Source organism: Alteromonas sp. MMG017, assembly GCF_018100795.1.
GTDB lineage: Bacteria > Pseudomonadota > Gammaproteobacteria > Enterobacterales > Alteromonadaceae > Alteromonas.
The window spans coordinates 1-57671 of record NZ_JAGJDY010000016.1; the positions used below are offsets into that span (position 1 = coordinate 1).

Below are 57671 nucleotides of genomic sequence, written 5' to 3' on the forward strand. Positions count from 1 at the left end.
AGAAGGGCTATCCTAACGGATAGCCCTTTTTTTATGTGTAAAGGAAAGTGAAATTAGCAGGTACGCTTTAGTAAAACGCTGAGTGTACTGCAGGTCCTTGCGCGCTCATTCCAAAAAAGAAGCATGATAAAAAGCATCATGATTCTGCACCCCATGCATATAAGCCACCGAACTCAGAAGTGATAAATGTGTAGGGAACACATTTAAACGCGCTTTAACGCGACCCGAAGGGCGTAGGGCAGAAGCCCGGAGTAACGTATTAGCGTTGCCGAGAATCGGTGACCGGCGTAGCCCAGTGTGTGTCCAACCCATGTGAGAGTAGCACGGGGTGGCCCTCCACACTGTCAGGTCCCATTCGAAGAAATTGCTTCACAACGATTGCTTCACAACGATTGCTTCACAACGACAACTACCCTAACGGATAGCCCTTTTTTTATGCGTGATAGAAAGTTCGACTCTATATTAAAACTCTTCTATTTTGTTTAGCTGCGCTCTATAAGCGACTTACAGTAAAAAGCCCCGCAGATGCGCGGGGCTTGAGCTATAACACTATGGAAATTAGTGTTACTGACCCATTGTCTTAATTTCTTCAAAATATCTACGGTATTCCATACGCGTAATAAGTTCGTTGCCATCTTTATCCATGGTCATGAAATCACCTTTAATACCAGCGTTTTCAATTTCACGTTTAGATAGTTCACCATCTTTATTGGCATCGGCTTCATCGAATCGCATATTTGCAGCATCCGTAACTTCTGTACGTAATGTCTTGTTCTTTTCACTGATCACAGCACCCGTTTCTTCCATGGCATCACCATGTTTCATCGACTGTTGTGTGTCGCTAGTTTTCATTTCAGAACGCATTTCTTTATTTTGTTCACTAATTACATCGCCGTCTGCGCCCATAGAATTCTTTTTAGCCATAGCGGATGTTTTGTTCATTGATTCAAGGCTTGCACTGGTTTTCATTTGTGTACGCAATTCTTTATTTTTTTCGCTAATTACGTCGCCATCTGTGCCCATAGCCTCTTTCTCGTCCATGGGGTGATGTATTACATCAGCTTTGTCGTCGTGGTTTGCTTTCTCTTTAACAACAAGTTCGTCAGCAAATTTTTCAGGCTTCGCTTTTATGTAGGCAGTAAACTCAGAGTGGTTAATCATAGCATCGCCATCTGAATCTATATTAGACATAGTTTCTTCAGTAATACTTCCCTTAACCTCTTCCTTTGAAAGCATGCCGTCGCCATTTGCATCTAGTGCCTCAAAGTCTGAAGTTATCCTAGATTCGTGATGGGCAGCGAAAGCAGAAGTAGACATTACTGCGCCAATAACCATTGCTAACGTTAGCTTTTTCATAATAAATTCCTTCTTTTGCATTTGTAATGCATTGGGTTGAACATGAGAAGTGAATGCCAAAACCGTTCTCGGTTTAAATGACTATTACAAGGCACTAAGGTATTTTCATGCCTTTACTCCTACATATCTCTATTCCTATCTTGAAAATCACATTATTTCGTTCCCGATTTATGATTCATACTTTGTGCCAAGCATTAACGTTATGATTTAAATGGTCTTTTCTTTTTTTGTATTCCAGGTTTAAGTAAATAAAGTGTTAAAAGGACACATGCTGTGAAAAATATGCACTGTGCTATATGCCACAGATATTCCTGCTCGAACGTTGCACATCCTACTTAATTGATTCGAGAGTTAACCTTCCCGTAATAGAATTTGTTATTTAAATCAGTGTTTTAAGTCGTAAGGTAACCAGAAGGTTTAATTAGGGAAATTTCCTTAATCTTTGTTCCATCAATACAGCCCAGAGCTAGGGGATAAGGAATGTTTTCAACAATGCTTAGTAAAAATATCAATAAAAAACCCACAGAAAAGCTTTTTAACTTTTACCAGGACTCTTCACTTTCGCGCATGATTAATTTTCTCAATGAAGCAGTTGTCGTTATAGATGCTAACGGCACTATTGAAATGCTTAACTCTACTTCCGCCTCATTACTGGGAATAGAAAAAGATAGACTTCTTGGACATAACTTACTTGAGTTAGTGATAGATGATACAGGCAAGTCTCAGACCTATGTAATTGAGAGTTTAGATGCAGGCCAGCAGGGTTTAATTTCCTCCCCCCCTATGGAAGTTAACCTTCAAGCTGACCGCGACAACAAAACACAAGTGTGTGTGGAAATGTCGATATCAACGTTACCAGAAGCATTCTCGTCGGCTAATACATTGTATCTTTGTATACTCCGCGACCTTACGCTTCACAAGGCCGAGTATGGTTCGTTATTGCACAAAGCTAATACCGACTATTTAACAGGGCTAGCTAACCGCCATAGGTTTGCCGAATATCTAGATAAACAGTGGGATATTTGCGAGCAAGACGACGTACCGCTAAGTATTATATTTATTGATATCGATCATTTTAAAGACTTCAATGACCAATATGGCCATATAGCTGGGGACCGATGCTTAAAGAGAATAGGGGAAACTATTTCATTAAGCCTTCCTAATCGCGATACCTTAGCCGCACGCTATGGCGGTGAGGAGTTTGCATTAGTGTTACCCCGTTGTTCAGCACAGACCGCTCAATTGCTCGCTATACGTATTAAGCGACATATATCGCAACTAAGTACTAGGCAGTTTGCGCTAACGCAAGAATCAGAGTTAACGGTAAGCATGGGGGTGGCAACCCAAATGGAGAATCGCTACAGTTCAAAAGAAGGTTTGCTGAATGCGGCTGATACGTTGCTCTATCAGGCGAAGTCTCAGGGAAGGGATCAGATTTGCTTTTTGTAGAATAGAGGGCTTTTATAAAAAGCCCTAAATTATTTAACCTGGTTTTTTATTTATAATTTGTGGATCTTGGCTGGTGTACACATTCTTTTTAGGCGCAGTAACCAATTTCATGCAGATGTTTTCAGTAGTGGCATCGGAATCTACAAAGATAATGGTTTGACCATCAGCAGTAATACTATACGTAAGGTCATTATCGATATCGCCCGTTACTAAAGGCCCAACGAATTGTAGGTCATTGGAATCATCGTCAAGGGTATACATTATCATGGTATTTAACTCAGTTACGTTTACGTTTCCTGATGTGGGCGTACCTGAAAGATCGCATATTGTATACCTTGCTGGAGTAGACTTAGTATCGACAGAAACAGTAAATTGATACACTGGTGTTGGGTTGGACATAGTTCTAGTTTCCTTTTAAATAATTAAAGTAATAAGGAAAGGCTAATAGTTCGCCTTTTTCTAAGTGGTGTTTGTTGCTATCTAACTTTTTGTTTATACACTTTATAGAAAACAAATAAGGTAGCAGAAACCCTGGGTGTGATGTTTTCTTCATTATTGGCGCTGAGAATTTTTGGAGATTCTCACATAATGTTTGATTGATGTTATTTTTATTACGGCTTTGTTGTACAAATCTAGCCAGTGCATTTCGTAGCTTGTTTGCATCATCGACAAAGTTATCTGATGGCTTCAAACCTTTCGAGTTCTCGAAGTCATGATTAGGTAGATTGGCGAGGATTTTGTCTGCTTTACTCCATTCATTATTCAATTGATAATACTCAACCAGATACAATAGATTCCACGCGTCGTCCGAATTTAAAGCAAATTGTTCCGCGCTATCGATATCGATATTTTTTCCTAACTCAGATGAGCTTAGCAGCAACAATATTTCGATATTATGTAAATCTGCCTTCCATTCGCTATTATTGGGGTCTTGAGAGATTGCGGTGTTAATTTTTTGGTAAGCTTTTTCCAATGTTGAAGTGTGTACTGCGCTATGTTTCATATATATCGTTAGTCGCACTTTTTGTACGAGTAGTGCCACATAAGGCTCGATAATAGCTGCATTAGAACTATTTTTTTTATACATCTTTTCAAAAGCTTCGTCAGCCTCCTCGTACAACCCATAAGCTTTTTCATATTCCCCAGTATGAACAGTGGCCGACGCAATCCACGACAGGGTATCGGCAGCATAAAGCTGAGCATCAAGGTCACCAGGGTTTTGTTCAGCGATATATTGTTTGAGCTTTAGTGATGCACTGAAGTATTTAATCGACTTACTAAACTCGAAGTTTTCATATTCAAGAGAGCCCAAAGAGTTTTGTGCGTAAGCCACCTCCATCATGGCGTCAGTATTATCTGGAGCTAGTGCTAGCATACGTTCGCTATACCCCAAGTAACGTTCGAATGCCGTTCTGGCTATGTCCATCAAGCCATCATCATAAGCAATGTGGCCCAACCAAAATGCGCTTGCCCCCGCAGCTTTTAGCAGCTCGAAGTGATTAGGCGCGTCACTCAACAGCGCCTTTATTTGCACATCCGCTTCTTCGTAAGCGTCTTTCGCAGTGGCTACATCGTCACGGTAAAATCGTACTTCTGCCATAGCTTGCAGTGAAAGCGCATGTTGAAAACGCAGTTCGAAACTGGCTTTTGGCGGGCTAATGGTAAAAAATCCATACTCACTGGATTGCTGGGCTTGTTCAACGTAATGAAGTGCCTGTTCGCTAATACCTTCCAATAAATCCATACGTTTTACGCTACGCAGTTTATCGGCAAAGTCACCTATCATATAACCCATTAAATTTTCAGCTTCTAACCGCTTTCTTTCGGCCAGTTGTTGCGATTGCTGACTTTGTAGCATGGCGCCAAACGAAATGACCGTTAAACCGGTAAGGGCTGCAAAGGTCACCCCGCGAATAACGCGTTTGCGTTGGGCGGTTTTTTGCGATGCCTTAATGAGGGCGAGTTCGTCTTGGGAAAGGCTTAAACTAGTGTCGCCTTTTAACGCCAAAGCATCCGTTAAGGGCTTTCCTTCTGTAAGCAAAAACGCCTTACTTTTATTATCTTGTAGCCATTGTTTGGTTTGTTGTTCTAGTCGGCCTTTGCTCACCAGCGCGCTTTGGTGCTGCTGGATCCAATCTTGTACCCGGTGCCAGCGCTTAAGCACAGCTTCATGCGCCACTTTAAAGCAGGCTTTGTCTTGATAAAGGTGCGATACAAATAAACGATGCTCTACCATTAGCTCGACAAATTTTTTCTCGTTATCGTTATTAAGTTCACTCCAAAATGCGGTGCGGCTAGTTAAGTTACTGCCATCTTGGGTAAGCGTTACAATAAGAGGAAGCACGCGGTCGAGTGCGGTTTTAACTAATGCCGACATTTGTAGATAAAGCTGTTCAGCTTTATGCCCAATTGCGCCTTCCATACCGCCTAACTGTTTGTAGGTACTAACTTGCAGTAAGTTGTCTGTTCGCTGCAAATACAGTTCTTGTAAGGTGTATTGTAATAATGGAAGGCAGTTGGGTTCAGCCGCGGCATCGGTAAGTATAATGTCGTCTAACGTAACGTCGGTATGGCTATCTTCTTCCCACTCTAGCCCTGCGGCAATAGCAGGAAGACGTATCATCTGGCTTAATTCACTGGCAGAGGGGGGTGTAAGGTCGAAATGTGCTCCGCGCTCTTTATTTTTCATTAGGGTGGGATATGCAGCTAAGTGATGGTAGAAATCATTCCTACATACTAACAACATCAAAATGAAGCCACTTTCAGCCAATGTTTCAAGCAGCGTGAATACCGCTTGCTTATGGGCGCTATCAACATGGTTGGTGGCCAAATAGGCTTCAAGGCGATCGAGTACAATTACATAGCACGGGAAAGCGACGTTGTTGTACTGGCTTGTAGTAGTAAGTTTAGCTTTCGCTATATTGATAACCGACTTGGGGTCACCCTTTAGTTTTGCCGCTAACGAATCTGCACTTTCCCCTTCAAATAAGGGGGCATCGTTAATATCCCAATCCAGCATAAAGGCGGCAAGTTCTTCTACAATCTGTGCTGCCTGAATATCTGCAATATCAATACTGGCGTAATCGATGGCATGAACACCATTCGCGCCCTTATTGTTTAATAACCTAGGTAATAAACCGGCGTGCACTAACGAACTTTTACCTGAACCGCTAGGGCCGATAATAAGGGTAAAAGGGCGTTTTTTTGTGAATTGGTCCCCAAGCCTAGCGAGCAGATTTTTTACTGCTGCATTTCTACCGTAATAAACTTGGCTTTCTTGTTGTGTAAACGCGGTTAAACCAGGGAACGGAGATTGACCTTGCCAATCGGTTTCTGCAGCACGTGTTTGTTCATCTTCTAAAAACTGAACATCGGCAATAACCCGATATCCCCGCTTTCGAATGGTTTCTATAAAAGAAGGCGAGCTGGCTTTATCACCCAATGCTTTGCGTAATTGAGTAATCGTTTTATGAATAGGGTTATCGCCAACAGGTGAGTCGGGCCAACATTGAGCAACAATGTCATCGGCGCTAACTACTTCCCCCGCTTGTTGACACAATAGCAATAAAACGTCCATTGCTTTGGGCTCAATGGCGCGCTTGGTTTTACCTAATATAAGGGTATTGGAGGCTGGCTCAACTTGCCAGTCACCCAAATAAAACTGCTTTAACATGTATTAAATTTGCTCAAAAGAAATCAATCAGAACAAACCTAACCTACTTTAGTTGTAAGGTAAACGAGTTACGCTGAGTTAGGTACTACATCGATTCTAAACTGGGACTATAAAATTTAGCTAAAAATACCTTTAAATTTTAATAATATAAAAAATATTAATAAAAAGTGAAATTTGATCACTGTCTCCTAGGTCTATACTACTACACGTGCTTACCGCACGTTAAAACCAGACTTATACTTTTGAGGGTAGATAAAATGAAACAAATTAAAAAATCTTCTGTTGCTACGGCACTTGGTGCGGTTGTTATTGGCTCGTTGGCATCTACGGTTGCTATGGCTGAAGTTAACCCATTTTCAATGCAGTCATTAGAGTCTGGCTATAGCCAATTCGCTGCTGAAGGCAAATGTGGTGAAGGTAAGTGCGGTGGTGATAAAGCCGCCAAATCTGCAGAGGGCAAAGCAACTGAAGGCAAGTGCGGCGAAGGTAAGTGTGGTGGCGACAAAGCGGCTAAAGCAACCGAAGGTAAATGCGGCGAAGGTAAGTGTGGTGGCGACAAAGCAGCCAAAGCTACCGAAGGTAAATGTGGCGAAGGTAAGTGCGGTGGCGATAAAGCAGCTAGCATGGCTGAAGGTAAAATGGAAAAAGCCAAAGAAGGAAAATGTGGCGAAGGTAAATGCGGTGGCGATAAAGCAGCTAGCATGGCCGAAGGTAAAATGGAAAAAGCCAAAGAAGGAAAATGTGGTGAAGGTAAATGCGGTAGCATGTAAAGCTACGGCAATTGCAGTATAAAAAAGGCCGTCATTCGATGGCCTTTTTAGTGTGAAATTGGGGTGAAATAATGAAGCATATTCAAGGTGCAGGTTTAGGTTTTCGTCGCGAGATGTTAGATGAGTTGTTACCAACATTGCCTAGCGAAGTCGACTTTTGGGAAGTTGCGCCCGAAAACTGGATCCCTTTAGGGGGCACATACGAAAGTCAGTTTGCCCAAAGTATTCAACAAGCGCCTTTTACCACACACGGTTTGTCCCTTTCTATCGGGAGTAGCGACAAGCTCGATATCGAATTCGTTAAAACGGTAAAGCGCTTTTTAGACACTCACAATATCGATTTATATAGCGAACACCTAAGCTATTGTTCTGGTAACGGCCATATGTATGACCTTATGCCTATTCCTTTCACCGAAGACGCTGTTAACCATGTTGTAAGCCGCATAAAGCAGGTTCAAGACATTATCGAGCGGCCATTGGTACTAGAAAATGTGTCTTATTATTTGGCGCCAGGGCAAGAGATGTCTGAACTAGATTTTACTAATGCGGTATTAGCAGAGTCAGGTTGTTCGTTACTGCTTGATGTGAACAACGTCTATGTAAATAGTATCAATCACAACTATGACGCTTATGACTTCATAAACCGCTTACCTAGCGACAAAATTGTCTATGGCCATATTGCTGGTCACTTCGATGAAGCCCCAGATTTAAAAGTAGATACTCATGGCGCTGATGTTATTGAGCCTGTATGGGATTTACTGAAGCATGCCTATAACACCCACGGTGTGTTCCCTACATTGTTAGAGCGTGATTTTAATATTCCCGCTATAGAAGTGTTATTAAAAGAAGTACAGCGTATTAAAGTGATACAAGCTCAGTGTATTGCAAGTCACCAAACCGTATTCGAAGGGCAGTCTGCATGAGCGAGAATTTTAAATCCGTTCAGCAAGAGTTTGTTAATGCGATTAAAGATCCAGATTCGTTTGAAACAAACGACGCCGACATTAAACGCCGCATGGATATTTACCAATCCCTGTTTTTTAATAATATTTCAGGTTTTATAAGCACAGGTTTTCCGGTGTTAAAATCATTGGTAAGCGAAGAAAACTGGAATGTATTGGTGCGCGCCTTTTTTATTCATCATGAAAGCCGTTCTCCGTATTTTTCAGATATTAGCAAAGAATTTGTAGAGTATTTATCAGCAAGCCCAGAACTCTCATTTCAATTACCAGCATTCGCCGCTGAGCTTGCTCATTATGAATGGCTAGAATTAGATATTAGCATTCGAAAAACTTTCCGTGATGTGGTGTATTTCAATGTGGGTGAACAGGTAACAACGGTGAGCGTTTCCCCGTTGGCTACTCTTGCTTCCTATACCTACCCCGTGCATTTAATTGGCGTGGATCATATTCCCGAAGCCCCCGCACCCGAGCAACAGTTCTATGTGGTGTATCGTAATGAAGAGCAGCGCGTAGAATTTGTGCATTTGAATCCGCTTACCGCCGTGTTATTGCATACCATTGAACAGCACGAACAAGGCATAGACATAGACGCCTTAGGTGAGCAGCTTCGTAAACAATTAGACCACCTACCAGAACAAACTGTGCTTCAAGGTATGCAGCAAATAGTAAGCGACATGCTGCAAAAAGGTATTTTACTACCTAGCTGAACAATCTGCTGAACACTAAATCATCAGTTTTTATCTGGCACTTAAGTGAAGAAAGGCTAAAGTTGTACGCGAGTGTGTAACTTTGGCTGTTAAATGTTGGGAAAGTAGGCAATTGACCACAATAGCGCTGTCAATCCGGTCTGCTTTCGATTAACATTTACGACCATTTTTTTGTTAGTTAAATTGTTTAGGTAGTGCATATGGCAGACAATTCAGATTTCAAAGAAGTCTACAATAAGTGGTACTTTCTAGCTTCTATCGTAACTTTACTCGCGTTTCCGCTGATGCATATCATCTGCGGCTGGTTTACCTTCTGGTTATAACGCAGACATTCAAGGCATAATTGTGACTGCACAGTATATAAAATCAGTTGTTAAAACCGTTCCTGACTATCCAAAGCCAGGTATTTTATTTAGAGATGTTACTAGCGTACTAGAAGACCATAAGGCTTTCAGTAGTTGTATCGCATTGTTGCTTGAAGAATTCCAAGACATGGGATTCAACAAAGTAGCAGGAACCGAAGCGCGCGGATTTTTATTCGGCGCACCACTGGCCATCGAGATGGGCATTGGTTTTGTTCCAGTAAGAAAACCCAACAAATTACCCCGTGAAGTGGTGAGTGAAACCTACGATCTTGAATACGGTACTGATACGTTGGAAATTCACAAGGATGCTATCCAGCCAGGCGATAAAGTGTTACTTATCGACGATCTGCTAGCAACGGGCGGTACCATCGAAGCATCAGCAAAGCTAATCCGTACATTAGGCGGCACCATTGAACATGCTGGCTTTGTTATCGGATTACCTGAACTAGGTGGCCGTGAAAAGCTAACCGCGATGGGTATTAAAAGCTTCACGCTTTGTGAGTTCGACGGCGAATAAGGATAAAAATACAGGCAATGAGTTATCAGGTATTAGCACGTAAATGGCGCCCGGGTAAGTTTAGTGAACTCGTAGGGCAGGAACATGTTGTTTCAGCTATTTCGAATGCGTTAGATAACGACCGCTTGCACCACGCGTACCTATTCACAGGTACGCGAGGGGTAGGTAAAACCACCATTGCTCGTATATTTTCTAAAAGTTTAAACTGCGAAGAGGGGCAGGGGTCTAACCCTTGTGGTCAATGTAATACCTGTAAAGAAATTGAGCAGGGTAATTATGTTGATTTGCTTGAAATTGATGCGGCATCACGCACGAAGGTAGAAGATACCCGAGAGTTGCTTGATAACGTTCAATACAAGCCTACCCGCGGCCGTTATAAAGTGTACCTTATTGATGAAGTACACATGCTTTCTAAGCACAGCTTTAACGCGTTACTAAAAACGCTAGAAGAGCCACCGCCTCACGTTAAGTTTTTACTGGCTACTACCGATCCACAAAAGCTCCCTATTACTATTTTATCCCGATGCTTACAGTTTAATCTAAAAGCATTGTCGCGAGAGCAAATAGTAGGGCAGCTTAATCATATTCTAGAGCAAGAAGCTTTACCCTTTGAGCCGCAAGCGCTAGCGCTGTTAGCCCGCGCTGCACAGGGGAGTATGCGTGATGCCTTAAGCTTAACCGACCAAGCCATTGCACAAGGTGGTAATGCGGTTAACGCATCAGTGGTCACCGACATGCTTGGTTTAATGGATAAAAACCAGCTTGTGAAGTTATTGCATGCGGTGGTAAGTAAAACGCCAGCCGATGTCATGCAATTGGTACAGGATATGTCGGAACAAGCACCTGATTACGATCATGTGCTTGCCGAATTAGGTAGTACGCTACATCAAATAGCGCTAACCCAATGGGTACCTGAAGCCTGTAAATTGGAAACGACGTCAGCCAAAGCTATTTACCAACTTGCTAAATCAATTTCTGCTGAACAAGTGCAATTGTTATATCAAATTGCACTGCAAGGAAGAAAGGACTTACCTTTCTCATCAGACGGCAGGAGCGCATTAGAAATGACCTTAATGCGTATGATGACATTTGCACCTAGTACGCCGTTAGCCGATGCGCCTTCAGAAATAGCTGGTGGTACGGTTGATAGCTCGTTGCCTATTGCATCGGCGGAAAAAAAAACACTAATTTCTGAGCCAGAAGCGCAAAGTACGACTTCTGCCGCTAGCTCTTTTAATGCTGAAAGTGCTGAAGGCGCGAAAAGCCAATCACATGAAGAAAGTACAGAAGCTGGGTCAGCGTCAGCCGGTGAAGAGGTTTCCAACAACAAACAAGATGCTGAAAGTGCTAATGTTCTAGATGCAGCAACTGCTATTGATGAAACCGCCCACGCGCAAACTGATGTGAATTTCTCTTCTACTGATGTAGCAGATTCAACCGCTTCGCAGATTACTCCCTCTGAACAAGAAACTTCAGTTTATGAAAAAGAGGTGCATAACGAAGTCGCTTCTCAATCGGGAGCGTCTTTTGAACAGGCAGAGCAGTCCCAGCAGGTAGCGCATTCTAAAGATGGCCAGCCTTCAGGTGCCTCTCAGCCTACAGCAAATAATCAACCTTCAGTAGATGATCGGCCTTCAAGTGATGAGCCACCTTCAAAAGAAGATGGTCAGCAAACCCAAAGCTTGTCACCAGTGCATACATCTTCAGACTCGGCACCGTTTAATGATATGCCGCCTGCTGATGCTTACATGGACGATATGCCACCGCCTTACGATGACGATGGTGAGTCGTCATTTATGCCGCCTGATTTTGCCGATGCTCAGCTTTCAAATGCACCGCTATCAGATGAAAGTGCTGATTCTCAAACTACGCCCAAGTCAACGCCCACGCCAGAGGCACAGCTGACATCGACGGCTGATATGCTCGCGCTACGACAGCGATTAAAGCAAAAGCGTGATGAAAGCGCAGAACAAGCTGCGAAAAAGCCTGAAGCGACGAACGAAACTACTAGTTTTGTAGATAGAATGAGTAAGGCTTCAAGCCAAGGCTCACTTGCCCCTTCTAGTGAAGGCCAAGGTGATGAGCAATTTAAAGGCGAGCCTGACGAAGCTGCTGCTTCCGTCGAGACGTCATATAACAACGCTGCACCGGCTATTGCATCGGCAACTGAGCCTTCGAGTTCTGCTACTTCAAATTCAAACGTAGATTCAGACACAAATTTAAGCGCTGGCGCTAACACTACCTCTAACGTTAGCACTCAAAATCATAGCGATATGCCCCCGTGGGATACCGGTGTGCAACATAATGATGAGCCGTTTGCAGCCAACGCTAATGAGCACGCTACTCGTATTGATTCACCAATGCCTGACGCGCCGCAGTATGGCGGCAATAGTGAGCCTGCTTATAACGAAACACAGCAAACCGAATCAGCAGGTAACGAAGCATCGCAAACCGAATCTGTAGGTCATGAACCAGGGCCAAACGAAGCCCATAATGAATTTAGTGCTGAGCCAGTAAATCAATTTACTAGTGAGTATCAAGGTAAGCTCGCCGCTTATCTGGATGATGGTAGTAAGCTTGTTCATGCGAGCCAAATTGATAAGTGGAGCAATGATGTAGAGCAAATGCCTATTGCAGGTTTACTTAAACAATTGGTGCTTCATGCTTCTTTTTTGCGAAATGATCAGGGTATAACGCTTGAAATTGATAACAGTCAGGCGCATCTACTAAAAGACAGTGCAAAACAACAGTTGCTTGATGTATTGCATCATAGTTTTGGCGAAGGGGAGAACATTACCATCACCCTTGGTTCGCCAAATCAAACGCCTTATGCGTTGCAACAAGACATTATTGCTATGCGTCAAGCGCATGCACAATCGGTGGTACATACCGATGAAACAATACAAGCGTTGTTATCAGCGTTCGACGCATCAATAGTGACCGACTCGGTTAAAGCGCGATAGCAACATTAACTAACACTAAGACACAGTGAGAAAAGAATATGTTTAAAGGTGGAATGGGCAACATGATGAAGCAGGCTCAGCAAATGCAGGATCGTATGCAGAAAGTGCAAGACGATTTGGCTAAGCTGGAAGTCACAGGTGAAGCCGGTGCAGGCATGGTTAAGGTAACCATGACATGTAACCACAATGTTCGCCGCGTAGACATTGACGACTCGTTAATGGAAGACGATAAAGACATGATTGAAGACTTGGTCGCTGCCGCGTTTAACGATGCCGTTCGCCGCGTTCAAGAAACCAGTAAAGAAAAAATGGGCGATGTGACTGGTGGAATGTCACTTCCTCCAGGTTTCAAAATGCCGTTTTAGGCAACTATCATCCTATAAACTAGAACCGCATAAAGAGCTCCATGTTCCTAAAGCGCTAGCTTGACTGAATATGAATCGAAAAAAAAGCTCAAGAAATTAACTCTTGAGCTTTTTTGTATCAGTCTGTTTTATATTTTGCAGCAATTTATATTCACACCTGCATTGTGCACTACTTGGTGGGCACCAATAGCAAATTAACAAGTGTTTGCTGATCGGGGAAGCCCGTTACTGCAATACCTTTTGCTTGTTGATATTGGGTAATAGCCTTCACATAAGATGTGTTAAATTCGCTTTCAGCCATATCAACATTATAACCGCTCGCTTTTAAAGCCTCGGTGGTCATATCAAGCACGCTTTGATAAATGTAAATTGTGCTGTCGTTAATTGTCATTTCAATAATATCTGAACGCGTTACCAAGCGAGTTGGCAAAAACGCTTGCAGCATAATATTAGTGGCATCTAGAAATTTTTGGTCAGGGTTATCGGTGCAATGCTTATTTAGCATTAACAACATAAGCTCAGTTGTTTGCCATGGCGTAATATCGAACGTTTTTTGCTGCAGTGCATTAAACGCCGTTATATAACCTTCAAGCCAACCGCCATACAAATACGTTTCAGCACCTTGTTCAGCATAAGTACTTGTAAAGTCTTCACAACTGCGCTTTGCCGCGCCCTTTGTATTAAATGCGCCTTCACTGTCTGCCGCTAGGGCGGAAAAAGACATAAACATAACGCTAAGGCTTAGTACAAACTTCATCATGTCATTTACTTTCGGGGTGCAATAGGCACCCCTCTCCATTACTTTGCGATTAGTGGTAATTAGTGGCGTTTAAGTTTTGCGTTAGCGAAAATTTTCGCTAACGCGTACTTACGTCTGTTATCGCTTATGCTTGCGTGCTAGCGAAATACCAACAAGAGAAAGCAAGAATATAGCAATTGATGACGGCGCTGGCACGCTAGTGGTAGAGGTTGTAATAGCAGCTTGCGACACTGTATATGAACCCGTCTCTTCAAACGACACACCGGTAACAAACGCGGTTGGATCAGTAGGATCTAACATTAAATCTTCATTGATACCTGTTAACGTGAATGTTGTAACAGGGAAGGGAAAATCGAAGGTTTGACCTGCCATAAGTGCTTCTGTTGATTCCACTCCTAACGAGTCAGTAATGGTAATTAAATATCCGTCGGCATCGTTTACACTAAGTAAAGTCGGTGCTGTAACACTGGCAAATTGTCCACCGTTACCAGCAGTGTACGTATAACCTGTCGATACATCTGGATCGAACCAAATTGTTTCGCCAGCTTCAACTTCAGGTAGTGTAAATACGAATTCGCTCTCTTCACCTACTTCAATGTCTTCATCAGGCATTAACGGTGTAAATTCCGACTCACCATTTTCTACATCGAAATTACCGAAGCTGCTCAAGAATACAGTTGTGTCTAACGCATCGTCCGATGCATCAGCGAGTAACATAGTGAACGTATTTCCAATACTACCTGGTTCTACCGGAATATCGAATTGCAAAAGCGGAATGCCATTAGGTGCTAATAAACCGTTCAATTCTGTGCCTTCAATTGCTTCGAAATCAGGATGGTCTATTGAGATAGGGGCAAACACACCGTCTACGGCAAGCTCTGCTACAGGTGCAAAGGCTACATTCGCACCGTTAAGCAATAGCGCAAAACCGTCGGTATAATCACTATCAACATAGCCTGGAAATTCCTCAGAACCAAACGCAGCAATAAATGACACAGTATCCACATCATCAGATACATCAAAAGTAATATCTAATTGAACCGCATCGAAATGTTCAGTTTGCCCCGTAATTGGAGATAAAATGGTATTTTGTGCCGCTGATGCTGGGTTTTGAGGCACATACTCGTTGGCTACACCATCTACTGGCCCAGACTGCTCATTTCCAACTTCATTCGCTTCATCTTGCTCAAAATAATCAACAGGATTGTTAGAGAACTGCGCCTCTAGCTCATTACCGTTGTCAGTAGGTGGAAGGGGACTTTCTACTGATCCAAAGCCATTATCGATAAATTCATTCGGTCCATCGACATAATCGATAACTTGGCCTGTGCTAAACACTATACCGCCAGCACTAGGCAGCCCGTAGGTTCCTGAGTTATTAATGTAAACGCCAGCTTGACCAAATTGACCCGATAGCGATTGGTCGGTAATGGTTAAACCTGAATTGTTAATAAACAATGCGTCGGTTAAAAATTCGGCAGAGTCACTGCTTTCTATAACAATAGCACTGGCATATTGAGCAGAAAATAAAACGCTGAGTGTGAAGGTGCTAATTTTTATAATTTTTTTTGAGATAGGCATTTACTACATCCCTGATGTTCTACAAATTTTATTTTTGATTTTGATCTATTTACAAGATTCGAAAGTGCCTGAGCAAGAAATTAGCCAGTTTTTAATTTATTGAATTTACTAGTTATTATTAATTTTAAGACGCTGGGTGTAAAAATTTCTGACGATATTGGAATGGGTAGGGTGGGTGTTTATTTCTATCACTTAAATTTATATAAACCTATAAACGTACAAAAATGTGTTTTAAGTAAATTAAATGCCATAATTTTAGTGGCTTATGTTTTTCTAAATATATTTTTATACAATGCAGGTATTGTTTTTACGTAACTTAACATCAGCTTTTTATTAAACGCAGCTTATACCTATTATTTTGGAATAGTCTGCTTTAACGGATTGGTCAGTAGGTTCAGCATAAAACGCTTTAGTTATGGTAGACCATCAGTAATAATACATCCCATCTTAACGTTCAGAAATATCATCATTTTCATGCTGAAAAAAAGTATTATCCTGTCGGTGACGGTAGTCGCTGTCGTAGCCATTACCCTCTTTGGCATTTCTACTCACAGGCTATATAGCAAAAAACAGTTATCCGTAGATCCTAAGTTAAACGAAATCTCTGGCATCGAGTATGACAAAAAAGGCTTTCTTTGGGCTATTAACGATAGCGGTGATGATCCTAAGTTATATCGTTTAGACGACAACGGTGACATTACCAAAGAAGTCATGGTAGCCAATGCTAAAAACATTGATTGGGAAGACATTACTCAAAATGACTTCGGGCACTTTTTCTTAGGCGATTTTGGTAATAATGATAACGACAGAAAATGGCTGACTATTTACAAAATAGAAAATCCAATCGATATTAAAACCGAGTCGACGAACGCCGAAATCATAAAGTTTACGTATCCTGAAATGGACGGGAAAACACCGGTTAAGCCTAATGATCGTAACTTCGATTTGGAAGCCTTTGTTGCGCTAGGGCGCCACCTTTATTTATTCACAAAAAATAGAACTGAGCCCTTTGATGGTATTACTAACGTATATAAAGTGGGCGATCATGCGGCTAACTTTGATGCCGAGCTAATCGACTCTTTCAAAACTTGTACTACGATGGAAAAACTGTGCTGGATAACCTCGGCGGCGTTGAGTCCTGACAGAACTAAGCTAGCGCTATTGGATTCCACCAGTATTTGGTTATTCGAAAACTTCAAAGGGGATAGGTTCTTCTCTGGCGATGTTTACCGCATCGATTTGGGCTTAATTACGCAAAAAGAGGCGGTTACTTTTAAAGACGACAATACCATTATATTTACTGACGAGAAGTTTAAAGGTATTTTCGGCGGCAACGCGTATGTAATTAAACTCGATGAAGTACATAAAAAGTTGATTCGAAAGGCGAAAAAGCCAAAAGAAAAAATAATTGAGTCAAACTAACCTGTGGCAAACCTTTATTAAGGTGTGCAACAAGAACCTTTACTGAGTAGCATGCGTAGTTGTTTTGTAATCCGATTTAAAATGATAAGTAGTTTGTATGAAGTTTAGCCCGTTACTGAATGAATTAATTCAAGCGTTAACTTGCCTACCAGGGGTAGGGAATAAGAGCGCCCAGCGTATGGCGTTTCACCTTCTGGAGCGCAACCGTAAGGGCGCGATAGATTTAAGTAATGTGTTGCACAACGCCATGGAGCATATCCATCACTGCAAGCGCTGTAGAACATTTACGGAAGATGAGCTATGCGAAATTTGTCGTCACCCCGAGCGTGAGGCCAGTGGCTTATTATGTATTGTTGAAAGCCCGCAAGATGTGCTGGCGATTGAGCAAACCCTTAGTTATAAAGGGCAGTACTTTGTATTGATGGGGCATTTGTCACCTATCGATGGGGTAGGGCCTGAAGAAATTGGCCTAAATGAATTGGAAACCCGGTTTAGTGCAGGTGGCATTGACGAAGTGATCCTTGCCACCAACCCCACCGTGGAAGGTGAAGCCACTGCGCATTATATAGCCCAGCTTTGTGCGGCCCATAACGTTGAAGCGTCTCGTATTGCCCATGGTGTGCCTGTGGGCGGCGAGCTTGAATATATAGACGGTAACACCCTTACTCACGCCTTTTCTGGTCGCCGCAAACTCTAAATTGCGGCGCTTCCCCAATAATATTTTTTCTCTTTGCTGTTGAAAACTGCTAGTTCGGCCTTACCTGTTTGAAAGTAACGTGATCCATTCAACGAGGAGATATTGGATTATGGCTGAAGCAGCCCATAAAGAAACCCACGGTTTTCAGACGGAAGTAAAACAACTTCTACATCTGATGATTCATTCTTTGTATTCAAATAAAGAAATCTTCCTACGTGAGCTTGTGTCTAACGCTGCCGATGCAGCAGACAAGCTACGTTTCCGCGCACTAGAAAACGACAGCCTTTATGAAAATGATGGCGACCTAAACGTAAAAATTAGTGTTGATAAAGAAGCGGGCACGGTAACTATTGCTGATAACGGCATTGGTATGAACCGCGACGAAGTGATAGCCAACTTAGGTACTATCGCAAAGTCGGGTACAAAAGATTTCTTCAGTAAACTTTCTGGCGACAACGCAAAAGACTCACAACTGATTGGTCAGTTCGGTGTTGGCTTTTACTCAGCATTTATCGTTGCTGACAAAGTAACGGTACGCACCCGTGCCGCTGGTGCAGATGCATCACAAGGCGTTGAGTGGATTTCTGAAGGCGAGGGTGAATTTACCTTAGCAGAAATCAACAAACCAACTCGCGGTACTGAAATTGTATTGCACCTTCGTGAAGACGAAAAAGAATTCGCTGATGATTGGCGTTTACGTTCAATTGTAAGCAAATACTCAGACCACATTAGTATTCCGGTTAAAATGTGGAAAGAAGAAGTGCCTGAAAGCGAAGGCCCTGATGGCGAGAAGACGCCAGCACAGCCAGGCGAGTGGGAGCTAGTCAACAAAGCTACTGCTTTATGGACCCGCGAGAAATCAGATATTTCTGATGAAGAATATAAAGAATTCTATAAGCACATATCCCACGACTTTGCCGACCCATTTGCATGGGCACATAACAAAGTTGAAGGTAAGACTGAATATACAAGCTTGTTGTACATTCCTTCTAAAGCTCCGTTTGATATGTGGAACCGCGACCAAGCGCACGGTTTAAAACTATATGTTCAGCGCGTTTTCATCATGGATGACGCCGAGCAGTTTATGCCTAATTACTTGCGTTTCGTTAAAGGTCTTCTAGACAGCAACGACTTGCCACTTAATGTGTCTCGTGAAATTCTACAAGACAACAAGGTAACCCAGGCATTGCGTCAAGGTTGTACCAAGCGCGTACTTCAAATGCTTGAGAAAATGGCCAAGAACGATGCTGAGAAGTACCAGTCATTCTGGAACGAATTTGGCAACGTGCTGAAAGAAGGCCCTTCTGAAGACCATAGTAACCGCGAAAAAATCGCTGGTTTACTTCGCTTCTCATCAACCAATAGTAACTCTGACGCTCAAACCGTGTCGTTGGCAGATTACATTGAACGCATGAAAGAAGGCCAAGATAAGATTTACTACGTAACGGCAGACAGCCTACAAGCGGCTAAATCGAGCCCGCACTTAGAAATCTTCCGTAAGAAAGGCATTGAAGTATTGCTAATGGGTGAGCGCATTGACGAGTGGTTAATGTCGCACTTAAGCGATTTCAACGAAAAGCCGTTTGAATCTATAGCGAAAGCAAACTTAGATTTAGGCGACCTTGAAGATGAAGATACTAAGAAAGCCCAAGAAGAAGCAGAGAAAGAAGTAGAAGGTATTGTTGAGCGTGCTAAAGCCGCCCTTGGCGATAAAGTCGTAGACGTTAAGTTTACACACCGTCTAACTGATTCTCCTGCGTGCATTGTTGCTGATGACAACGGCATGACCACACAGATGATGAAGTTGATGCAAGCTGCAGGTCAGCCTGTGCCTGATGTTAAGTATCTATTCGAACTTAACCCAGAGCATGCTTTGGTTAAAACCCTAGCAGAAACGCAAGACGAAGATTTGTTTAAGCAATGGGTTGGTGTATTGTTTGACCAAGCTGCATTGTCTGAACAGGGTAGCTTAAAAGACCCTTCAGCGTTTGTGCAAAACTTAAACACTTTACTAATGAAGTTAGCAAAATAAGCTTTAATATTAAAAGTTAATTAATATAAAACGGGCGTAATGCCCGTTTTTTGTTTCTAGGGTCTTTAAATCTATTTTGCACGTTAATCTATGTTATATTTTACCCGTTTAGCTAACTTCATTCGGTACGTTTGAACGTAAGCAGTGAGTTAAGACCAAAGTCGGATTTTATAACGGGCCATAAGTAGTATATATATTCATCATAAGTGTTTAGTTTCCCTCTACAGTGGGGCTTATACTTGTCACTGTGGTGCTGAATGTGTAAAGTGCCCCAAGTAAAAAAGTTCAAAATCATAAGCGGAGAACGCACTCATGCGAATTATTCTTCTCGGCGCTCCTGGCGCGGGTAAGGGCACACAAGCTCAGTTTTTAATGGGCAAATATGGGATCCCCCAAATTTCTACCGGTGACATGCTTCGTGCTGCTATAAAAGCAGGTACGGAAATGGGCCTTGCGGCCAAGCGTGTAATGGATGAAGGTAAGCTGGTATCTGATGAAATCATTATTGGGCTAGTTAAAGAGCGTATTGCACAAGACGATTGTAAAGATGGTTTCTTGTTAGATGGCTTCCCTCGTACAATTCCTCAAGCTGATGCAATGAAAGAAGCGGGTGTTTCTGTCGATCATTGTATTGAGTTTGACGTACCAGATGATGTGATTGTTGAGCGTATGGGCGGCCGTCGCGTACACCCTGCTTCAGGTCGCGTATACCATGTTGTATACAACCCACCTAAAGAGGAAGGGAAAGACAACGATACTGGTGAAGACCTTATTATCCGTGATGATGATAAAGAAGAGACCGTACGTAAACGCCTTGCAATTTACCATGAGCAAACTAAGCCATTAGTTAATTACTATAGCGCTGAAGCTGATGCGGGCAACTGCGAATACCACAAATTAGACGGCACACGCCCAGTTGACGAAGTAAGCGCAGAGCTTGCAGAACTTCTAGGTTAATAAAGCTTGTTGATTTGTAAAGGCCGCAGTAGCGGCCTTTTTTGTTACTTGTATGTTATAAGCGAATAGCGTTTAATAATTGCAGAATAACTAATATAAACGTGGAGCTAACTCATGGTATTACCTATAACGGCGTTTTATGCCAGTCTGTTGGGGATTTGCTACTTATACTTATCATTTCTAGTGGTAGGCGTTCGTAGAAAAAATCAAATTAGCTTGGGTGATGGTGGCAACGAAGATCTAAAAAGGCTCAGTCGCGCTCATGGCAACTTTAGTGAATATGTCCCTATTACCTTAATTATGATTGCGTGTTTTGAAGCGAATACGGGGCAAGGTTGGGCGGTACATCTACTAGCATCTTCACTGTTATTCGGGCGTATTTTCCATGCTTACGGATTAAGACATCATAGTGGGGCAAGTTGGCAACGTATCGCAGGTATGTTACTGACCTTTTTAGCCATGTTAGTAGCAGCTATTGCTAACTTAATGCTAATTCACTTTGGATTGTGATTGCCTGACATTCAGGCAATCACAGTTAGCGCTAGCGTTTAGAACCTAAACGTTGCTTTGGTATATACGAAGCGGCCGCGTGGATTGTGGATACTACCCACGTACCCGTAAAGGTCGCTATCGCCATTCCCTATAGCAAAGGGTGGTTCTTCATCTAATACGTTGTTTACGCCAAGTACAAGTCGAATAGTGTCGGTCACGTTATAGCCACCTTGAATATCCACTAGCATTTGTGAGTCGACCATACGAGATGTGTTTTCTTCAAAATCTAACACGCCGTCGAAGTCGATATCGGGTGTATCTTCAAACTCACCCACAAAACTAATATTCAAATTAGCGTCGAACGCCCCTTTGCTCCACGTAGTGCCAAACAACCAGCGATGCTCAGGATAACCATATTCGCCCGTGTAATCTAAGCCGTCTTTTTCAAATTCGGTAAGGTAAGACCAATCAAGATTGAATTTAACGTCGCCATAGTCGTTAAGCGAAATCATGTAGTTTGCACTTAAATCGATACCCGCAGCTTCTTGTGAAGACACGTTTTGATAAGTATTAAATATCTTTTGGATAACCCCTAAGCTAGCGCCGCCTTGTGGATTTAAACGTACACAAATTTCGCTGTCTTGATTATTACACTCAGTGTCGTATACCAATCCAAATTGCTGCTCATCAATCTTGTTGTCTTGGGTGATACTCCAAATATCAACACTTAAGCCAAGCGCTTGCGTTGGGGCCCAAATTGCGCCCACATTCCACGATTCAGACTCTTCCGCTTCCAAATCTGGGTTACCTGCAAATTCAATATTGTAATCTAGCGATTCACAATCTAAACCTGTTGCTTCACAGCGGTATCTATCCACAAAGAATACACTCTTTTGTGAAGGACCCAAACCTACTTGTGCCAATGACGGCGCTCTAAATCCTTGTGCCCACGAGGCACGAAGGGTGACTTCATCGCTAGGCGCCCAACGCAAAGCAACTTTCGGGTTAGTGGTGTTACCAAAGTCACTGTAGTCGTCGTAACGACCCGCCAGTTGAAGCTCTAGTTGATCAGAGATAGGAATTGATAATTCCAGATAGGCGGCATATTGATCGCGCTCTGCGTTAGCAGAAACAGATTCAGTACCAAAAATTAGTCCTTGCTGGAATTGGATATCTGGAATATCTGATACTTGCTCTTCGCGATATTCTATCCCTGCAGCCATCATGACCATTTCATCACCTAACGCAAATGCTTCGCCAGTAATGTGAGCATCAAAGCTTGTCATGCGAGATTCACCTCGGCGAACCAAGCTTGTGGTGATGGCATCAATTACCTCAGGTGAATTAGTTACACCACCAAAAGGATTGTAGTTACCTAGGTCAATCTGTTCCTGTAGCCAATCTACGCGAACCCAACCTTGCGATTGGTCACCGCTTTGCTCCGATCGACTTCTGCCTTTTTGTACAGACGCTTCCCAGTCGTAGTCAGAAATTTGGCCTCGTAAGCCTGCCACAAACCGAAGGGTATCTGTTTCTATATCCCAACGTCTTGCGCCAGCATCAACGGGGCGGTATCGGCCAATATCAATATCTTGCCCGAAAGGGTTATCAGGATGGGAGCCAGGTACGGTTAAGCCAGCATCTTCATCAAGTGGCGTGGCTGCACCGCCAGCTTCAGAGGTATTGTGCTGTACGGCAACTTCCATAAACGCGGTAACGTCTGATGAAATTTTGTAATCGAATTGGCCAATAAAACCTACGCGCTCCGATTCAGGAATAGTGAGTCCGTATGGACCATAGTCAAACAAACAACTTCCTGATGCTGTTGCGCTATCAGCTGGGCAGTCGGGATCGATGGTTTTAACACCATCAACATAGAAGTAACCGGGATACCCGCGAGAAGAACGAAAATCCATTCCGCCATAAGGCGATTGATTCGCCGTGCCAAACCGCCCCATTTCATCCGCGCCCAACCGGCTGTTGTTAAAGTAATCGAGAATGACTGTAGCGCTGCTTTTTTCACTTTGGCTGCCCCACAGCATATTCGCTGTAGTTTCACCGTAGCTTGGCCCTGTGGTACCGCCATAGCCTACGTTTACTTCTAAACCATCATAGTCTTTCTTTAAAATAACATTCACTACACCGGCTACGGCATCTGAACCGTAAATAGCTGACGCGCCATCTTTTAAGATATCTATACGCTCAATGGCCGATACCGGAATAGCGTTAATATCGACAAATGAGTTAGTAATACTTTCTGCAAATGCACTGATGGCAACACGTCGGCCATTAATGAGAACTAAGGTGGCATCTGGGCCCATACCTCTAAGGGACACAGAGGCCGCACCATTTGCGGTGGAGTCTTGGCTATTGTTGCGCGTTGAGAAAGTTCCTGCGCCGGTAGCCGGCATACGTTCTAGCAATTGTTGGAGGTTTTCATAGCCCATGCCTTTTATCATGGTGGCATCTATCGATTGAATAGGTGAGGGGCCTTCAATGTCGGTTCGTTTGATACGAGAGCCTGTTACCGCAATTCGTTCTACTCCCTCAGCTTTTTCTTCTACTTCTTGAGCTTGTGAGGTGGAGATAGACGAGAGTCCAGCCAGTGCGAGTGTGAGCGCACTAAGTTTAACGCCATGTTTCATTGTGATTTCCTTATGGTTCCATTTTACTTGTTGTTTATTATTTCAGTAACGCGGATGGTTACTAATCAATCAATAGCATTAACGTGGGTAAAGTAGCAAGTTGCCAAGCTATTGTTTTTGATAAGAGTTAGTTACAAATTGTGTACAAATGGAAAATGGGGATAGACTGGAAGTGCTGAGACTTGTCGCTAACGTATAACTAATGCCGTGTAGGGGAAAGAGGCAAGGCATATCCTATTAAGAATATGCCTTTCATATTGATATTACTGAAGGGCAAGTAAAGAACGCTCTCCCCTTGGTAAATAGTAATTTTCTTTATCTAACGAAAAAGCCACGCGGGTTGCCTGACCTTGAATTTCTTCTACGGGAATAAAACCGTAGTATCGTGAATCCACACTGTTATTTCGGTTATCGCCCATTACCAATACATGCTTTTCAGGTACAACAACGTCATTAAATGACGAGCGCGCTCCTTTAACCGGTAATAGCTGAATAGTGCGCTGACTATCACCCATATTTTCTTGGAATACATAGTTTTCGCGCCTGTGTATTACAGCGTGCTCGCCATTCACGGTTAGGTTGTTGTGACTTAAGCTAACCGTGTCACCCGCAATGGCGACAACACGTTTAACTAACCGCGTATCGGCGGCACTGCTTTGAATAACCACAATATCACCACGGGCGATGTCGCCCGTTTGGGCAAGCACCACATTAGTAAACGGCAGTTCAAAGGTGTAAGCACTTTTATCTACCACAATGCGATCACCGACTTGAATGGTGGGTTCCATGGAACCGGTCGGTACATGATAGTAATCCGCCACGCTACTTCTAAATGAAAACATCAGTACAACAAATAGAATGAACGGTAAGTTTCTTTTAATAAACGAGCCAGCTTGTTGCTTCATTTTTATTCCTAACAATAGGTGGTTAGTATGGTGCAGTTATAACCGCTTCTAAAAGTTCTATAAGTGTAGAAAACGTGAACTGAAAACAGTTCATAGTGAAAGTGTTTCAAGATGTGTGGAGTTTGTAAGGTCGCCTATTAGACAACATGTGGCGTAGGCAATTCACGTACATAACGTGAGTATGCAAACAAACCATGTTAATAGGATCTGGTTATTGGGCATACCTAATCATCCTAGTTCTCATATAACCAGATCTTTATATTGTTCTAGTGCCAGACGCAAATTTTAAAGAGGCATTTTATGTTGCCTCTTTCGCACTATTTAAATGATGACAGCTTCTTTTTAACGTTATTTCGTAACTCATTATCGATATATTCATTAAACGCTTTATTGCCCGTTACGATTGGGTTTGATTGATTAAACTCACGATTTTTCAATGCATTCATTTTTTCTATTAAGTTATTTGAAAATGGGTGGTTTGAAATACTTGCATCAACTCCCTTCTTATTCGCTATTTTTTGGAAGTAGTTTAAAGAATGCAAATAATTTTGATTTTCTTCTTTCGTATCGGGTAATCCTGTACCGCCCCACAGTGCGACCAAGTGAGGTTCGCCGTTATCTGTAACCGGTATTAATAAAGATAATCCCCCTGGGGTGTGCCCTGGTGTGGCAAGTACCGTTATATTTGCGTTACCTAACCCGATGGTCTCACCATCGGTTACTTGGCTGTATGTGTCTGGTAATGGTATTTCTGTAGAAAAATTACCGAAAGGGTCTGTCAGAACAGGGGCATTTGGATCGTGGATATAGCTCCATTCATCTTTACCCATTAAAATTGTAGCGCCATATTTTGCTTCAAAATAATGAGCACCACCATAGTGGTCGCTGTGACCATGAGTCACTATCACGGATTTGATATCTTCAGGGTCTAAGCCTAATTTTTTAAGACCTGGAACAATGACATGTTCGGCGTCGTGAGGAGTCCACATAGTATCAATTAAGATAATACCTTCTGGCGTGGTGACAACAAAGCTACCTACACTGACGTAACCTACAAAATAAAGATTATCAAACAGCTGAGTTGGTTCGAGAATGCTTGTATCAAACAAATCGCCAGAGGTAAGTGATGTCGGTAGTTTATCTAATCGCGTTTCAATTTCCTTGTCACTCAACCCCTTAACATTGCCTTCGTTTGATGCTGTGCAACCGGCCAATAAATAAATTAATACTGTGATAGAGGAAAAGCCTCTCAGCATTTTCTTCATATATTTCTCCTCAATAAATTAGTCCTATCGAAACTTTATACGACAAATTTCACTGTTGGCTTACATTCAATAATTAAAAGCGGCCTGTGAACTTATAATTGTTAATGATGGATTTTCCAGCACAACATAAGCTTGGGGAACTATTTCTTTAAACAATAGTGAATTGCATTTTTGAACGTACGCCATAACGACAGTCATCGTCATGCATGAAAAATAATGTGTGGAACGTCATTTACGTTATTTAATTTCAAGCTCCATCACAACACCATCCTCGTCGTCTTCCTCGGTTACGACAAAGCCGAACTGTGAATAGAACTTTCGCATCGCATGGTGTCCTGGCATATAGAGAATTGTTATTTTTTTACATTCAGGAATGGCGCTCATTTCCTTTATAACTTGTTCGGTCGCGACTCTTCCAATGCCTTGCCCCTGATGTTTGACGTCAACCATGAATTGCGCAATATAAAACTCGTCAGGTAGGTTTTCTTCTAACTCCTGATAATATTGGATAAAACCTACGGCCTCATCACCTCGATAAATGGCTCTATTCACGTAATGGGGATAGAAACTTGATTCGGCGATAGATTCCGAATTTAACGCTACATAGTTTTCTTGTTCTTCAGTAATTTCTAAATGAATGATATCCAGCCAATTGTCTTTAGTGACTTCCCGTAAACTAATGTCCATATAAATCTCAGTGCTTCCGAAAAGAGATAACAACGTTTAGGCGTAATAATAAAAAGCAACACGGCGAGGGGAGAAAAATAGATGATGAGAAGTAAGCTGTTCATTTTTCTATGCAAGGGTATTGCTGTTTTAGGTAATGGCAACCATGGCTTTATTTCTCGTGTATTTACTCAAGTTTCACACCGAACGTTGATTGTCTTATACTTCGAGCTTGATTATAAAAAAGCTTAAGGTTTTCTTAATATTGCTAATGTACCCTTAAATTTATTAGCTAATTATAGGAATGATATGCGCATACTGTTAGTAGAAGACGATAGGCCATTGTCCAGTGCGCTTAAGGTTTCATTGAGTAAAGCAAACTACGTCGTAGACTGTGTCTTCGATGGTGCTAGCGCATTGAACACATTTAAGATGTCGCAAAACGACATTGTCATTCTCGACCTAGGTCTACCAGATCAAGATGGATTGAACGTGCTTAAGCGTATTCGCAAAACCAACCCAGTACTGCCAGTCTTAATTCTTACAGCAAGAGACAAAACTACCGACAAAATCTCTGGGCTAGATGCGGGTGCAGATGATTACCTCCCAAAACCCTTTGAAATTGATGAGTTACTAGCACGCCTGCGGGTGTTGGAGCGTAGGCTAGGTACTGCATCCCAAAGTGTGATCACTGTAAAGAACGTCAGTCTTGATACCGCGCACCATACACTGACTATTGAGGGAGATAAGGTGCATCTTCCTCGAAGAGAGCTTATGCTTTTGAAGGCGCTAATTGAAAACGCTGGGCGTATACTGAGTAAGCATCAGCTTGAGAGTAAGCTCTATGAGTGGGGGGAGGAAGTAGCAAGTAACACGATAGAAGTCCACATCAGTCATTTGAGAAAAAAGATGCCAGAAAACTTTATTCGAACAATTAGAGGCGTGGGGTATTGCATATCCAACTCTGGAGAATAACGTGACGTCGATTCGTCGCTTTCTTATTTTAACCCTTACCAGTGCCCTAGTACTTATTGTCTTCAGTGCGGCGCTGCACGGGTATCGTGCCACAATCGATATATCAACTACGTTACTTGATAATGAGCTAACAGCGTTGAGTCGCGCTATTGCTTCTTTTAATGGAGAGGCATCAAATAAAGACCACACTTTGTTATTTCAAATTTGGCAAGACGATAAGCTGATAAAAAGCTCAAGCGAAGTGTTAAAAGCGCCACTTTCTGACTTTAAAGAGGGGTTCTCAGAAAAAAATGTTTTAGGAACACGATGGCGTGTGAATACCTCTTATGTAAAAGGTGAAAGCTCTTGGTACATGGTGGCTCAACCATTGAGTCATCGCTTTACCTTAACAGATGCATTAACCGTTGCTTCCATAACACCTTTTATTATTAGTGTTCCCCTCCTTGCTGTAATTTTGTTCTTGGGAATAACGTGGGGACTTGCTCCTCTAAAACAGCTTTCCCAAAAGCTGGCTAAGCGAACAGGTAATGATCTTTCTACCATTTCACTTGATAGAGAACCCAGTGAGCTTGAACCTGTTGTTTCTACGCTCAACTCCATGTTTTCTCGTCTTAGTGCCGCGTTTGATAGAGAGCAGCAGTTTGCATCTAACGCAGCACATGAGCTGCGTACACCGCTAAGTGTGATGAAAATCAATATCCATAATATCGCTGAGGAGTTAGGTGATAGCGGTAAATTACTTGAAATACTTCAACGGGATACCGATAGGATGATTCACGCGGTGAATCAATTTTTATTACTAACACGCACCAGCCCAGAGACTTTTGTAGAGCAAAAGGAGGCAGTAAATCTGCACTATGTAGCCCAAGAAGTTATTAGTGACCTGTACGGGAAAATTGAAGCTAAACAGCAAGAAATATCCTTGGAAGGTGATGAGGTTTGGCTAAACAGTGTCCATTTTATGTTGTACACCTTGTTGCAGAACCTGATCACCAACGCGAGTAATTATTCTCAAGAGGGAGCACAAATTGTTGTTCGAATTGAAAAGCTAGCATCGAAAGTGATTTTAAGTGTTGCGGACTCAGGCCCTGGAATCCCAGCAAATGAAAGACCCAGTGTGCTAAAGCGATTTAACCGTGCAACACAAGCTAAGACCACGACGGGTAGTGGCCTTGGTTTGGCCATAGTGTCTCAAATTGCTGCTCTGCATGATGCTTATGTTGTGCTTGATGATGCTACGTTGGGGGGCCTTGTTGTAAAGGTAGAGTTTAAAAATGAACTTCTACGTTAAAATTTCTCTGGCCCTTTTCTCATTTGCCTCTTTTCAAGTGTATGCGCTACCTGAAGTAGTGGTAGAAATTAAAGATCATCTTTTTTACCCTCAAAATGTAGTGGTTCCAGCAGGAAAAAAGGTACGTCTTACTTTTATCAATTTTGATGATACCCCTGAGGAAATAGACAGCTTTTCGCTTAACAGAGAAAAAGTGATTTTTGCCAACAGCAAAGGCATTATTTATATAGGGCCGCTGGCTCCAGGGGAGTACCCTTTTTTTGGAGAGTTCCACCCTAACAGTGCGGTAGGCAAAGTAGTTGTGCAATCGCAAAAGGAGGAGCCAGATGCTCATTAATACCGTGGTACTTTTCCTGAGAGATACATTGCCCATTTTTTTATTACTTAGTTTACTTATTGCGATACCTAGCGTGTCTTGCTTGTCACTAATGTGGCGAATAGTCTTATTGCTTGTAATCGCCGTAATTTCTTATTCATATTTAGGCGTTATCTCTGAATTGGCCGAAGGCGCTGGTTTTGAGTTACTAAAATCCTCGCTATTAGTAAGTGCGTGGATAGGCATCTGTGTACTTGTTATCTGTCCTTTTTCAAAACGTAGCGTAAACAGTATGGGTATTACGTTGCTTATGTTTGGGATAGGGCTACCTAACAGTCTGCACTTTATGGTGTACTTTGTATCAGAGTTCTCGCATAGCAGCGATAGTACGTTGCTTTTTCTTGGCACTACCATTGGGCTGGGTATCAGCATTAGCATCGCTATTTTGCTCAATATCGTACTAACTCATTTTGTAAGCCAAAAAGCGACGTTTCGTTTAACCACCGTTTTTGTTGCCGCGCAAGTTGCAAACGTAGCGTTACTTCTGGAGCAAATAGATATATTTCCTACTCCCCAACAAGTTTGGGATAGTAGTCACATCATTAGCGACAAGAGCGAGTATGGGCATTTATTGAACGCATTAATTGGCTATGAAGCCACTCCTTCGATGAGTTACATATTGTTATTTCTATTTACCCTAGCTGTGCCCAACGCCATCGCTGCAATAAGGAAGCGCATACCTGCACTGTGGCAACAGGTGGAGGTTATACAATGACGCGTATAGTTATATTGCTATTTGTCCTTCTTACCACTTTTTCCGTAAGTGCTGACAACTTTACCGTAGACCGTGTCTACCAACCCTATGTATTGCCTTTTGAGCGGGAAGTTGAGTGGCGTCTAACCTCACGCCAAAATGATAACGGTAATGTCCTAATGCAACGCTTCTCGTTTGGGTACGCCCTTTCTGAGTTTGTGATCTTAGAAACTTACCTAGTGGGAGCTCGCGATGAAAATCAGGATTTTGGACTAGATTCTTATGAGCTTGAGCTTCGCTGGATGGTCACTGAACGTGGAAAGTATTGGGCTGATTGGGGAACCCTGTTTGAGTTAGAGAAACAACACAATACCGATGACTGGGCAGCAAAGGCGGGCATACTCACTGAGAAAGAGTTTGGCCAGTTTAGCCTGACCACCAACGTAAGTTTGGTATACGAATGGGGAGAAACTGTTACCAACGAATGGGAAGGGGAATTCAAAGCAAAGTATCGCTACCGGTGGATCCCTGAAGTTCAGCCGGGTATTGAACTATATGTAGCCGAGGACTATGTCGGCGTTGGACCAGCTTTTATGGGTATTAAACGTTTTGAAAGGCAAAAGCAATTAAAATGGGAGCTTGGCTTTATCGCGGGGCTTAATGGAGACAGTAAGGATCATACTTTGAGAATGTCACTAGAATTCGAGTTTTAATTAACAAAAATGAATTACCTTAAGATTTTCTTAAGGTTTCTTTTTTACCGTATTGTGCATAGTTATTTTTAGACATCAACCTTATGCACCAGATTGAAGTTAGTGTGGTAATACCCGCAAAAAACGAAGCGAAAAACCTTCCTTTCTTATTAAAAGAAATTGCAAATTCATTAACGCCTGAACTCACCGAAATCATCGTAGTCGATGACGGTAGTGATGATGACACGTCGGCATTACTTGTTTCCTTGATGGACTCACTTTCCCCTGCTTGCAAGATAATCACACACCCTAGTAGCTGTGGACAAAGTACATCTGTTTATCACGGTGTACTCTCGGCTCGTGGAAAGTGGGTGGTTACATTAGATGCTGATGGTCAAAACGATCCTGCGGATATCCCTAAATTAATAGCAACAGCTAAACAAGAAAGTGGCGTGCATTTTTGCATCATCGGTCATCGTCAAAAAAGGAAAGATACGAAATGGAAACGTATTCAATCCAAAGTGGCAAATCGAATACGACAGTGGATTTTAAAAGATGACACATCTGATTCTGGGTGCGGGTTAAAGCTGCTTCCACGAAGCACATTTTTACTGCTCCCTTATTTTGATCATATGCACCGGTATATACCTGCGCTTACTAAGCGTCTAGGTGGCAATATAGTTTGTGTGCCAGTGAATCACCGAGCGCGGCTTGAAGGTCAGTCAAATTACAATGCCTGGAATAGAGGTTTAGCCGGTGTTATAGATATGCTCGGCGTGAGATGGCTGATGTATCGCAATAGACTCGATACCACTAACAAGACAATGACGTATGAAAAGTAATGGCTTTCCTTTTAGAAGTACTCTCAGCTTCTTGGTGGGTACATTGATGATGGGGGTTGCTTGTTATCTATCACTTCAAGTAACCAGTGAAGTTTTCATACACAGCACCGATCCAAACTGGCTAACATCATATATAACGGAGCGTGAAACAGAAGGAGTACTCTTGGTATTGTGTGCTTTTGTTGTATTGATGACATTAGGTGTCCCCCGGCAAGCAGTTAGCTTTATCTGTGGTGTTGGCTTCGGCGCTTTTGAGGGGGGCTTAATAGCGCTATTCCTTACCTGCGTCTCTGCAAGTACAGCCTATCTATTAGTTCGCCGTTTTCTGAGAAAGCGCATAGCCAAACTTATTAAATCAGATGCTTACGCGAGCCGTTTTTCACAACTGCGTGAGAAACTCGTTCGAAACAGCTTTCGAACAGTACTCATGGTTCGATTGTTTCCAATAGGTTCCAATGTTGCAACCAATGCTATAGCAGGCGCGTTTCGAGTACCTTTTACCTCCTTTATTACGGCCAGCGCATTAGGTTTTATCCCGCAAACCTTACTTTTTTCAATGCTCGGAAGTGGCTCACGGTATATTAATGCTTTCGAGCAACCTGTCCATATAGCAGGTCTAGTGGTTAGCGTTATGCTAATACTTTCTATGATGCGCTTTACTCGTAAGGATAATGCGTAGTGACAAACATATTTCGTCACGAGCGTACCGCTTTCGTACTTTTCGTTGTTGCGGCTATCATTATTTTCAGTGGTATGGGCCTTCGCGATGCTTGGCCGCCCGACGAACCTCGTTTTGCTTTAGTTGCCAAGGAGATGGTAACAAGCGGTCAATGGCTTATTCCAATGCGTGGGGGCGAAATTTATCCTGATAAGCCTCCTTTTTTTATGTGGAGTATCGCACTTTTCTACCTTTTGACTGGTAGTTTAAGCGTTGCCATGCTTCTACCGAATGCCATCGCAAGTCTTGTAACGCTGACAGTCACTTATCGATTATCACGAGCTCTTGCTGATGAGAATGCAGCGATACTGAGCATGGTACTACTATTAATAAGCCCACAATTTCTAATTCAAGCTAAGTTTGCTCAAATAGATGCGTTGGTTGCTTGTTTTGTTTGGGTTGGCGTTTATGGCTTTGTTCGCCATTTTTGTGTAGCAGAAAGTTGGCGTTGCTATTTTATCGCTTGGGTTGCAATGGGTTTGGGAGTTATTACTAAAGGTGTGGGTTTCTTACCGCTTTTTCTCCTAGTCCCTCTTTCTTTTTTTGCCATTAAAAAGCAACTCCCCACCACAAGATGGAGAAAACGCGCATTACTCGGGCCGTTGATAATGCTGAGTGTAGTTTTGGCTTGGTTAGGACCTGTACTTTATCTAGGCGCATATAAGCAAGATCCAATAATTCAACAGTACTTATCTAATATTCTGTTGAAGCAAACTGCTCAGCGATACGCAAATGCTTGGCACCATATTGAGCCATGGTATTACTACGCCATCGAGGTTATTCCACTGTTTTGGTTTCCCCCTCTTATGGTGATGGTAGTCAAGAGAAAGCAAATTAAACGGGTTTTGATGAAGAGCCCAGCCTACTTTTCGCTAGCGATATGGGTGGTGTTAGTGGTAGCGTTTTTCAGTTTTAGCCCAGGGAAACGAGGTGTTTATATACTTCCTGCACTGCCTGCTGTTGCTATGATTGCAGGGCTTCTACTGTCTCGTGACGGTGTTTCAAAAACTATTAGTATTTTGGCGCGTTCAGTGACGCTTCTGATTTCGCTAGGGGCAATCGCAGCTGCCGCTGTACTTATATTTAACGAGCAAACAGTAAACGCATTAATGTTACGCTTTCACTGCACATTAAGCATGATAACCACATTAGGTGCTATTTTCTTCTTAGTCGGAATAATGGGTGTGAGCACGCAGTTTATAAATTTCACTAAACATCTTATTTTGTGGTTAGTGATAACAACTGTTGTTCCGTCGACAATTGGCGTATGGGTGCTCAATGATTTGCGCACGCCAACGCAGTTGCTAATGCGTGTTCAAACCCAAAGTAATATTATTTCACCCGACATCGATATTTTGGATGTAGGTATTGTCAGTTTTAAAGAACAATACCTACTTTTTGCTCCGTTTTCCGTCACTCACTTTGGTTATCATACTGAAAAAGATAGAGAGAATGGCACTGCATGGGCATGGCTCAAAGCCCAGCCCATTCGCTATTTGTTAGCGCCTAAAAACTACCTATTTCAGTGTGTCAATTTAGAGAAGGCAGTATCGTTGGGCTTTGCACATCGAGAAGAGTGGTTACTTATACCTTCAACAGCCGCTGATGTGGAATGTAAACTGCTTTCAGATGGCTCTATTTACCGTTCATAAAATGGTGACAACATTAGACTATTTTTGTTCGATATGATGGTCGTAAACGTTAGTGTAGCGCGCTGCGTTACAACGCCACTGTATTTTAGCGTGATAATTTTTTTATCTAGCCTTACTAAAAACAATGACTAACTTAAGGTTCTCTTAAGCTAGCACGTCAATACTCATACTATCGAAGAGCACAAGAGTGTATGTATGAGCCTTAATTTATCGGAAGCACCTAATCTAAACAATGATGGGTTTACCTCCCAGCAGAGAAGATTGCACTCACCGCTTACTTTTGTTGCTGCAAATGTCACTCACTCAGCAAGACAGCCAATCGAAACCTTTATTACTAATGGCTTTGCTGCGCGCTATAACGCGCGAATCACTTCATTCATGCCTATGTTGTTTGCACTTGAAGTTAATGGAATTAAGGCTGCCGTCGGTGCGAGATGTGGTGCTACTGGAAGTATGAACCACGTACTCTTCATTGAGCAATACCTCGTTATCACTATTGAAAGCGTACTGCTGCACCACGGAATTAGTGCGAAAAGACACGAAATTGTGGAAGTGGGTAACTTATTTAGTAGTTCATCGAGATACACGCTAACTCTTTTACTTTCACTGTGTTTTTTATTCTCTCAAGTCGGTAAAAAGCACCTTGTTTTTAGCGCAACCAAACAACTAAAAGAACTTCTACAAGGCGCCGGTATTTCGCTTACTGCCTTGGCTAACGCGGATGCTAAAAAGCTGGAGTCCAATCATGACGATTGGGGGACGTATTACGACACGGCACCGCAAGTAATGACTCTATCTCTTAGAAATGTGACTCATCATGTAATGCGCAGTGCACCGCTTCGTAAATATTATCTACAAGCGATTGGGCTCATCGCTGGTTCTGATAACGAACAGCAGTTAAGCGATACCTTAGTTTGTAACCAAAAAGGAGCATCCCATGTTGCTTAATCACTATTTAAACGGTGACGACAACGCCATTGCACTGAAGCATAAAGGTAAATCGTTAACGTACTCGGCACTTAAAGAAGCAGTCGCAAAACTTGCCAATTGGATTATAAACAACAATGTTAGTCGGATAGGCATCGCTATGGACAATAGTTTTGCTTGGGTGGTAAGTGATCTTGCGTGCCAGCAAGCACAAGTTTGCTGTGTACCTATTCCACTTTTTTTCAGCGAAACACAGCAGCGACATGTTATCGAAGAAAGTCAGTGTGAATACCTACTCACAAGCGAAGCATTAACGTTATTTCCTTCTTCGAAGAGGGAGATTTTAAGTGATAGCTTAAACATTATTGGCTATGCCCTTGTTTCAAACTCTACGGCAGTTTTTATGCCGACGGGTACCAATAAAATCACCTTCACATCGGGGTCAACAGGCACGCCAAAAGGGGTATGCCTTTCTAGTGAATCCCAGTGGCGGGTTGCAAAGTCTATTGATAGCGCTTTTGATCAAGATGATGTCCACCATTTGTGCTTACTGCCTTTATCTACATTGCTCGAAAACATAGCGGGTATCTACGCACCACTATTTCATGGCGGTACTGTGCAGCTTGCGTCAGCGAGTGCCAGAGGGTTTGAGGGGAGTCGTCTTGTGAATCCACAGGCATTATTAGACCTCATAGACAGTGTCCAGCCAACCTCAATTATCTTAGTACCAGAATTACTTATGATGCTTCTACAAGCCTGCTTAAAAGGCTGGCTTCCACCGGTGTCGTTGACTTTTATCGCTGTGGGCGGTGCGCATGTTTCACCTATTATACTGGCTCAAGCAAGAGCGAAAGGTCTACCTGTCTATGAAGGATACGGCCTGTCTGAGGCTGTTTCTGTCTCTACGTTGAATACGCCACAGTGCAATGTGCTGGGGGCTGCAGGTAAAGCGCTAGGCCATAATACACTTAGTATCGACAGCGGCGAAATTGTCGTGACCGGCAACCACTTTTTAGGGTATTTGAATCAACCAGAAAGTTTTTATCCTACACAGGTGAGAACCGGAGACCTTGGCACAATTGCCGACGGGGTACTGACTCTAAGCGGGCGTAAGAAAAATATTATGGTTAACAGCGCAGGCAGAAACGTATCGCCTGAATGGATTGAGTCCTTACTAATGGGGAGTGGGGTATTGCGACAGGTACTTATATTCTGTGAGGCACGTCCTTATTGTATTGCCCTGCTAGTACCGACGTCCCCGGATATTTCAATTGATGAATTACACAAAGCCACAGCATCAATTAATCAGCATCTACCAGATTATGCACAAGTAGAGGACTTTGTGGTCGTTGCGCCCTTCACATTAGAAAATGGGTTACTTACTCAAACGGGTAAGATCAAACGAGACAGCGTGCTCGCTTATTACAGTAGCAATATAAGTGCGCTGTATGCGACATCTAATTTTTCTCACACGCTTAAGAAAGTGCGATTCAACACATTACCCCTGGAGAGTAAATAATGTCTTTTTATCAACAACTGCAAGATAGTACCGAGCAAGCTAGAAGCAATTTTCTACAAGCGCCAATAATTCAGCGCTGTTTTAGTGGCGACTTTTCGGTTGATGATTATATCGCTTTCCTGCAGCAGGCCTATCACCACGTGAAATTTACGGTGCCACTACTTATGTCAACCGGCGCTAAATTAGGTGACGACAAAGAGTGGCTTCGTGAAGCTATAGGTGAGTACATCGAAGAGGAAATGGGACACCAAGAGTGGATTCTAAACGATCTAGCTGCATGTGGAGTAGACAAAGAACAAGCACGTCATGGCCATCCCGCTCCGGCGACCGAGCTTATGGTTGCCTATGCGTTTGACGCAATTGCACGTAAAAACCCACTTTATTTCTTTGGAATGGTATTCGTACTTGAAGGCACAAGCATTGCGTTGGCTGATGCTGCGGCTCAACAAATAAAGGATAAGCTATCGCTACCAATATCTGCTTTCAGATACCTGACCTCACACGGCAGCCTCGACCAAGAACATATCGTTTTCTTTGAGGGTTTGATGAACAAAATATCAGATCCCCAAGAGCAAGCCTTGATAATACGTAGCGCCAATATGTTTTATCGCTTATATGGTGATATTTTTCGCGAACTTACCCCTCATCATGGCTTACATCCCATTGCGCAAATTGCATGATTCGTTCAGCGCGGTTTTAGTTTAGGTTAATTCAAGGCAAATCATTATGAATATTGAATGGCACAATCAAGTGATACTGATCACAGGTGCAAGTGGTGGCATTGGGCAGGCCTTTGCCAAAGTGCTTGATGAAAAAGGCGCACACCTTATTTTGACTGGCAGAAATGAAGCAAAGTTGAAACAGCTAAAAAAGTCCCTCAAGCATCATCATACTTTTTTAGCTGCGGATATTTCGCTTCACGAAGGGCGAGAGAAACTTATTCACGCATGTGAGCGACTACCGATAAGTATGTTGGTAAACAATGCAGGTACAACTCATGTCGGTGAATTTACAAGTGCGCCAGTGGAGTCAGTGGTAACAACGAATCTATTGTCTCCGATGTTACTTACCCAAAGGTTAATTCCATTTTTAGCGTTGCGAGCCAACGCACATGTGGTCAATGTAGGATCTGCATTTGGCAGTATTGGTTTTGCTGCTCACAGCACCTATTGCGCGACTAAGTTTGCACTTAAAGGCTGGACCGAATCACTGCATCGTGAATATCACGACAGTAATATTCGGTTTCACTATTTAGCCCCCCGAGCCACATCTACAGCTATTAATGACGAAAGAGTAGTGGCGCTTAATCAAGCTATGGGCAATCAAATTGATACACCTGACATTGTTGCTCAAGCACTCATTAAATTGCTAGAACAAGATAAAGCGCGGCTTAGCATTGGCTTTGCTGAGCGATGCTTTGCCAAATTAAATGCCATTTTTCCAAACGTAGTAGATAAGGCTTTGGCAAAACAGCTGTCCACTATTAAACGTCACACTTTCAGCAAAAGTGAATCGAACCAGCACATAGATAGTGTCCAACACAATGACTTATCCCACAAGTTGGTTTAATACCGGAGTGATCATGATGAAAAATATAGCCCCCGTAACCCAAGTCGCCTTACTTATATTATCTTTAGGCGTTATGAGTGACACACTTGCACAAGATGATGTAAATCAATCCTCAAACGATGCATTAAAATCGTCATTCCAGCAGGCGGTTCAATCTCCGCTTTCCGAGCTTCAACATGAATGGGCGCATATCAATTATGCGTTGGCGGACAAGCAAAAAGAAAACGCCTTTTCTCCGCTTATTGAAAAAGCGAAGCTTTTTATTCAGCAAGATCCTAGCAACCCTGAATTGATCATTTGGCTGGGAATTATTCAATCAAGCGCAGCAGGGGCTAAAGGTGGATTAGATGCGCTTAGCTACGCTAAAGCCGCGCGTAAGAATTTTGAGCATGCAATGCGACTAGATGAAAAAGCCTTGGCAGGGTCGGCCATGACCAGTTTAGGAGTGCTTTATCACAAGTTACCGAGTTGGCCTATTAGTTTTGGGAATGATAAAAAAGCGAAAAAGCTGTTGGAGCACGCTTTGGAAATAAACCCTGATGGTATTGACCCAAACTATTTCTACGCCGAATTTTTGTATGATAACGGAGAGTACGATAAAGCTCGAGCGTATGTAAAAAAAGCGAGTCAAGCCCCTGCTAGAACAGATCGTCCACTTGCCGATTTAGGTAGAAGACAAGAAATTTCTCGACTTGAAGATAAATTGCTACAAAAGAGTTAACGTTTCCATTGGCCAAACAACACGGCGAGGGGAAATAACTATTGGTACTGTGCTTAGTAGAAAGCGCGGTTGATTAAAATAAAAAGAGCAAATTACGAGAGTAATTTGCTCTTTTCTTTAGTGCGTTATATTACAGTACGTCGAACTAAATGAAGGCGGATAGCCTTAACACTTATTTTTGACGTTCACGTAATACCGATAAGGCATCATCAAGAGACATATCGCTCGCTTGTAGTAATACTGTTAAGTGATACAGCAAATCAGCAGCTTCGTTTTTAAGCTCTTCTTTGTCGTGTACCGTAGCAGCAAGTGCGGTTTCCACCCCTTCTTCACCCACTTTTTGTGCAATACGCTTAATGCCTTTATTGTACAAACTGGCGGTGTAGCTGCTTTTCGGATCTGCGCCTTTTCGGGCAGCTAATAAGCGCTCTAAATCAGCTAGAAAAGTAAAGCTAGGGGTATTACCTTCAAACCAGCAGCTTTCAACGCCTGTGTGGCACGTTGGGCCATTAGGGGTGGCTAGTACTAATAGCGAGTCGAAATCGCAATCAGCGGCTACGCTCACCAAATCTAACGTATTGCCTGATGTTTCACCTTTTTGCCACAAACGTAGCTTAGAGCGACTGAAAAAGGTGACTTTACCACTTTCTAATGTAGTAGCTAGGGCGTCTTGGTTCATGTAACCCTGCATCAGTACTTTGCCTGAAAGGGCATCCTGTACAATGGCGGGAAGCAAGTTGTCCATTTTTTCCCATGCTAGGGTATTACTATTTTCGGTAGTGACAATCATGGCTTTATTCCTTGTGCGTTTGGTAGGGCGTGACGCTTACGCATAGGTACGCCATTAGCGGTTAAGTTGGCTTTTAGGTCATCAATGTTAATAATGCCTTTATGGAATACAGAAGCGGCTAATGCGCCATCAACATCGGCTTGTTGAAATACGTCGTTGAAATGTGAAATTTCACCCGCTCCGCCAGAAGCAATAAGCGGCACTTCGCACACTTCACGCACCGCGCTTAGTTGAGCGATATCGTAGCCTTTACGCACACCGTCTTGGTTCATGCAATTAAGCACGATTTCACCAGCGCCACGTGACTGCACTTCTTTAATCCAGTCTAGGGTTTGCCATTGGCTTTTTTGGGTACGGTTCTCATCGCCAGTAAACTTATATACTTCGTATTGGCCGGTGGCCTCGTTGTAAAAGCTGTCTACCCCAATGACAACACATTGCTGGCCGTAAACGTCGTGCATGGCATTTATTAATGCTGGGTTATTGAGGGCAGGGGAGTTAATTGAAATTTTATCTGCGCCCATCTCTAATATACGCCCAGCATCTTCAATACTTTTAATGCCGCCAGCTACACAAAATGGAATATCGATAACTTGAGCTATGCGACTTACCCAGCTTTTATCTACCACGCGCTCATCTGAGCTTGCAGTAATATCGTAAAATACCAGTTCGTCAGCGCCCGCTTTTGCGTATTGCTCTGCTAAGGGGACAATGTCGCCAATAATCTCGTGGTTTCTAAATTGAACGCCTTTAACCACTTTGCCATCGCGAACATCCAAACAAGGAATTATGCGTTTTGCCAACATGCGATAGCCTCCTTCACGGTGAATTTACCTTCAAGTAAGGCACGGCCTAAAATAACGCCGCCAACGTTAGTCGGTTTTAAGGCTGAAATGTCATTTAAGCTGCCAATGCCGCCAGACGCTTGCCAGCTAACATTAGGGAAGCGTGCACTCATCTCTTCGTAAAGCTCTACGTTAGCACCTTGTAGCGTACCGTCACGGCTAATGTCGGTGCAAAGCACATGTTTAGCGCCTACCGATGTAAAGTCGTTTAGCAAGTCTTCCAGGGCTACCCCTGAATTCTCCTGCCATCCGTGAGTGGCAATTAACTTTTCGCCATTCTCACTAATGTTAATATCTAGGGCTAGCACGATATGCTCGGCACCGTATTTGGTTACCCAGGATTTCACCAGTTCAGGCTGTTTAACGGCCAGTGAACCAATTACCACGCGGCTTACGCCAATATCGAGTAACTGGGCCACTTCTTCTTCGCTACGAATACCGCCGCCTGCTTGAAACTGCATGCGTTTGGTATCCACCATTGATTTAATCAAAGTAAGTTGGCGTTTGCTGGTATCTTTCGCGCCAGTTAAATCAACAATGTGCAACCAAGTAGCGCCTTGGTCTGCGTAGTCGTTTACTACGTCTACTGGGTCAAATTCGTATTTTGTTTTTTGCTCGTAGTCGCCCTGATACAAACGCACTACGCTGCCATCGATAAGATCAATTGCTGGAATAATCATTATAGGTTCACAAAGTTAGTCAGTAGTTGCGCACCAGCATCGCTGGAACGTTCAGGGTGAAATTGCACGCCAAAGAAGTTGTCTTTGTTAATGGCCGCTGAAAACGGGTTTCCGTAATTACAGCTAGCTAGCGTATGGGCGTACTCTGGTACGGCAAAGCTGTGCACAAAATAGAAATAGGTATCTTGCGGAATGCCTTTAAACAAGGTGTCGTCGTTATGAGAAACCGTGTTCCAACCCATGTGCGGTAAACGCAAGCCATTCGCTTCCATACGCGCCACACGACCAGGCATGAGTGACAAGCAAGGAATATCATCCTGCGTGTCTCCTAGGCGGTTCTCTAAGCTACCTTCAGCGCTACTTTCTACCATCAATTGCATACCTAAACACACGCCTAGTACAGGCTGAGTTAGGCTTTGCAATGTGCTTGATAAGTCTTTTTGCGTAATGCTTGCCATGGCAGCAGCGGCAGTACCGACACCGGGTAGAAAGACTTTGTCAGCGCGGGTGATCACATCTTTGTCGTCAGATACTTCAACGGTTACACCTAAACGCTCTAGCGCAAAGCGAACCGATGAAATATTTGCGCAGCCTGTGTTCACAATGACAATTTTCTGTCTTTGCGATTTTTGTATGTCAGGCATTAAAGCGCTCCTTTACTGCTAGGTAATGCATCGCCTTGTCGCGTAATGGCTTGACGTAACGCACGGCCAAATACTTTGAATAAACTTTCTACCTGGTGGTGAGCATTCCCTTCGCTGGTGGAAAGATGAAGCGACAGCCCCATGCTTTGCGCCAATGAGTAGAAAAAATGCGGCACCATTTCAGTGGCCATTTCGCCCACTTGGTCGCGACTAAAATCGGCCTCGAATTTAAGGTGAGGGCGGTTTGAGATATCCATGATACATTCAGCGCGGCACTCATCCATAGGCAGAGCAAAGCCAAAACGGCCAATACCACGTTTATCACCTAGGGCTTTCTTAAGGGCTTCACCTAATGCCAGTGCGGTGTCTTCCACACTGTGGTGGTCATCTATGTGCAAATCGCCATCTACGGTTACGTTTAATTCAAAGCCACCGTGGGTCGCAATTTGGTCTAGCATGTGATCGAAGAAACCTAAGCCAGTGTGAATGTGTGACTTTTCGGTAGAGTCTAAATCTACGCGCACTTTAATATCGGTTTCCGAGGTAGTGCGGATAACTTCAGCAATACGTGAAGACGACAATAAGGTTTTTTGAATGTGATCCCAGTTCAAGGTTTCAGGGTTATATTGCAACCCTTTAATACCCATGTTCTCGGCAAGTTGCATGTCAGTCATGCGATCGCCAATAACGTATGAACGAGTGAAATCCACTTTACCTTGTTGAAGGTAGTCTTTTACTAGCCCTAATTTAGGCTTACGGCACGTGCAGTTATCTTCTTCAAAATGCGGGCAAATAAGCACGTCGTCAAACGTAATGCCTTGGCTTTTGAATATGGCCATCATAGCATTGTGAGGCGCATCAAAATCTGCCTGAGGAAAGCTATCTGTGCCTAAACCGTCTTGGTTGGTGACCATCACAAACTTAAAGCCTGCTGCTTTTAGTTTTAATAGCACAGGAATAACATTTGGCTCGAAAACCAGCTTCTCTAAACTGTCTAGCTGTTTATCTACTGGCGGCTCTTCTACTAACGTGCCGTCGCGGTCGATAAATAAAATGGCTTGCTGACTCATGCCGCTAGCTCCTTTTTAAATTCGTTGATCAGTTGCAATAAACGCTGGTTTTGTTCTTCAGTACCAATGCTTACTCGCAAGCAATTTGTAAGGTTAAGCTGTTTAGATTGGTCGCGTATTAATAACCCTTTGCTCACTAAATATTGCATGAGTTCGCTGGCTTTCTCGTAGCGAAATAGCACAAAGTTAGCTTTTCTATCGCCTACTAATTCAAAGCCGTCGATATCAGCAAGGGCCGCTGCCAATAGGTCTTTTTCTCTATTAATGGTATCTACCTGCAACTGAATTAATGTCAGTGAATCAGTAGATAACGCTTGTGCAGCAATTTGTGCAACAGGCTCAGCAATAGGATAAGGTGCAATCACTTTTAGTAGCGCTTGAATAACCGGCGCTTGGGCTAACGTGAACCCGCAGCGAAGTCCAGCTAGCGCAAAGGCTTTTGAAAGCGTACGCAATACTACTAGGTTAGGGTAATCCGCTATTTCATTTGCCCACGTATTATCAGCGTCAAACTCAATATAGGCTTCGTCTACCACCACTAAAGCTTTGTCGGTAAAGTGTGTGAGGACCTTACGAATGTCTTCTCTGGCAACCTGTGTACCCGTTGGGTTGTTCGGTGCACAAATAAAGATAACATTAGTGTTATCAATTGCGCATACACCATCAACGTCTAGGCTAAAATCGCTGTTAAGTGGTACCGTAGTAATACCGACATCACAGGTTTCTGCGCTAATTGCGTACATGCCGTAGGTAGGCGGGCAAATCACTATATTATCTTTGCCTGGGGTGCAGAAAGTACGAATTAGTAACTCAATACCTTCGTCTGCACCACGGGTAACAATCAATTGTGAAGTATCGATGCCTGCGTAAGCTGCATAGCTTTCTACTACCGATGAAGGCTGACATGACGGGTAACGATTAAAGTTACTTGCATCTATATCATACTCATTGGCATAGGGTGATTCGTTTGCATTTAGCCAATCTTGGCCGCCTGAATATAAACGCCTTGCCGACTCGTAGGGCTTCAATGGCACCAAGTTATCGTTAATGAGATTATTGATAAGAGTAGACATTATGAATCTCCCTTATCGCTAACGTTTGCTTGTTTTTGCATACCTAATTTTTGCATACGCAGTGCTACGGCTTGTTCGTGAGCATCTAGGCCTTCAGCGCTGGCTAAGGCCATAATAGCGGGGCCTAAATTGCGCATGCCATCGGCTGATAATTCTTGAATGGTGTAACGGCGCATAAAGTCGAGCAAACCCAAGCTAGAATAGTTCTTCGCATAACCGTAAGTAGGTAATACGTGGTTTGTACCCGAGGCATAATCACCGGCTGATTCGGGTGACCAAGGGCCTAAGAATATTGAACCTGCGTATTTGATTTTCGGCAGTAAGCTGCGAGCATCTTCAATTTGTACAATTAAGTGTTCAGGCGCATAGGCATTGCTTACTAAAATGGCGTCGTCTACTGAGTCAGCCAAAATATAGCGGGCATTCTCCATTGCAGGGCGAGCAATATCGGCACGTGAAAGCGTAGACAATTGACGTTCAACCGCTGCTTTTGCTGCCTCAATTAACGTTTCGCTGTTAGACACTAAAATGGCTTGAGAATCTGGGCCATGCTCTGCTTGAGAAAGTAAATCTGAGGCAACAAATTCAGCATCGGCAAATTCATCTGCTAATACCAATACTTCAGATGGGCCTGCTGGCATATCAATTGCCGCACCATCAGCACGTAAACTAACCTGCTGTTTGGCTTCAGTTACAAAACTATTACCTGGGCCAAATATTTTATCGACTTGCGGTATAGAGTCTGTACCTAGTGCCATGGCTGCAATGGCCTGTGCACCGCCACAAAGATATATGGCTTCAATGCCGCATTTTCTTGCGGCATACGCAATTTCAGGGGCAATTAAGCCTTGCTGGTTTGGTGGCGTACAAAGCAGTTTGTTTTCACAACCTGCTACTAGCGCAGGCACACCTAACATCAATACCGTAGAAGGCAAAGGAGCACTGCCACCTGGAATATACAAACCTACTGCATCTAGCGGCGTGAAGCGCAATTCGCAGTTCACACCAGGTGTAGTAGTTAGGGCAATATCACTTGGCAACTGCGCATCGTGAAACGCTTTAATATTGTTAAATGCAATATCAATTGCGCCAGCTACTTCTGCGGTAACCGAGCTTGCTAACGTGTCGATGTTTTCTTGCGATAACACCAGCGATTGCAAATCAGGGCAATCAAACTTACGAGTAAAGTTGATAACGGCTGCATCGCCTTCACTTTCTACGTTAGCGATAATCTCGCCCACGGTTTGTTTTAACTGTTGGCTATTGGCCATAGCCGGGCGCGAAAGCGCTGTTTTTTTCTCAAGCTTTGATAGAGATGACCAGATAATCATAATCTTTTGCCTTTTAGCCCATCATTTTTTCGATAGGCATTACTAATATTGAAGAGCAGCCTAGTGCTTTTAGTTTTTCCATCGTTTCCCAAAATAGGGTCTCAGTAGAAACAACATGAATAGCGACATGCTCTTCATTGCCAGACAAAGGCAATACAGTTGGGTTTTCCGCGCCCGGTAACAAGCTTTTCACTTGTTCTAGGTAAGCTTTTGGTGCGTGAAGCATGATGTACTTGCTTTCTTTCGCTAGCAATACACCGTCGACACGAGGCATTAGTCGGTTGATAAGGGTTTGCTTTTCATCGCTCATGTTGCCGTCGGCGCGTTGAATTAACACTGCTTTAGAGCGGAAGATGACATCTTCTTCAACCAAGCCGTTAGCTTCAAGAGTTGCGCCTGTGGATACCAAATCACAAATTGCATCGGCAACACCTGCGCGCGGTGCAACTTCAACTGAACCAGTAAGCATGACTGCTTTGGCGTTAATTTTTTGCTCTGCAAAATAACGCTCTAAAAGGAATGGGTAAGTGGTAGCCACTTTCTTGCCTTCCAAAGACTGAATGTTGGTGTAATCCATTTCAGTAGGAACGGCGATAGACAAGCGACAACCGCCGTAGTCTAAACGACGCAATACTTCATAATCAGAAGGCTTGTTAGCCGCTTTGCGTTCTAACATTTTTTCTTCAAGCTCGTTTTCGCCAATGAAGCCAAGGTCGGCTACGCCGTCCATCACTAATCCTGGAATGTCGTCATCGCGAACACGTAACAAATCGATAGGCTCGTTGGTAGAATGCGCAATCAGCAGGCGATCACGAATGTTCAATTTTATGCCAATAGCCTTAAGTAGTGCGATGCTGTCATCGCTTAAACGGCCTGATTTCTGTATGGCAATTCGAAGTCTTTTGCTGTTACTCATTGAAACGTTCCTTACACGTTGTACTACTTTTTACTGTCTTAACGATTACGCCTAAAACGAAAAACCCCCGGAAGTTTCCTTCCGGGGGTCGAGAATTTTTTCTATCTGCGCCACTGAAAGGAATAATAGACCTTCCAGCACGAACCTGAAAGGCTATGCTTTATGATGGTGGTGATGTTTTACAGCGCAGTTAATCATTTAATTTATTTAAACCTATTTTTGAACGGCTGAAACATTAACGGTTTGCCCCTACATTTGCAAGGCGAAAGTGAACTCTTTTTGCAGTTTCAGTCTAAATTAATATGTATATAGTAAAACTTTTTGATCTGAGCCAATGTGATCGTTTTCCCTATTAGTTAATGTACGGGATGAAATATCACAGAATTGACCCTAACGGGTTGGGGTAGCCATGAGTAATGACCTAATTTTTTCCATTTTACCGCGCAACACCAAAGTGCCCATCGAAACTGATAACCGGGTAAAAAAAGTGGCGCGCAGCGAAAAGTCAGAAGCGCTCAATCAAGATGAAAAAGAGCAGCACGATGAAGTGCATATCGTTGATGAAATGGAACAGCGTGAACGGCACGAGCAAAACAACGAAAAGAATGAACACCCGAGCGAACAAGAGAGTCGCCAACAAGGGGATCGTCAACAAGAGAGTCTTCAACAAGAAGACAGTCAAGCTAATACACAAGAACTCAAGCAAAAAAACAAGCAAGACGACAAATCAATAGGGCAGCAATTGGGCGAAACTGAAAGCCGCGAATTAAATACCGCAGATGCAACGGGCACTAAATTACCGCGGGGCATTAAGCATGTGGATATTACTATTTAACTGTGCAAGTGGCTTTCGGGTTCCTTCCCGTTACTTCTTATATGTTGCCTCAAAGTAACTCTGCAGAACAAAATTACATTCAGTAAACTTATATTATTTTCTGCCGCTGCTTTTAATTGCGCGCTTTAGTTCAGTTGGCAGTAAAAACGCATAACTGATAAACATAAGCGCAATACCCGTAACGATAAATAAATCATCTGCATTTAAAGAAAGTAGCGTTGTCATAGTAATACCTATAAGCGTTGAGAAGGAATGTCATAATTCACAACCAAATATTATCATTTCGGTGGCTACAAAATAGGGGCTGGGCACTCAACTTTAGTTTAAAAATCAAGCGTTTTTAGACTAATTGATTAATCGCAGGTTATTGGAGGTAAGCGAGGTGGTTGAGGTGGTAATTTTACGTCGTCACTAAGCAGTAAATCTAGAGCAAGGTTAACTTTCCCATTAGAACCCTTATATCGATCTGGATCGTCGGTCTCTAAAAATAAGTCGTTCTCATATACTTGCTCATCAACAACCTGTTGACGCATTTCAAAGACTCGCGCTGAGCAATCATCCATGTCATTAATTGAATGACAGCCGCTAGATAGCAGGCTGAACCCGGCAAGCACAAACAAATGAGAGCTTTTTGAACGCTTCTTCATAAAATACCATTCCCTTTTTTATGTAACCTTTAACTTCTAGGTTTGTACACAATTTACTTAATAGCGAACTTGAACATTAAGAAAGCTTCTTAAATCCCTAATTGTGAAGGCTCAACTGCCAATACCCAACATCTAACCATTCACCAAATTTAAACCCGACCTTAGGGAAATGTGCCACTTTTTTCATACCTAATTTTTCGTGTAAACCAACGCTGGCTGAGTTAGGTAACGTTATACCACCGATTACACTGTTGATGCCCAGAAGTTTGAGTTTATCTAAAAGTACTTCATATAGTTCAGTGCCTAACCCTTTTCCTTGGGCTTCGTTAGAAAGGTAAATCGTAGACTCTACAGAAAAACGATAAGCCGTCCTTTCTTTCCATTTAGTTGCATATGCATACCCTATAACTGCTTCGTCTTCGACTGCAACTATCCATGGTAAGGTAGATTCTGACACTTTCCTTAATCTCTTAGACATTTCTTCGCTTGAAACTTCAGTTTCTTCGAAAGTTATACAGGTATTAGCAACATAGAAATTATAGATTTCAGCTATTTTGGGCGAGTCTTCTAAAACAGCATCTCTAATAATCATGAAGTCTCCAAGCAGTAAAAGAACAACAATAGGGCGTATTTCACTTAATCTTCGCGGGCAACATTCATCAGACAGAAGGCTAGAAGCAAGGTTGCGAGTACACCAAACCCACCAGCAACCGCCGAAGGTAAGAAGGCGTTACGGCCAAATACAATTAATATCCCATTGGCGAGCATAGCAACAATACCCACTAGCGCAGTAACTCCACCTAAAGGCTTAGCACCATCTTGCATTTTTGCGATGCCAAAAATAAGTGCCGCAAAACCTAGCAAGAGCTTTGCTGCGTAATAGATCATGAAAGACAAGGCCACTACTGCACCCGCTAATGGTCCTAGGCTTTCGTTTTGCGTTGCAGCTTCGCGAAATGGTGTAAACAGAGTAAGACCGACACTCACTTGTACCAAGTTAAGCGCTGCACTAAATGCAATGGCAGACCATCCTACGTGGTAATGTTTTGCGCGCACCATCGCGGCGCCAGCAAATGCCATAAGGAAGGTAAAAAGAATACTTTCCGTTCCCCAGAATAGCTGGCGTGGAAAATCGATGTCGGCCACGCGAAGTAGGGTGTAAAGCGCCTGCGTAGCGGCCAGTAAAAAGAGTAAATACGACGTAACCCTAACCGTGTGTCTATTTGTAAAATCCATGGTTTCCCTTTGTGTGTTTGTCTAAGACTGCTCAAGGTCAATTATTGATGTTTTAAAAGACGTTAACCTAGTTCAACGCTTCAAATAAGGTGTCGCGTGCGTGTTGATCTATAATCGCTGAATGGTGATGCGAAGGCAGAGCCTGAAATTTTCTCAGTACTAATATGTTGTATTTTGGTAATGAAATCAACGTTCGAGATTGGTAGCAGAGTATAAGCGTAATATTGCGATATGAAGCTTGCTACATACAGGTAGGTTAGGGGGGGCGATTTTTAAAAACTGGCGCTAAACTTTTAAAAATTTAAAAGGGTCAGCACCAGGTTATTATTGTTAACTCAGTTTCAATTAGTTAAGTTCTTTATCTACCCAAAACTTGGTACCTTTCACGGTAGCTTGTAGGGCTAAACCACTTTCAGTCATGGTGTACACAGTAACATTGCCTAAATAGCCTTCGCCTTCTGCTGACATGCCTTTGTTACCCGCTTTAGCCGCAGCATCAGCGTTGCCACCTACTGTCCAACCATTTTCGATAAAGTAGTTCATGGCTTTTTGCGTGTGGAAAACCATCACAATGCGGTAGTCTTTCGCACCTAGTCCAAGACCAACACCGCCTTCGGCCATATTCATGTAAGTTTTCGTGCCAGTAACTTGGTTGTTCACTACACCGTAACCCGTACCGGCCGCAAAGAAAATGACGTTAATATTTGCATTCGTGAATACCGCGTAGCCTGCTGCATCTCGCACTTGTGAGCGGGTATCTGGCTTTTCAGTGTATAGCCTTGCTAAGGCGTTTTGCTGCATATCTAATATAGCTTGTCGCTTTTCCGCAACACTACCGTCACCCATTGAGGCGCAGCCAGTTACAGCGAGTAAAACTAAACCTATCAACGAAAATGAAGTTAAGCTTTTGAAATTCATATTTTTTCCTTTGATTCAATTTTAAAACGTACTATCTAAACTTTGGGCTCAGGTATTAAAGAAACCTAAGCGGGTCGGTTTAATCGTTTATTGCGTGTCATTACAATCCTAGTACGCAAAAAATGTGCTCAAAGGTTAGTTTTGAATGTAAATGTAATTGCTATTGCACCTTCTCAACGCTGAAACCTTGCTGTTCTAGCATGTTCAATACACCCAATTCACCTGGCAAATGCAATGCGCCTACTAGCACAAATTCAGTGGACTTAGTTGCCAACGCTTCTACTAAAAATTGCATCCAGGATTTGTTTCTAGATGATAAAAGTGTATCGAATATATCAGGGTATTCGGACTTGAAATCAGCCATGCTTTCTTCGTACATTTTATCGATGTCGCCTGCTTTCCAACTCGATTTCATTTTTGGTAAAACCTGTGGGAGTGTTTCAACGTCTTCAAGGGTGTATTGAATAAACGCATCTTCATCGCCATTACCCATTTTCTGAATAAACGAAAGTTGCTGTTCGGGGCTTTCTAACCAAAGAATGGTTTTATTGTCATTTTTGCCACGATTAAAGAAATGTTTATCTACGCCTTCACTGGTTAGCCCCATGATTTGAAGTTCAATCATGCTTAAGGTAATACTCAAAAATGCAGGCTTATACATCATAAAGTTAGACAGTGATAAACCACGCGCTTCCATGTGTGCTGATAAATTGGCTATGGTTTTTTCTGAAAGATCATCAGCAAGGCTGTTACCTTGGGTATAAGTTAGCTTTTTCATCATAGACTGCGCAAATTCTTGTGTTTCTAAGGCGTCTAAGTCTGTTTCAAACACTAACGTTTCTGATTGTTGGTAAGCGGTGTCGTAGGCATTTGGAAGAGGGTAATCACTTTCGCTAAGTAGGTGAAGTGTACCGCCAATATAGAGAGTGTTTTCACCGTTACTCACCTTGAAAACCGAGGCTGAAAAGGCAGGCGTGGTTAGCCCTACTACACAAGTTGTAAGTAAAAGCGCTAAGCTAAAAGCACGGGGGCTGAACTTCATCACATTGTCCTGTTAGATGATAATCAGCCACTTTACCGAGTAAGTAACATCTATTCAACTGGGTCTATTTACCCAGTACAGCTCACAACAGGGCCGTTGATCGATGGACAGTTAAAAAGAGAGCTATTAAAGAGAGATACTAAAGACAGCTAACTATCGATGCCAATCAATTTCGAGTTCCAACGCATCTGGAATCTGTGACTGACCTACCATTTCCTCGTAAGGGGTGGATTGACGCAGCCATACATGTTCAAACTCCTCAGAATTAAAGTGGTCTTTAATCTCATTTAGACAATGAAATGTCTTTGGCCGAGACGTTTTGTCTCTTACTAACGTGCGAGATGCATCTAGTCCTGTTGCCGCTAAATAGCTCCCGCCTTCAATTGACTCTATGTACAGATTCATGATTGTTCTCCGATATAACGCAAGTAGACATTACTATTTGTAGTTCATAGGCAGAAAAACGGATATTAAATTTAATTTAAACTTTGCTTCAATTCACTAAAGCTAGCGCTAAACGAAAGCAGCACGCACAAGCTAGACTACAAAAAGTAAGAACCAAGGCTACGTTTTCCACCAATGATTACGGCATACCATGATGCCTTCGTTATCTAGTGTTTCTTTCAGTAATGCGCGATCTTCAAGATTAAGGAACGCTCCCAAGACAATACGTTGTTCGTCATCCACTAAGGTGACGATGGGAAGGTGCCAATCGTTTTCAGATTCGGTAAATACAATATGCGCTGACGGACGAGTGAAAGAGAGTGTGCGGTGGCGGGTACAAAAGTGAATCTTGTGGGGCTCAATATCAAGGGTTTCCCACCGGTACGTACTGCGGGAAACTTGGTACATGATAAAAACAAGCAATACGACTTCTATGCCAGCAAAGGGTAAAATCACCCACACTCCCACCACCGCCCAACCAATAGCGATAGTGAATACAGCAACGGCAAATATCAACATCAGCCATTTAGTATCTTGCCAGCTGGCTGAACGGTTAGGCGTAAGCCTTAACCTCCTCTTACCTTGGAGTGAAATGGTTTCTAACATAAAGTTCAAAGGATAAAACGGTGACTACCTAGTAATATTAGTAGGCATTGGGCATTTTGCCGTCGTGATTTGTTTAAATAAAAGCACTAGCCGTACACGAGAGTTTCATCTCTATGCGCCATTTGAGGGGGAATGTGTTGAATCGTTTATTGCAGTGGGTAATAAAAAGCCCATTTAAAATTCTTTTGCTTGTACTGTGGATAGTGGTGATTTTTTCTCAGTCCACGCCGCTAGTGCTCATCGCCGAGAATAGCCTTTTTAGTTTGCTTGGCATCATTGGCGCTATTTTCGCAAACGCTACCGGTGCGGGTGGGGGCGTGGTGTTTGTTCCTTTCTTTAACCACTTACAGTTTTCATCTCAAAGCGTGGTGGCTACCAGTTTCGCTATTCAATGCTGCGGCATGACCGCGGGCGCTATTACGTGGTGGCGTTACAAATGCCGTCATCATCAAACCGATAGTCAATGGTGCGCGTTGCCTACAAGCTTATTGCTAAGCGTACCAGCGTCGCTGTGCGGCGTCTGGCTTGCGCAGTTTGGGCCAGATACGTTCACTGCTCTTTCACCTTTTAAAGGGGGAATAGAACAAATTCACTTGGGGTTTGGCGCCTTTTCTATAGTGCTCGCCGTGGCTATTTTTGCCTCTATTCCTTTTATGAAACGGGTTGCCTTAAAACAAGACGCTGATCAATTTGATATTGTGGCGCTGCCATTGGTATCTTTTTTTGGTGGAATTATAACCGCTTGGCTTTCGGTGGGGGTAGGTGAGCTGGTGGCTGTCTATCTCATTATCAGAGGGTTCAATGTCACTATGGCCATCGCCGCTGCTGTCATCTTATCAGCCTTTACTGTATGGGGCGCTGTGATTTATCACGTGTTAGTAACCCATGCCGTAGTTTGGGACGTAGTGATATTTGCTGGCGCGGGCGCAATAATTGGTGGCATGCTAGCCAAGTTTGTTGTGTTGGCTTTTTCACCCCAAAAACTTAAGCTTTTCTTTGGCACTTGGGTGCTCTTGCTCGGCGTATCTGGTTTGCCTATTTTCTAAGCGCTCAATTTTAAAGAGCTCACTTTTTAAATGCATAGTTTTAAACAGGAATCGTTTGTCAAAAAAGGATGTATGGATGACATATCAGACAACACCCAAGAAAATTTATCGTGTAACGCAGCCCGAATGGTCTAAACATGCCGTTATATACCAGGTAAATACTCGCCAGTTTTCTGTATCTGGTACATTTAAAGAAGTGACAAATAGCTTAAGTCACATTTGTGATTTAGGTGCCGATATTCTCTGGCTTATGCCTATCCATCCTATTGGTGAAAAAAATCGCAAAGGTGAGCTTGGTAGCCCCTATGCGGTGAAAGACTACTTAGGCATTAACCCCGAATTTGGCAATGCAGACGACGTTAAAGAGTTGGTACAAGAGGCGCACAAACGGAATTTGAAAGTTATTTTAGACTGGGTGCCTAATCATAGTGCTTGGGACAACCCTTTAGTCGACACGCATCCGCATTGGTATGCAAGAGATCATCACGGTGAATTTCGCCCGTCTCCTTGGTGGGATTGGTCAGATATTATCGAGTTTGATTACGACGAGCCTGCGCTACGTGAGTATATGATTAACGCCATGCGCTATTGGGTAGAACGCTTTGATATTGACGGTTTTCGATGTGATGTCGCGGGTTATGTTCCAAACGACTTTTGGCATCAAGCGCGTGTTGCCTTGGATGCGATAAAGCCGGTATTTATGTTAGCCGAGTGGGAAAATCGCGATTTACACGAAACTGCTTTTAACATGACCTATGCATGGAGCTGGAATGAAACCATGCACGAGCTCGCCCATGGACGATGTTCTCTCGACAGGTTAAGAAAATACTATTCATGGAATGAGCGAGCGTGGCCGCACAGTGCTTATCGAATGACCTTTGTAAGCAACCACGATAAAAATGCGTGGGATGGTACCCAACGTGAACAGTTTGGTAATGCCCTAGAAGGCGCTATCGTGTTATCTGTTTTAGGTGAAGGTATGCCACTAATTCATAATGGCCAAGAGGCAGGGGAAACAAAGCGTTTAGCGTTTTTTGAACGTGACCCTATTGAATGGCAACCTCACTGTATCGGTGATTTGTACAGAGCCTTAATTAAGATAAAAAAATCCATCCCTGCTTTAGGCAATGGCGAATTTGGTGCCCGTATGATTCAGGTACCAAGTAACTGTATGTCACAGGTATTTAGCTTTGTGAGAATGGATGAACACAATAAAGTATTAGTTATCATCAATTTTTCCAGCTCCCAATGCAACGTTACTTTTAACGACCCCATACTTAATGGCACTTATTCTAAGTGCACGCTTGATTCAAATACCTCCCATCCCGAGCTAATAAGCGAACCAGAACACTTACATATCGAGAAGCCTGTTCAAATTGGCTCGTGGGGTTATCAGGTATGGATTAGTGCTCATTAATCGGTATGAGCATGGCTCACCCGCTATTACTTCTTGATGGATGTGACAATAAGTATGAATTGCGAGTGTTTGAACCGTCGGCTTCAGAGGGGCATGAAATCTGTCATTCGGTATGGAATTTTCGCGAATACTAACCATTTTTCGAAAAACTTTGGCATAATGCACCGCTTTGTGGCCTAGCGGCCAAATCTTCACTTTTACGTTAAGTACACTATGCCAACTATCGATGACATCTTTTCTTCCACGGGTTTACTTGCTAAAACCATCAATGGCTTTGTTCCCCGTGAGGCGCAAACACAAATGGCGCAAGCGGTAAAAGAAGCCATTGATGAAACCGGCAGCCTAGTGGTGGAAGCCGGTACAGGTACAGGGAAAACCTTCGCTTATTTAGCGCCCGCGCTGTTAGCTGAGGGTAAAGCGATAGTGTCGACGGGAACGAAAAACCTGCAAGAACAGCTATTTCATCGCGATTTACCTCTGGTGAAAAAAGCCCTTAGCAGCAGGCGTAAAACGGCGTTGTTAAAAGGCCGTGCTAATTACCTTTGCCTGCACCGACTAGAACAACATGGCGGTAACTCCACGTTAGTGGAAAAAGAGGTGTTAGGGCAGCTATCAGAAGTGAAGCTGTGGTCTACCACCACAAAAACTGGCGACATGGGCGAGCTAAAAAGTTTGCCTGAGGATGCGCGAGTGCTGCCTTTGGTTACGTCTACAGTAGATAACTGTCTTGGGCGCGACTGCCCCGATTATGAAGAGTGTTATTTGGTTAAGGCACGGCGTAAAGCGTTGGATGCCGATATTATCGTGGTAAATCACCACTTGTTTTTCGCTGACATGGCACTAAAAGATACCGGGTTCGGTGAGCTTATCCCAGAAGCTGACGCCATTATATTCGATGAAGCCCATCAAATTCCCGATATTGCCGCAGACTACTTTGGTGAATCGCTTTCTACCCGCCAAATTCAAGATTTAGCCAAAGATATTACCCTCATTTTTAGAACCGTTTTAAAAGACGCGGCACAATTAGACAAAGCAGCAGATAAATGCCGCATGATTGCTGCCGATTTACGCCTGTTGTTCCCCGATACTACCCAACGAGGAAACTGGGCTGAAGCCTTAATGCGTGACGATGTGCGCTTAGAAGTAGGTAAACTAGCAGAGGCGCTAGGGGTACTGCATGAAGTGTGTAAGCTGCATATTGGTCGCGATAAAGATTTAGATAATCTGTACGAAAGAATTGTGTCGGTGAGGGAGCAACTCGACTCGTTAAGTGATGAGAAGCAAGAAAATGTGAGCTTGTGGTATGAAACCACCACTCGCCATTTAATTATGCATTTAACGCCGTTATCGATTGCTGCTAAGTTCCGCCGTTTTGTGGCATCGCCTCCTCGCGGTTGGGTTTTTACCTCTGCAACATTAATGGTTAACGGTGGCTTTGAGCATTTTCAGCGCCGAATGGGATTAGAAGACTCAAAAACGTTAGGCTTAGATAGCCCTTTTAACTACCCCGAACAAGCCATGTTGTGTGTACCTCGGTATTTGCCCGAGCCGAACAGTTTTTCTATGCGGGAAACCTTGTTGAATACGGCCAAAAGATTGATTAAAGCCAGTAAAGGCCGGTGCTTTTTGTTGTTTACCAGCCACGCCATGCTGCGTGAAATTGCCGGTAAGCTGGAAGATGAAATCGACAACCCATTATTAGTACAAGGCACGACCACCAAGCAGGCACTATTAGATGCCTACTTGGCTGACGAAAAAGCGGTATTAATGGGCACGGGCGCTTTTTGGGAAGGGGTGGATGTGCGAGGGAATGACTTGGTGTGCGTCATGATAGATAAACTGCCATTCGCATCACCAGATGATCCGCTATTACAAGCCCGAATGGACGACGTTAAAAAGCGCGGCGCAAACCCCTTTGGCGTTATTCAAATACCCCAAGCCGTCATTGCTTTAAAGCAAGGTGCTGGGCGCTTAATTCGCGACCCTACCGATAAAGGAGTATTGGTTATTTGCGATAATCGTTTAGTGACCAAACCCTATGCGAAAACTTTTATAGGTAGCTTGCCGAATATGCGCAGAACCCGCAGTTTAGACGAAGTAGAGTCTTTCCTTGCAAAAATTGATGAAGAGTAAAGAATGAAAATTTTAGCCATAGACACGGCAACAGAGGCCTGTTCAGTAGCACTTAATACAGGCAGCGGTATTGTATCTCGTTTTGAAATTTGCCCACAGCAACATAGTCAGCGTTTACTGCCTATGTTGGATGAAGTGTTAAAAGACGCAGGGCTTGTACTGGCCGATTTAGACTTACTGGCATTTGGTCGAGGCCCTGGCAGCTTTACCGGCGTGCGTATTGCCACTGGTATGATTCAAGGTTTAGCCCTTGGCAGTGGTTTAAAGGTAGCTGGCGTAAGCACCTTAGCCGCCATGGCGCAACAAGCGCTAACAGCTAAGCCGACGAAAACTAGGCAAACGGAAACCAAGCAAGCTTCATGGGTTGTGTGTGCTACCGATGCCCGCATGGGCGAGGTTTATTTTGCCATCTACAAATCTGAAAATGGCTCATTGGAAGAAGTGGTTGCTGAGCAAGTGTGCCCTCCTGAAATAGCCGTAGCGCATATCAATGACACAATAGTTTCTAATGAAGGTGAGGCTATGGGTGAATTTGAGCCTGTTGGTACAGGCTGGCAGGCTTATCCGGCACTTGAGGCATTGCTGCCTGAAGATCATGAGGTGTCTATTCAATTTCCTGACGCGGTTTATATGTTGCCTCTTGCTGAGCAACGAGCGCAGGAAGGCGATGTACAAGTGGCTAGTGATGTAAAACCTGTTTATTTGCGTGACAAAGTGACGTGGAAAAAGTTACCTGGCCGCGAATAAGAGTATAAACCTCAGGCCTGAACACCTTTTTAAGCGCCTGCTGCGCCATTAACTGCAGAATATAGTGTGACATGTAAATCAAGATTTAGAGCTAGGCTCTCGAGTGAGCAGGTAAGCGTTCCAGTATCTGGGCGCGATTCTTGCAATATTCTTTAAATATAGAATGCAATTTAGCGCTTTGTATCGTTAAGGAGATGGCGCTTACAACATAAACATTCGTTGTAGTCATCTCATTACGTATTTACCTATTTGGTTTCATTTAAAAGACTGACACGTTTTTGGTATGCATATAACTAACAATTTTTCGATACCTTCATCGCATCAATCAGAGCCCTCACAAGGGCGCGTTGCTAAAGTTAATAAAGATGCGCAGCAGCAAAGCAATGGTGAAGGTAAGCAACAGAATAATCATATTGTGGTGGCCCCAGACGCACAGGGCACCGACAATGCACAGGCTTATCAACGTTTCGTACGTGAAGATAGTGCGGGCTATTCTCAGCAGGCTATTGCCTCGTATACCAGTTTTGAAAAACAGCAAGAACGTGAGTCGGTACAAAGCATGTTTGGTGTAGATATTTACGCTTAATGCTTAAACTAACATAGCGTGTTGTTAGTGTTATCTTTGCGTTGTATTCGCCTGTTATAAGCAGTGAAATCTGTACCACAATGCGTTAATTACGCGCCTTCCAATCACGTGTTATCAATCTCAACTAAACTTTTTGCCTA

Annotated in this window: 56 protein-coding genes and 1 other annotated feature; of the genes, 31 read left to right on the forward strand and 25 right to left on the reverse strand. The window is 43.1% G+C overall.

The window, feature by feature from the left end:
• Window positions 1–564 precede the first annotated feature (564 nt).
• Complete coding sequence (locus tag J8L84_RS18945) at window positions 565–1356, reverse strand: EF-hand domain-containing protein (RefSeq protein WP_211072058.1); 792 nt, start codon at window positions 1354–1356, stop codon at window positions 565–567.
• Window positions 1357–1848: 492 nt separating this feature from the next.
• Here J8L84_RS18945 and J8L84_RS18950 point away from each other — a divergent pair, with 492 nt between their 5' ends.
• Window positions 1849–2805: a sensor domain-containing diguanylate cyclase gene (locus tag J8L84_RS18950; RefSeq protein WP_247670887.1), complete on the forward strand. Its 957-nt coding sequence runs from the start codon at window positions 1849–1851 to the stop codon at window positions 2803–2805.
• 33 nt (window positions 2806–2838) lie between these two features.
• Here J8L84_RS18950 and J8L84_RS18955 read toward each other — a convergent pair whose 3' ends face one another.
• Together J8L84_RS18955 and J8L84_RS18960 are read right to left on the reverse strand one after the other, a co-directional pair.
• A complete protein-coding gene (locus tag J8L84_RS18955) occupies window positions 2839–3204 on the reverse strand; it encodes a DP-EP family protein (protein WP_211072060.1) in 366 nt (121 codons plus the stop codon).
• Window positions 3205–3208: 4 nt separating this feature from the next.
• Entirely contained in the window at window positions 3209–6478 is a 3270-nt protein-coding gene (locus tag J8L84_RS18960) for a winged helix-turn-helix domain-containing protein (RefSeq protein WP_211072061.1), read from the reverse strand.
• Window positions 6479–6735: 257 nt separating this feature from the next.
• On the opposite strand from J8L84_RS18960, the gene J8L84_RS18965 reads away from it, so the two are divergent.
• The 6 genes from J8L84_RS18965 (at window position 6736) to J8L84_RS18990 (ending at window position 13127) form a co-directional block, all read left to right on the forward strand.
• Window positions 6736–7248, forward strand: a complete 513-nt coding sequence (locus J8L84_RS18965; protein WP_063457513.1) for a hypothetical protein — start codon at window positions 6736–6738, stop codon at window positions 7246–7248.
• A gap of 71 nt (window positions 7249–7319) precedes the next feature.
• Window positions 7320–8171 (forward strand): DUF692 domain-containing protein, encoded by an 852-nt coding sequence (locus J8L84_RS18970; RefSeq protein ID WP_211072062.1) that lies wholly within the window; start codon window positions 7320–7322, stop codon window positions 8169–8171.
• The gene (locus J8L84_RS18975; RefSeq protein WP_211072063.1) at window positions 8168–8917 is read left to right on the forward strand and encodes a putative DNA-binding domain-containing protein; all 750 of its coding nucleotides are present in this window, start codon (window positions 8168–8170) and stop codon (window positions 8915–8917) included. The genes J8L84_RS18970 and J8L84_RS18975 overlap by 4 nt, the downstream gene beginning before the upstream one ends.
• Window positions 8918–9262: 345 nt before the next feature.
• Window positions 9263–9799: an adenine phosphoribosyltransferase gene (gene apt, locus J8L84_RS18980; protein ID WP_013783400.1), complete on the forward strand. Its 537-nt coding sequence runs from the start codon at window positions 9263–9265 to the stop codon at window positions 9797–9799.
• 17 nt (window positions 9800–9816) lie between these two features.
• Window positions 9817–12762 (forward strand): DNA polymerase III subunit gamma/tau, encoded by a 2946-nt coding sequence (gene dnaX / locus J8L84_RS18985; protein WP_211072064.1) that lies wholly within the window; start codon window positions 9817–9819, stop codon window positions 12760–12762.
• 38 nt (window positions 12763–12800) lie between these two features.
• A complete protein-coding gene (locus J8L84_RS18990; protein WP_062087580.1) occupies window positions 12801–13127 on the forward strand; it encodes a YbaB/EbfC family nucleoid-associated protein in 327 nt (108 codons plus the stop codon).
• Window positions 13128–13296: 169 nt separating this feature from the next.
• Here J8L84_RS18990 and J8L84_RS18995 read toward each other — a convergent pair whose 3' ends face one another.
• Together J8L84_RS18995 and J8L84_RS19000 are read right to left on the reverse strand one after the other, a co-directional pair.
• Window positions 13297–13887 (reverse strand): peptidoglycan-binding domain-containing protein, encoded by a 591-nt coding sequence (locus tag J8L84_RS18995; RefSeq protein WP_211072065.1) that lies wholly within the window; start codon window positions 13885–13887, stop codon window positions 13297–13299.
• 117 nt (window positions 13888–14004) lie between these two features.
• Window positions 14005–15468 (reverse strand): choice-of-anchor L domain-containing protein, encoded by a 1464-nt coding sequence (locus J8L84_RS19000; protein ID WP_211072066.1) that lies wholly within the window; start codon window positions 15466–15468, stop codon window positions 14005–14007.
• 474 nt (window positions 15469–15942) lie between these two features.
• Between J8L84_RS19000 and J8L84_RS19005 the strand changes: the two genes are divergently transcribed.
• The 5 genes from J8L84_RS19005 to J8L84_RS19025 all read left to right on the forward strand — a co-directional run bounded on the left by J8L84_RS19005 (window position 15943) and on the right by J8L84_RS19025 (window position 21086).
• The gene (locus J8L84_RS19005; RefSeq protein ID WP_211072067.1) at window positions 15943–16890 is read left to right on the forward strand and encodes a hypothetical protein; all 948 of its coding nucleotides are present in this window, start codon (window positions 15943–15945) and stop codon (window positions 16888–16890) included.
• Between the two features lie 97 nt (window positions 16891–16987).
• Window positions 16988–17587 carry a recombination mediator RecR gene (gene recR, locus J8L84_RS19010; RefSeq protein WP_211072068.1) on the forward strand — a complete coding sequence of 200 codons (600 nt, stop codon included), beginning with the start codon at window positions 16988–16990 and terminating at the stop codon, window positions 17585–17587.
• A 109-nt stretch (window positions 17588–17696) separates the two neighbouring features.
• Window positions 17697–19619: a molecular chaperone HtpG gene (gene htpG, locus J8L84_RS19015; protein WP_211072069.1), complete on the forward strand. Its 1923-nt coding sequence runs from the start codon at window positions 17697–17699 to the stop codon at window positions 19617–19619.
• A 312-nt stretch (window positions 19620–19931) separates the two neighbouring features.
• Complete coding sequence (adk, locus tag J8L84_RS19020) at window positions 19932–20576, forward strand: adenylate kinase (protein WP_013783409.1); 645 nt, start codon at window positions 19932–19934, stop codon at window positions 20574–20576.
• Window positions 20577–20690: 114 nt separating this feature from the next.
• Window positions 20691–21086, forward strand: coding sequence for an MAPEG family protein (locus J8L84_RS19025; protein WP_211072070.1), 396 nt, complete (start codon window positions 20691–20693; stop codon window positions 21084–21086).
• Between the two features lie 38 nt (window positions 21087–21124).
• Here J8L84_RS19025 and J8L84_RS19030 read toward each other — a convergent pair whose 3' ends face one another.
• The 4 genes from J8L84_RS19030 to J8L84_RS19045 form a co-directional block, all read right to left on the reverse strand.
• A complete protein-coding gene (locus tag J8L84_RS19030; protein WP_211072071.1) occupies window positions 21125–23713 on the reverse strand; it encodes a TonB-dependent receptor in 2589 nt (862 codons plus the stop codon).
• Window positions 23714–23976: 263 nt separating this feature from the next.
• Complete coding sequence (lepB, locus tag J8L84_RS19035; RefSeq protein ID WP_211072072.1) at window positions 23977–24618, reverse strand: signal peptidase I; 642 nt, start codon at window positions 24616–24618, stop codon at window positions 23977–23979.
• 317 nt (window positions 24619–24935) lie between these two features.
• Window positions 24936–25883 carry an MBL fold metallo-hydrolase gene (locus J8L84_RS19040; RefSeq protein ID WP_211072073.1) on the reverse strand — a complete coding sequence of 316 codons (948 nt, stop codon included), beginning with the start codon at window positions 25881–25883 and terminating at the stop codon, window positions 24936–24938.
• Between the two features lie 237 nt (window positions 25884–26120).
• The gene (locus J8L84_RS19045; RefSeq protein ID WP_247670888.1) at window positions 26121–26603 is read right to left on the reverse strand and encodes a GNAT family N-acetyltransferase; all 483 of its coding nucleotides are present in this window, start codon (window positions 26601–26603) and stop codon (window positions 26121–26123) included.
• Between the two features lie 255 nt (window positions 26604–26858).
• Here J8L84_RS19045 and J8L84_RS19050 point away from each other — a divergent pair, with 255 nt between their 5' ends.
• From J8L84_RS19050 to J8L84_RS19110, 13 genes are all read left to right on the forward strand, one after another.
• Window positions 26859–27524, forward strand: a complete 666-nt coding sequence (locus tag J8L84_RS19050) for a response regulator transcription factor (RefSeq protein ID WP_211072074.1) — start codon at window positions 26859–26861, stop codon at window positions 27522–27524.
• Between the two features lies 1 nt (window position 27525).
• Window positions 27526–28815, forward strand: a complete 1290-nt coding sequence (locus J8L84_RS20695) for an ATP-binding protein (RefSeq protein WP_211072075.1) — start codon at window positions 27526–27528, stop codon at window positions 28813–28815.
• A complete protein-coding gene (locus J8L84_RS19060; protein ID WP_211072076.1) occupies window positions 28799–29152 on the forward strand; it encodes a cupredoxin domain-containing protein in 354 nt (117 codons plus the stop codon). Before J8L84_RS20695 ends, J8L84_RS19060 begins: the two co-directional genes overlap by 17 nt.
• Window positions 29142–29906, forward strand: a complete 765-nt coding sequence (locus J8L84_RS19065; RefSeq protein WP_211072077.1) for an FTR1 family iron permease — start codon at window positions 29142–29144, stop codon at window positions 29904–29906. The genes J8L84_RS19060 and J8L84_RS19065 overlap by 11 nt, the downstream gene beginning before the upstream one ends.
• On the forward strand, window positions 29903–30598 hold the full coding sequence (locus tag J8L84_RS19070) for a hypothetical protein (protein ID WP_211072078.1): 696 nt from the start codon (window positions 29903–29905) through the stop codon (window positions 30596–30598). Before J8L84_RS19065 ends, J8L84_RS19070 begins: the two co-directional genes overlap by 4 nt.
• A gap of 83 nt (window positions 30599–30681) precedes the next feature.
• The gene (locus tag J8L84_RS19075) at window positions 30682–31419 is read left to right on the forward strand and encodes a glycosyltransferase family 2 protein (protein WP_211072079.1); all 738 of its coding nucleotides are present in this window, start codon (window positions 30682–30684) and stop codon (window positions 31417–31419) included.
• Window positions 31409–32098, forward strand: coding sequence for a VTT domain-containing protein (locus J8L84_RS19080; protein ID WP_211072080.1), 690 nt, complete (start codon window positions 31409–31411; stop codon window positions 32096–32098). Before J8L84_RS19075 ends, J8L84_RS19080 begins: the two co-directional genes overlap by 11 nt.
• Window positions 32098–33789, forward strand: coding sequence for a glycosyltransferase family 39 protein (locus J8L84_RS19085; RefSeq protein ID WP_211072081.1), 1692 nt, complete (start codon window positions 32098–32100; stop codon window positions 33787–33789). The genes J8L84_RS19080 and J8L84_RS19085 overlap by 1 nt, the downstream gene beginning before the upstream one ends.
• Before the next feature lie 195 nt (window positions 33790–33984).
• Window positions 33985–34737, forward strand: a complete 753-nt coding sequence (locus tag J8L84_RS19090; RefSeq protein ID WP_211072082.1) for a thermostable hemolysin — start codon at window positions 33985–33987, stop codon at window positions 34735–34737.
• Window positions 34727–36235: an AMP-binding protein gene (locus J8L84_RS19095; protein ID WP_211072083.1), complete on the forward strand. Its 1509-nt coding sequence runs from the start codon at window positions 34727–34729 to the stop codon at window positions 36233–36235. The genes J8L84_RS19090 and J8L84_RS19095 overlap by 11 nt, the downstream gene beginning before the upstream one ends.
• Window positions 36235–36915: an iron-containing redox enzyme family protein gene (locus J8L84_RS19100; RefSeq protein WP_211072084.1), complete on the forward strand. Its 681-nt coding sequence runs from the start codon at window positions 36235–36237 to the stop codon at window positions 36913–36915. The genes J8L84_RS19095 and J8L84_RS19100 overlap by 1 nt, the downstream gene beginning before the upstream one ends.
• A 46-nt stretch (window positions 36916–36961) precedes the next feature.
• Entirely contained in the window at window positions 36962–37804 is an 843-nt protein-coding gene (locus J8L84_RS19105) for an SDR family oxidoreductase (RefSeq protein WP_211072085.1), read from the forward strand.
• 13 nt (window positions 37805–37817) lie between these two features.
• The gene (locus tag J8L84_RS19110; RefSeq protein WP_247670889.1) at window positions 37818–38525 is read left to right on the forward strand and encodes a tetratricopeptide repeat protein; all 708 of its coding nucleotides are present in this window, start codon (window positions 37818–37820) and stop codon (window positions 38523–38525) included.
• Window positions 38526–38697: 172 nt separating this feature from the next.
• On the opposite strand, the gene hisIE is transcribed toward J8L84_RS19110, so the two are convergent.
• Genes hisIE through hisG form a run of 8 tightly spaced genes read right to left on the reverse strand, consistent with a single transcriptional unit; the run spans window position 38698 to window position 45874 of the window.
• Window positions 38698–39315 carry a bifunctional phosphoribosyl-AMP cyclohydrolase/phosphoribosyl-ATP diphosphatase HisIE gene (gene hisIE, locus J8L84_RS19115; protein ID WP_211072086.1) on the reverse strand — a complete coding sequence of 206 codons (618 nt, stop codon included), beginning with the start codon at window positions 39313–39315 and terminating at the stop codon, window positions 38698–38700.
• Entirely contained in the window at window positions 39312–40121 is an 810-nt protein-coding gene (gene hisF / locus J8L84_RS19120) for an imidazole glycerol phosphate synthase subunit HisF (RefSeq protein WP_211072087.1), read from the reverse strand. The genes hisIE and hisF overlap by 4 nt, the downstream gene beginning before the upstream one ends.
• Complete coding sequence (gene hisA / locus J8L84_RS19125) at window positions 40103–40840, reverse strand: 1-(5-phosphoribosyl)-5-[(5-phosphoribosylamino)methylideneamino]imidazole-4-carboxamide isomerase (protein ID WP_211072088.1); 738 nt, start codon at window positions 40838–40840, stop codon at window positions 40103–40105. Before hisA ends, hisF begins: the two co-directional genes overlap by 19 nt.
• A complete protein-coding gene (hisH, locus tag J8L84_RS19130; RefSeq protein WP_211072089.1) occupies window positions 40840–41484 on the reverse strand; it encodes an imidazole glycerol phosphate synthase subunit HisH in 645 nt (214 codons plus the stop codon). The genes hisA and hisH overlap by 1 nt, the downstream gene beginning before the upstream one ends.
• Window positions 41484–42554 (reverse strand): bifunctional histidinol-phosphatase/imidazoleglycerol-phosphate dehydratase HisB, encoded by a 1071-nt coding sequence (gene hisB, locus J8L84_RS19135; RefSeq protein WP_129739328.1) that lies wholly within the window; start codon window positions 42552–42554, stop codon window positions 41484–41486. The genes hisH and hisB overlap by 1 nt, the downstream gene beginning before the upstream one ends.
• The gene (hisC, locus tag J8L84_RS19140; RefSeq protein WP_211072090.1) at window positions 42551–43627 is read right to left on the reverse strand and encodes a histidinol-phosphate transaminase; all 1077 of its coding nucleotides are present in this window, start codon (window positions 43625–43627) and stop codon (window positions 42551–42553) included. Before hisC ends, hisB begins: the two co-directional genes overlap by 4 nt.
• Window positions 43627–44958, reverse strand: coding sequence for a histidinol dehydrogenase (gene hisD / locus J8L84_RS19145; RefSeq protein ID WP_211072091.1), 1332 nt, complete (start codon window positions 44956–44958; stop codon window positions 43627–43629). The genes hisC and hisD overlap by 1 nt, the downstream gene beginning before the upstream one ends.
• Window positions 44959–44971: 13 nt before the next feature.
• Window positions 44972–45874 (reverse strand): ATP phosphoribosyltransferase, encoded by a 903-nt coding sequence (hisG, locus tag J8L84_RS19150; RefSeq protein ID WP_211072092.1) that lies wholly within the window; start codon window positions 45872–45874, stop codon window positions 44972–44974.
• Window positions 45875–45933: 59 nt separating this feature from the next.
• Window positions 45934–46052, reverse strand: a sequence feature (His leader region).
• 231 nt (window positions 46053–46283) lie between these two features.
• Between hisG and J8L84_RS19155 the strand changes: the two genes are divergently transcribed.
• Window positions 46284–46709 carry a hypothetical protein gene (locus J8L84_RS19155; protein ID WP_211072093.1) on the forward strand — a complete coding sequence of 142 codons (426 nt, stop codon included), beginning with the start codon at window positions 46284–46286 and terminating at the stop codon, window positions 46707–46709.
• Between the two features lie 93 nt (window positions 46710–46802).
• Here the strand turns inward: J8L84_RS19155 and J8L84_RS20610 are convergent, their stop codons facing one another.
• From J8L84_RS20610 to J8L84_RS19190, 8 genes are all read right to left on the reverse strand, one after another.
• Window positions 46803–46934, reverse strand: a complete 132-nt coding sequence (locus J8L84_RS20610) for a hypothetical protein (protein ID WP_282100461.1) — start codon at window positions 46932–46934, stop codon at window positions 46803–46805.
• Between the two features lie 128 nt (window positions 46935–47062).
• Complete coding sequence (locus J8L84_RS19160; RefSeq protein ID WP_211072094.1) at window positions 47063–47356, reverse strand: hypothetical protein; 294 nt, start codon at window positions 47354–47356, stop codon at window positions 47063–47065.
• Between the two features lie 97 nt (window positions 47357–47453).
• A complete protein-coding gene (locus J8L84_RS19165; RefSeq protein ID WP_247670890.1) occupies window positions 47454–47948 on the reverse strand; it encodes an arsinothricin resistance N-acetyltransferase ArsN1 family B in 495 nt (164 codons plus the stop codon).
• A gap of 44 nt (window positions 47949–47992) precedes the next feature.
• Window positions 47993–48592: a thiamine biosynthesis protein ThiC gene (locus tag J8L84_RS19170; protein ID WP_211072095.1), complete on the reverse strand. Its 600-nt coding sequence runs from the start codon at window positions 48590–48592 to the stop codon at window positions 47993–47995.
• 345 nt (window positions 48593–48937) lie between these two features.
• On the reverse strand, window positions 48938–49510 hold the full coding sequence (locus J8L84_RS19175; protein ID WP_211072096.1) for a YSC84-related protein: 573 nt from the start codon (window positions 49508–49510) through the stop codon (window positions 48938–48940).
• Window positions 49511–49670: 160 nt separating this feature from the next.
• Entirely contained in the window at window positions 49671–50552 is an 882-nt protein-coding gene (locus J8L84_RS19180; RefSeq protein ID WP_211072097.1) for a TraB/GumN family protein, read from the reverse strand.
• A gap of 153 nt (window positions 50553–50705) precedes the next feature.
• Window positions 50706–50957, reverse strand: a complete 252-nt coding sequence (locus J8L84_RS19185; RefSeq protein ID WP_211072098.1) for a DUF6482 family protein — start codon at window positions 50955–50957, stop codon at window positions 50706–50708.
• A 159-nt stretch (window positions 50958–51116) separates the two neighbouring features.
• Window positions 51117–51602, reverse strand: a complete 486-nt coding sequence (locus J8L84_RS19190; protein WP_211072099.1) for a DUF2244 domain-containing protein — start codon at window positions 51600–51602, stop codon at window positions 51117–51119.
• Between the two features lie 137 nt (window positions 51603–51739).
• Between J8L84_RS19190 and J8L84_RS19195 the strand changes: the two genes are divergently transcribed.
• From J8L84_RS19195 to J8L84_RS19215, 5 genes are all read left to right on the forward strand, one after another.
• Complete coding sequence (locus J8L84_RS19195) at window positions 51740–52648, forward strand: sulfite exporter TauE/SafE family protein (protein WP_211072131.1); 909 nt, start codon at window positions 51740–51742, stop codon at window positions 52646–52648.
• Between the two features lie 76 nt (window positions 52649–52724).
• Complete coding sequence (locus J8L84_RS19200) at window positions 52725–54065, forward strand: alpha-amylase family glycosyl hydrolase (RefSeq protein WP_211072100.1); 1341 nt, start codon at window positions 52725–52727, stop codon at window positions 54063–54065.
• 213 nt (window positions 54066–54278) lie between these two features.
• On the forward strand, window positions 54279–56198 hold the full coding sequence (locus tag J8L84_RS19205) for an ATP-dependent DNA helicase (protein ID WP_211072101.1): 1920 nt from the start codon (window positions 54279–54281) through the stop codon (window positions 56196–56198).
• 3 nt (window positions 56199–56201) lie between these two features.
• Window positions 56202–56945, forward strand: coding sequence for a tRNA (adenosine(37)-N6)-threonylcarbamoyltransferase complex dimerization subunit type 1 TsaB (gene tsaB / locus J8L84_RS19210; protein WP_211072102.1), 744 nt, complete (start codon window positions 56202–56204; stop codon window positions 56943–56945).
• Window positions 56946–57228: 283 nt separating this feature from the next.
• Window positions 57229–57531 carry a hypothetical protein gene (locus J8L84_RS19215; protein WP_211072103.1) on the forward strand — a complete coding sequence of 101 codons (303 nt, stop codon included), beginning with the start codon at window positions 57229–57231 and terminating at the stop codon, window positions 57529–57531.
• The last annotated feature ends 140 nt before the right edge of the window (window positions 57532–57671 follow it).

What these genes read in the sequence shown, in the direction of transcription:
- J8L84_RS18970 (WP_211072062.1), top strand. Translation starts at nt 7,320, where the DNA reads ATGAAGCATATTCAAGGTGCAGGTTTAGGTTTTCGTCGCGAGATGTTA.
- J8L84_RS18975 (WP_211072063.1), top strand. Translation starts at nt 8,168, where the DNA reads ATGAGCGAGAATTTTAAATCCGTTCAGCAAGAGTTTGTTAATGCGATT.
- hisA (WP_211072088.1), bottom strand. Translation starts at nt 40,840, where the DNA reads ATGATTATTCCAGCAATTGATCTTATCGATGGCAGCGTAGTGCGTTTG.
- J8L84_RS19175 (WP_211072096.1), bottom strand. Translation starts at nt 49,510, where the DNA reads ATGAATTTCAAAAGCTTAACTTCATTTTCGTTGATAGGTTTAGTTTTA.
- J8L84_RS18945 (WP_211072058.1), bottom strand. Translation starts at nt 1,356, where the DNA reads ATGAAAAAGCTAACGTTAGCAATGGTTATTGGCGCAGTAATGTCTACT.
- lepB (WP_211072072.1), bottom strand. Translation starts at nt 24,618, where the DNA reads ATGAAGCAACAAGCTGGCTCGTTTATTAAAAGAAACTTACCGTTCATT.
- dnaX (WP_211072064.1), top strand. Translation starts at nt 9,817, where the DNA reads ATGAGTTATCAGGTATTAGCACGTAAATGGCGCCCGGGTAAGTTTAGT.
- J8L84_RS19105 (WP_211072085.1), top strand. Translation starts at nt 36,962, where the DNA reads ATGAATATTGAATGGCACAATCAAGTGATACTGATCACAGGTGCAAGT.
- hisB (WP_129739328.1), bottom strand. Translation starts at nt 42,554, where the DNA reads ATGAGTCAGCAAGCCATTTTATTTATCGACCGCGACGGCACGTTAGTA.
- J8L84_RS19095 (WP_211072083.1), top strand. Translation starts at nt 34,727, where the DNA reads ATGTTGCTTAATCACTATTTAAACGGTGACGACAACGCCATTGCACTG.
- J8L84_RS19025 (WP_211072070.1), top strand. Translation starts at nt 20,691, where the DNA reads ATGGTATTACCTATAACGGCGTTTTATGCCAGTCTGTTGGGGATTTGC.
- J8L84_RS19040 (WP_211072073.1), bottom strand. Translation starts at nt 25,883, where the DNA reads ATGAAGAAAATGCTGAGAGGCTTTTCCTCTATCACAGTATTAATTTAT.
- J8L84_RS18960 (WP_211072061.1), bottom strand. Translation starts at nt 6,478, where the DNA reads ATGTTAAAGCAGTTTTATTTGGGTGACTGGCAAGTTGAGCCAGCCTCC.
- J8L84_RS19065 (WP_211072077.1), top strand. Translation starts at nt 29,142, where the DNA reads ATGCTCATTAATACCGTGGTACTTTTCCTGAGAGATACATTGCCCATT.
- J8L84_RS18955 (WP_211072060.1), bottom strand. Translation starts at nt 3,204, where the DNA reads ATGTCCAACCCAACACCAGTGTATCAATTTACTGTTTCTGTCGATACT.
- J8L84_RS19200 (WP_211072100.1), top strand. Translation starts at nt 52,725, where the DNA reads ATGACATATCAGACAACACCCAAGAAAATTTATCGTGTAACGCAGCCC.
- J8L84_RS19070 (WP_211072078.1), top strand. Translation starts at nt 29,903, where the DNA reads ATGACGCGTATAGTTATATTGCTATTTGTCCTTCTTACCACTTTTTCC.
- recR (WP_211072068.1), top strand. Translation starts at nt 16,988, where the DNA reads ATGAAGTTTAGCCCGTTACTGAATGAATTAATTCAAGCGTTAACTTGC.
- hisG (WP_211072092.1), bottom strand. Translation starts at nt 45,874, where the DNA reads ATGAGTAACAGCAAAAGACTTCGAATTGCCATACAGAAATCAGGCCGT.
- tsaB (WP_211072102.1), top strand. Translation starts at nt 56,202, where the DNA reads ATGAAAATTTTAGCCATAGACACGGCAACAGAGGCCTGTTCAGTAGCA.
- adk (WP_013783409.1), top strand. Translation starts at nt 19,932, where the DNA reads ATGCGAATTATTCTTCTCGGCGCTCCTGGCGCGGGTAAGGGCACACAA.
- J8L84_RS19090 (WP_211072082.1), top strand. Translation starts at nt 33,985, where the DNA reads ATGAGCCTTAATTTATCGGAAGCACCTAATCTAAACAATGATGGGTTT.
- J8L84_RS19110 (WP_247670889.1), top strand. Translation starts at nt 37,818, where the DNA reads ATGATGAAAAATATAGCCCCCGTAACCCAAGTCGCCTTACTTATATTA.
- J8L84_RS19190 (WP_211072099.1), bottom strand. Translation starts at nt 51,602, where the DNA reads ATGTTAGAAACCATTTCACTCCAAGGTAAGAGGAGGTTAAGGCTTACG.
- J8L84_RS19205 (WP_211072101.1), top strand. Translation starts at nt 54,279, where the DNA reads ATGCCAACTATCGATGACATCTTTTCTTCCACGGGTTTACTTGCTAAA.
- J8L84_RS18990 (WP_062087580.1), top strand. Translation starts at nt 12,801, where the DNA reads ATGTTTAAAGGTGGAATGGGCAACATGATGAAGCAGGCTCAGCAAATG.
- J8L84_RS19160 (WP_211072094.1), bottom strand. Translation starts at nt 47,356, where the DNA reads ATGAAGAAGCGTTCAAAAAGCTCTCATTTGTTTGTGCTTGCCGGGTTC.
- J8L84_RS19060 (WP_211072076.1), top strand. Translation starts at nt 28,799, where the DNA reads ATGAACTTCTACGTTAAAATTTCTCTGGCCCTTTTCTCATTTGCCTCT.
- J8L84_RS18965 (WP_063457513.1), top strand. Translation starts at nt 6,736, where the DNA reads ATGAAACAAATTAAAAAATCTTCTGTTGCTACGGCACTTGGTGCGGTT.
- hisC (WP_211072090.1), bottom strand. Translation starts at nt 43,627, where the DNA reads ATGTCTACTCTTATCAATAATCTCATTAACGATAACTTGGTGCCATTG.
- hisIE (WP_211072086.1), bottom strand. Translation starts at nt 39,315, where the DNA reads ATGATTGTCACTACCGAAAATAGTAATACCCTAGCATGGGAAAAAATG.
- J8L84_RS19080 (WP_211072080.1), top strand. Translation starts at nt 31,409, where the DNA reads ATGAAAAGTAATGGCTTTCCTTTTAGAAGTACTCTCAGCTTCTTGGTG.
- J8L84_RS19005 (WP_211072067.1), top strand. Translation starts at nt 15,943, where the DNA reads ATGCTGAAAAAAAGTATTATCCTGTCGGTGACGGTAGTCGCTGTCGTA.
- J8L84_RS19155 (WP_211072093.1), top strand. Translation starts at nt 46,284, where the DNA reads ATGAGTAATGACCTAATTTTTTCCATTTTACCGCGCAACACCAAAGTG.
- hisD (WP_211072091.1), bottom strand. Translation starts at nt 44,958, where the DNA reads ATGATTATCTGGTCATCTCTATCAAAGCTTGAGAAAAAAACAGCGCTT.
- hisH (WP_211072089.1), bottom strand. Translation starts at nt 41,484, where the DNA reads ATGCCTGACATACAAAAATCGCAAAGACAGAAAATTGTCATTGTGAAC.
- J8L84_RS18950 (WP_247670887.1), top strand. Translation starts at nt 1,849, where the DNA reads ATGCTTAGTAAAAATATCAATAAAAAACCCACAGAAAAGCTTTTTAAC.
- J8L84_RS19170 (WP_211072095.1), bottom strand. Translation starts at nt 48,592, where the DNA reads ATGGATTTTACAAATAGACACACGGTTAGGGTTACGTCGTATTTACTC.
- J8L84_RS19185 (WP_211072098.1), bottom strand. Translation starts at nt 50,957, where the DNA reads ATGAATCTGTACATAGAGTCAATTGAAGGCGGGAGCTATTTAGCGGCA.
- hisF (WP_211072087.1), bottom strand. Translation starts at nt 40,121, where the DNA reads ATGTTGGCAAAACGCATAATTCCTTGTTTGGATGTTCGCGATGGCAAA.
- J8L84_RS20610 (WP_282100461.1), bottom strand. Translation starts at nt 46,934, where the DNA reads ATGACAACGCTACTTTCTTTAAATGCAGATGATTTATTTATCGTTACG.
- J8L84_RS19100 (WP_211072084.1), top strand. Translation starts at nt 36,235, where the DNA reads ATGTCTTTTTATCAACAACTGCAAGATAGTACCGAGCAAGCTAGAAGC.
- J8L84_RS19030 (WP_211072071.1), bottom strand. Translation starts at nt 23,713, where the DNA reads ATGAAACATGGCGTTAAACTTAGTGCGCTCACACTCGCACTGGCTGGA.
- J8L84_RS19180 (WP_211072097.1), bottom strand. Translation starts at nt 50,552, where the DNA reads ATGAAGTTCAGCCCCCGTGCTTTTAGCTTAGCGCTTTTACTTACAACT.
- J8L84_RS19215 (WP_211072103.1), top strand. Translation starts at nt 57,229, where the DNA reads ATGCATATAACTAACAATTTTTCGATACCTTCATCGCATCAATCAGAG.
- htpG (WP_211072069.1), top strand. Translation starts at nt 17,697, where the DNA reads ATGGCTGAAGCAGCCCATAAAGAAACCCACGGTTTTCAGACGGAAGTA.
- J8L84_RS19165 (WP_247670890.1), bottom strand. Translation starts at nt 47,948, where the DNA reads ATGATTATTAGAGATGCTGTTTTAGAAGACTCGCCCAAAATAGCTGAA.
- J8L84_RS19050 (WP_211072074.1), top strand. Translation starts at nt 26,859, where the DNA reads ATGCGCATACTGTTAGTAGAAGACGATAGGCCATTGTCCAGTGCGCTT.
- J8L84_RS19075 (WP_211072079.1), top strand. Translation starts at nt 30,682, where the DNA reads ATGCACCAGATTGAAGTTAGTGTGGTAATACCCGCAAAAAACGAAGCG.
- J8L84_RS18995 (WP_211072065.1), bottom strand. Translation starts at nt 13,887, where the DNA reads ATGATGAAGTTTGTACTAAGCCTTAGCGTTATGTTTATGTCTTTTTCC.
- J8L84_RS19000 (WP_211072066.1), bottom strand. Translation starts at nt 15,468, where the DNA reads ATGCCTATCTCAAAAAAAATTATAAAAATTAGCACCTTCACACTCAGC.